The sequence below is a fragment of the Halobacillus litoralis genome (genome assembly GCF_020171725.1).
GTDB classification, from domain to species: Bacteria; Bacillota; Bacilli; order Bacillales; family Halobacillaceae; genus Halobacillus; species Halobacillus litoralis_F.
Genome location: NZ_JAIVAJ010000002.1, coordinates 57672 through 115342 on the forward strand (window position 1 = coordinate 57672; position 57671 = coordinate 115342).

The 57671-nt window shown below is 45.5% G+C and carries 60 protein-coding genes, 2 tRNA genes and 1 other annotated feature (1 of these 63 only partly in view); of the genes, 56 read left to right on the top strand and 6 right to left on the bottom strand.

The annotated features are described in order from the left end of the window. From hflC to LCM20_RS04605, 18 genes are all read left to right on the top strand, one after another. Positions 1-175, top strand: partial view of a protease modulator HflC gene (hflC, locus tag LCM20_RS04520; RefSeq protein ID WP_225194244.1) — the final stretch only. The gene continues 749 nt to the left of window position 1, outside the view; only the last 175 of its 924 coding nucleotides appear in the window; its start codon lies off the left edge, out of view; its stop codon occupies positions 173-175. Positions 176-263: 88 nt separating this feature from the next. After that, positions 264-2897 carry a DNA polymerase I gene (gene polA, locus LCM20_RS04525; protein WP_225194245.1) on the top strand — a complete coding sequence of 878 codons (2634 nt, stop codon included), beginning with the start codon at positions 264-266 and terminating at the stop codon, positions 2895-2897. A 16-nt stretch (positions 2898-2913) separates the two neighbouring features. After that, a complete protein-coding gene (gene mutM / locus LCM20_RS04530; protein WP_225194246.1) occupies positions 2914-3738 on the top strand; it encodes a DNA-formamidopyrimidine glycosylase in 825 nt (274 codons plus the stop codon). A 60-nt stretch (positions 3739-3798) separates the two neighbouring features. Continuing rightward, positions 3799-4398, top strand: coding sequence for a sporulation membrane protein YtaF (ytaF, locus tag LCM20_RS04535; protein ID WP_225194247.1), 600 nt, complete (start codon positions 3799-3801; stop codon positions 4396-4398). A 12-nt stretch (positions 4399-4410) separates the two neighbouring features. Then, positions 4411-5010: a dephospho-CoA kinase gene (gene coaE / locus LCM20_RS04540; RefSeq protein WP_225194248.1), complete on the top strand. Its 600-nt coding sequence runs from the start codon at positions 4411-4413 to the stop codon at positions 5008-5010. 133 nt (positions 5011-5143) lie between these two features. Next, positions 5144-6178, top strand: a complete 1035-nt coding sequence (locus LCM20_RS04545; protein WP_225194249.1) for a glyceraldehyde-3-phosphate dehydrogenase — start codon at positions 5144-5146, stop codon at positions 6176-6178. 251 nt (positions 6179-6429) lie between these two features. Further along, a complete protein-coding gene (gene speD / locus LCM20_RS04550; RefSeq protein WP_225194250.1) occupies positions 6430-6807 on the top strand; it encodes an adenosylmethionine decarboxylase in 378 nt (125 codons plus the stop codon). A 195-nt stretch (positions 6808-7002) separates the two neighbouring features. Next, a complete protein-coding gene (locus tag LCM20_RS04555; RefSeq protein ID WP_225194251.1) occupies positions 7003-7350 on the top strand; it encodes a cytosolic protein in 348 nt (115 codons plus the stop codon). Positions 7351-7390: 40 nt separating this feature from the next. Beyond that, positions 7391-7855 (top strand): transcriptional regulator NrdR, encoded by a 465-nt coding sequence (nrdR, locus tag LCM20_RS04560; RefSeq protein WP_225194252.1) that lies wholly within the window; start codon positions 7391-7393, stop codon positions 7853-7855. Between the two features lie 119 nt (positions 7856-7974). After that, positions 7975-9318 carry a replication initiation and membrane attachment family protein gene (locus LCM20_RS04565; protein ID WP_225194253.1) on the top strand — a complete coding sequence of 448 codons (1344 nt, stop codon included), beginning with the start codon at positions 7975-7977 and terminating at the stop codon, positions 9316-9318. Positions 9319-9339: 21 nt separating this feature from the next. Next, positions 9340-10272 (top strand): primosomal protein DnaI, encoded by a 933-nt coding sequence (gene dnaI, locus LCM20_RS04570; RefSeq protein WP_225194254.1) that lies wholly within the window; start codon positions 9340-9342, stop codon positions 10270-10272. Positions 10273-10466: 194 nt separating this feature from the next. Continuing rightward, on the top strand, positions 10467-11270 hold the full coding sequence (ytxC, locus tag LCM20_RS04575; protein ID WP_225194255.1) for a putative sporulation protein YtxC: 804 nt from the start codon (positions 10467-10469) through the stop codon (positions 11268-11270). Between the two features lie 336 nt (positions 11271-11606). Then, positions 11607-13553 (top strand): threonine--tRNA ligase, encoded by a 1947-nt coding sequence (thrS, locus tag LCM20_RS04580; RefSeq protein WP_225194256.1) that lies wholly within the window; start codon positions 11607-11609, stop codon positions 13551-13553. 307 nt (positions 13554-13860) lie between these two features. Further along, positions 13861-13984 (top strand) — a sequence feature (ribosomal protein L20 leader region). A 79-nt stretch (positions 13985-14063) separates the two neighbouring features. Continuing rightward, positions 14064-14567, top strand: a complete 504-nt coding sequence (gene infC / locus LCM20_RS04585) for a translation initiation factor IF-3 (RefSeq protein WP_225194257.1) — start codon at positions 14064-14066, stop codon at positions 14565-14567. A gap of 32 nt (positions 14568-14599) precedes the next feature. Beyond that, the gene (gene rpmI, locus LCM20_RS04590) at positions 14600-14797 is read left to right on the top strand and encodes a 50S ribosomal protein L35 (protein ID WP_035509568.1); all 198 of its coding nucleotides are present in this window, start codon (positions 14600-14602) and stop codon (positions 14795-14797) included. Positions 14798-14829: 32 nt separating this feature from the next. Then, positions 14830-15186: a 50S ribosomal protein L20 gene (rplT, locus tag LCM20_RS04595; RefSeq protein ID WP_225194258.1), complete on the top strand. Its 357-nt coding sequence runs from the start codon at positions 14830-14832 to the stop codon at positions 15184-15186. Positions 15187-15305: 119 nt separating this feature from the next. Next, the gene (locus tag LCM20_RS04600; RefSeq protein WP_225194259.1) at positions 15306-15584 is read left to right on the top strand and encodes a DUF1294 domain-containing protein; all 279 of its coding nucleotides are present in this window, start codon (positions 15306-15308) and stop codon (positions 15582-15584) included. Positions 15585-15628: 44 nt separating this feature from the next. Then, the gene (locus LCM20_RS04605) at positions 15629-16213 is read left to right on the top strand and encodes a TVP38/TMEM64 family protein (RefSeq protein ID WP_225194260.1); all 585 of its coding nucleotides are present in this window, start codon (positions 15629-15631) and stop codon (positions 16211-16213) included. A gap of 69 nt (positions 16214-16282) precedes the next feature. Here the strand turns inward: LCM20_RS04605 and LCM20_RS04610 are convergent, their stop codons facing one another. Continuing rightward, on the bottom strand, positions 16283-16684 hold the full coding sequence (locus tag LCM20_RS04610; RefSeq protein WP_225194261.1) for a sigma-w pathway protein ysdB: 402 nt from the start codon (positions 16682-16684) through the stop codon (positions 16283-16285). A gap of 113 nt (positions 16685-16797) precedes the next feature. Here LCM20_RS04610 and LCM20_RS04615 point away from each other — a divergent pair, with 113 nt between their 5' ends. Both LCM20_RS04615 and LCM20_RS04620 read left to right on the top strand, forming a co-directional pair. Beyond that, positions 16798-17280, top strand: a complete 483-nt coding sequence (locus LCM20_RS04615) for a dUTP diphosphatase (RefSeq protein ID WP_225194262.1) — start codon at positions 16798-16800, stop codon at positions 17278-17280. Between the two features lie 72 nt (positions 17281-17352). Then, positions 17353-18438 carry a M42 family metallopeptidase gene (locus tag LCM20_RS04620; protein WP_225194263.1) on the top strand — a complete coding sequence of 362 codons (1086 nt, stop codon included), beginning with the start codon at positions 17353-17355 and terminating at the stop codon, positions 18436-18438. 41 nt (positions 18439-18479) lie between these two features. On the opposite strand, the gene sspI is transcribed toward LCM20_RS04620, so the two are convergent. Beyond that, on the bottom strand, positions 18480-18692 hold the full coding sequence (sspI, locus tag LCM20_RS04625; protein WP_225194264.1) for a small acid-soluble spore protein SspI: 213 nt from the start codon (positions 18690-18692) through the stop codon (positions 18480-18482). Between the two features lie 107 nt (positions 18693-18799). Between sspI and LCM20_RS04630 the strand changes: the two genes are divergently transcribed. The 3 genes from LCM20_RS04630 to pheT all read left to right on the top strand — a co-directional run bounded on the left by LCM20_RS04630 (position 18800) and on the right by pheT (position 23335). After that, complete coding sequence (locus LCM20_RS04630; protein ID WP_225194265.1) at positions 18800-19534, top strand: TrmH family RNA methyltransferase; 735 nt, start codon at positions 18800-18802, stop codon at positions 19532-19534. 323 nt (positions 19535-19857) lie between these two features. Next, positions 19858-20892, top strand: coding sequence for a phenylalanine--tRNA ligase subunit alpha (gene pheS / locus LCM20_RS04635; protein ID WP_225194266.1), 1035 nt, complete (start codon positions 19858-19860; stop codon positions 20890-20892). Between the two features lie 16 nt (positions 20893-20908). After that, positions 20909-23335, top strand: a complete 2427-nt coding sequence (gene pheT, locus LCM20_RS04640) for a phenylalanine--tRNA ligase subunit beta (protein WP_225194267.1) — start codon at positions 20909-20911, stop codon at positions 23333-23335. 85 nt (positions 23336-23420) lie between these two features. On the opposite strand, the gene rnhC is transcribed toward pheT, so the two are convergent. Beyond that, complete coding sequence (gene rnhC / locus LCM20_RS04645; RefSeq protein WP_225194268.1) at positions 23421-24341, bottom strand: ribonuclease HIII; 921 nt, start codon at positions 24339-24341, stop codon at positions 23421-23423. Positions 24342-24491: 150 nt separating this feature from the next. On the opposite strand from rnhC, the gene zapA reads away from it, so the two are divergent. The 12 genes from zapA (at position 24492) to uvrC (ending at position 37713) form a co-directional block, all read left to right on the top strand. Beyond that, entirely contained in the window at positions 24492-24773 is a 282-nt protein-coding gene (gene zapA / locus LCM20_RS04650; RefSeq protein WP_225194269.1) for a cell division protein ZapA, read from the top strand. A gap of 3 nt (positions 24774-24776) precedes the next feature. Then, a complete protein-coding gene (locus LCM20_RS04655; protein ID WP_225194270.1) occupies positions 24777-25319 on the top strand; it encodes a CvpA family protein in 543 nt (180 codons plus the stop codon). Between the two features lie 128 nt (positions 25320-25447). Then, positions 25448-27163: a DNA polymerase/3'-5' exonuclease PolX gene (polX, locus tag LCM20_RS04660; protein WP_225194271.1), complete on the top strand. Its 1716-nt coding sequence runs from the start codon at positions 25448-25450 to the stop codon at positions 27161-27163. A gap of 21 nt (positions 27164-27184) precedes the next feature. Further along, entirely contained in the window at positions 27185-29533 is a 2349-nt protein-coding gene (locus tag LCM20_RS04665) for an endonuclease MutS2 (protein WP_225194272.1), read from the top strand. Positions 29534-29559: 26 nt separating this feature from the next. After that, positions 29560-29967 (top strand): DUF350 domain-containing protein, encoded by a 408-nt coding sequence (locus LCM20_RS04670; RefSeq protein WP_225194273.1) that lies wholly within the window; start codon positions 29560-29562, stop codon positions 29965-29967. Between the two features lie 366 nt (positions 29968-30333). After that, on the top strand, positions 30334-32037 hold the full coding sequence (locus LCM20_RS04675) for a long-chain-fatty-acid--CoA ligase (RefSeq protein WP_225194274.1): 1704 nt from the start codon (positions 30334-30336) through the stop codon (positions 32035-32037). A gap of 101 nt (positions 32038-32138) precedes the next feature. After that, positions 32139-32729 (top strand): TetR/AcrR family transcriptional regulator, encoded by a 591-nt coding sequence (locus LCM20_RS04680; RefSeq protein WP_225194275.1) that lies wholly within the window; start codon positions 32139-32141, stop codon positions 32727-32729. A 13-nt stretch (positions 32730-32742) separates the two neighbouring features. Beyond that, on the top strand, positions 32743-33516 hold the full coding sequence (locus LCM20_RS04685) for an enoyl-CoA hydratase (protein WP_225194276.1): 774 nt from the start codon (positions 32743-32745) through the stop codon (positions 33514-33516). 17 nt (positions 33517-33533) lie between these two features. Next, positions 33534-34307 (top strand): electron transfer flavoprotein subunit beta/FixA family protein, encoded by a 774-nt coding sequence (locus LCM20_RS04690; RefSeq protein ID WP_225194277.1) that lies wholly within the window; start codon positions 33534-33536, stop codon positions 34305-34307. Between the two features lie 26 nt (positions 34308-34333). Next, positions 34334-35314, top strand: coding sequence for an electron transfer flavoprotein subunit alpha/FixB family protein (locus LCM20_RS04695; protein ID WP_225194278.1), 981 nt, complete (start codon positions 34334-34336; stop codon positions 35312-35314). Positions 35315-35451: 137 nt separating this feature from the next. Then, positions 35452-35766: a thioredoxin gene (trxA, locus tag LCM20_RS04700; RefSeq protein WP_225194279.1), complete on the top strand. Its 315-nt coding sequence runs from the start codon at positions 35452-35454 to the stop codon at positions 35764-35766. 147 nt (positions 35767-35913) lie between these two features. Further along, complete coding sequence (gene uvrC, locus LCM20_RS04705) at positions 35914-37713, top strand: excinuclease ABC subunit UvrC (protein ID WP_225194280.1); 1800 nt, start codon at positions 35914-35916, stop codon at positions 37711-37713. 15 nt (positions 37714-37728) lie between these two features. Here the strand turns inward: uvrC and LCM20_RS04710 are convergent, their stop codons facing one another. After that, on the bottom strand, positions 37729-38163 hold the full coding sequence (locus LCM20_RS04710) for a YslB family protein (protein WP_225194281.1): 435 nt from the start codon (positions 38161-38163) through the stop codon (positions 37729-37731). 298 nt (positions 38164-38461) lie between these two features. Here LCM20_RS04710 and LCM20_RS04715 point away from each other — a divergent pair, with 298 nt between their 5' ends. The 16 genes from LCM20_RS04715 to LCM20_RS04785 all read left to right on the top strand — a co-directional run bounded on the left by LCM20_RS04715 (position 38462) and on the right by LCM20_RS04785 (position 51537). Then, the gene (locus LCM20_RS04715) at positions 38462-39076 is read left to right on the top strand and encodes a succinate dehydrogenase cytochrome b558 subunit (protein ID WP_225194282.1); all 615 of its coding nucleotides are present in this window, start codon (positions 38462-38464) and stop codon (positions 39074-39076) included. A gap of 63 nt (positions 39077-39139) precedes the next feature. Continuing rightward, a complete protein-coding gene (gene sdhA, locus LCM20_RS04720; RefSeq protein ID WP_225194283.1) occupies positions 39140-40891 on the top strand; it encodes a succinate dehydrogenase flavoprotein subunit in 1752 nt (583 codons plus the stop codon). A 15-nt stretch (positions 40892-40906) separates the two neighbouring features. Then, the gene (sdhB, locus tag LCM20_RS04725) at positions 40907-41671 is read left to right on the top strand and encodes a succinate dehydrogenase iron-sulfur subunit (RefSeq protein ID WP_225194284.1); all 765 of its coding nucleotides are present in this window, start codon (positions 40907-40909) and stop codon (positions 41669-41671) included. 332 nt (positions 41672-42003) lie between these two features. Then, complete coding sequence (locus LCM20_RS04730; RefSeq protein ID WP_225194285.1) at positions 42004-44328, top strand: sensor histidine kinase; 2325 nt, start codon at positions 42004-42006, stop codon at positions 44326-44328. Continuing rightward, positions 44325-44975, top strand: coding sequence for a response regulator transcription factor (locus LCM20_RS04735; RefSeq protein WP_225194286.1), 651 nt, complete (start codon positions 44325-44327; stop codon positions 44973-44975). The genes LCM20_RS04730 and LCM20_RS04735 overlap by 4 nt, the downstream gene beginning before the upstream one ends. Positions 44976-45066: 91 nt before the next feature. Beyond that, positions 45067-45291 (top strand): helix-turn-helix domain-containing protein, encoded by a 225-nt coding sequence (locus LCM20_RS04740; protein ID WP_008635211.1) that lies wholly within the window; start codon positions 45067-45069, stop codon positions 45289-45291. 175 nt (positions 45292-45466) lie between these two features. Then, the gene (locus tag LCM20_RS04745) at positions 45467-45913 is read left to right on the top strand and encodes a MarR family winged helix-turn-helix transcriptional regulator (protein ID WP_225194796.1); all 447 of its coding nucleotides are present in this window, start codon (positions 45467-45469) and stop codon (positions 45911-45913) included. A gap of 14 nt (positions 45914-45927) precedes the next feature. Further along, positions 45928-46746, top strand: coding sequence for a glutamate racemase (racE, locus tag LCM20_RS04750; protein ID WP_225194287.1), 819 nt, complete (start codon positions 45928-45930; stop codon positions 46744-46746). A 119-nt stretch (positions 46747-46865) separates the two neighbouring features. Next, positions 46866-47963: a GerMN domain-containing protein gene (locus tag LCM20_RS04755; protein WP_225194288.1), complete on the top strand. Its 1098-nt coding sequence runs from the start codon at positions 46866-46868 to the stop codon at positions 47961-47963. Positions 47964-48103: 140 nt separating this feature from the next. Further along, positions 48104-48868: a ribonuclease PH gene (gene rph, locus LCM20_RS04760; protein ID WP_225194289.1), complete on the top strand. Its 765-nt coding sequence runs from the start codon at positions 48104-48106 to the stop codon at positions 48866-48868. Continuing rightward, complete coding sequence (locus LCM20_RS04765; protein WP_225194290.1) at positions 48861-49454, top strand: XTP/dITP diphosphatase; 594 nt, start codon at positions 48861-48863, stop codon at positions 49452-49454. The genes rph and LCM20_RS04765 overlap by 8 nt, the downstream gene beginning before the upstream one ends. A 19-nt stretch (positions 49455-49473) precedes the next feature. Continuing rightward, positions 49474-50001 carry a metallophosphoesterase gene (locus tag LCM20_RS04770; RefSeq protein ID WP_225194291.1) on the top strand — a complete coding sequence of 176 codons (528 nt, stop codon included), beginning with the start codon at positions 49474-49476 and terminating at the stop codon, positions 49999-50001. A gap of 328 nt (positions 50002-50329) precedes the next feature. Further along, a tRNA-Gly gene (locus LCM20_RS04775) sits at positions 50330-50403 on the top strand. 168 nt (positions 50404-50571) lie between these two features. After that, a tRNA-Arg gene (locus LCM20_RS04780) sits at positions 50572-50645 on the top strand. Positions 50646-51098: 453 nt separating this feature from the next. Continuing rightward, positions 51099-51233, top strand: a complete 135-nt coding sequence (locus LCM20_RS20030; protein ID WP_263621942.1) for a hypothetical protein — start codon at positions 51099-51101, stop codon at positions 51231-51233. Between the two features lie 124 nt (positions 51234-51357). Further along, positions 51358-51537, top strand: a complete 180-nt coding sequence (locus tag LCM20_RS04785; RefSeq protein ID WP_225194292.1) for a hypothetical protein — start codon at positions 51358-51360, stop codon at positions 51535-51537. 2 nt (positions 51538-51539) lie between these two features. On the opposite strand, the gene LCM20_RS04790 is transcribed toward LCM20_RS04785, so the two are convergent. Continuing rightward, the gene (locus LCM20_RS04790; protein WP_225194293.1) at positions 51540-51764 is read right to left on the bottom strand and encodes a hypothetical protein; all 225 of its coding nucleotides are present in this window, start codon (positions 51762-51764) and stop codon (positions 51540-51542) included. A gap of 288 nt (positions 51765-52052) precedes the next feature. Between LCM20_RS04790 and LCM20_RS04795 the strand changes: the two genes are divergently transcribed. Beyond that, positions 52053-52508 (top strand): hypothetical protein, encoded by a 456-nt coding sequence (locus LCM20_RS04795; RefSeq protein WP_225194294.1) that lies wholly within the window; start codon positions 52053-52055, stop codon positions 52506-52508. 164 nt (positions 52509-52672) lie between these two features. Next, positions 52673-52837 carry a hypothetical protein gene (locus LCM20_RS04800; RefSeq protein WP_225194295.1) on the top strand — a complete coding sequence of 55 codons (165 nt, stop codon included), beginning with the start codon at positions 52673-52675 and terminating at the stop codon, positions 52835-52837. 46 nt (positions 52838-52883) lie between these two features. Here the strand turns inward: LCM20_RS04800 and sda are convergent, their stop codons facing one another. Further along, the gene (gene sda, locus LCM20_RS04805; RefSeq protein ID WP_225194296.1) at positions 52884-53018 is read right to left on the bottom strand and encodes a sporulation histidine kinase inhibitor Sda; all 135 of its coding nucleotides are present in this window, start codon (positions 53016-53018) and stop codon (positions 52884-52886) included. Between the two features lie 355 nt (positions 53019-53373). Here sda and LCM20_RS04810 point away from each other — a divergent pair, with 355 nt between their 5' ends. The 3 genes from LCM20_RS04810 to clpX all read left to right on the top strand — a co-directional run bounded on the left by LCM20_RS04810 (position 53374) and on the right by clpX (position 57411). Further along, the gene (locus LCM20_RS04810) at positions 53374-54360 is read left to right on the top strand and encodes a tetratricopeptide repeat protein (RefSeq protein ID WP_225194297.1); all 987 of its coding nucleotides are present in this window, start codon (positions 53374-53376) and stop codon (positions 54358-54360) included. Between the two features lie 159 nt (positions 54361-54519). Beyond that, positions 54520-55806 (top strand): trigger factor, encoded by a 1287-nt coding sequence (gene tig, locus LCM20_RS04815; RefSeq protein ID WP_225194298.1) that lies wholly within the window; start codon positions 54520-54522, stop codon positions 55804-55806. Positions 55807-56133: 327 nt separating this feature from the next. Then, positions 56134-57411 carry an ATP-dependent protease ATP-binding subunit ClpX gene (clpX, locus tag LCM20_RS04820; RefSeq protein ID WP_225194299.1) on the top strand — a complete coding sequence of 426 codons (1278 nt, stop codon included), beginning with the start codon at positions 56134-56136 and terminating at the stop codon, positions 57409-57411. The last annotated feature ends 260 nt before the right edge of the window (positions 57412-57671 follow it).

Here is a 57671-nt window from a genome sequence, read left to right on the forward strand (position 1 = left end):
AGAAGGCGAGCAGGAAGCGGCACGCATTTACAACCAGTCCTTTTCTCAAGATCCTGAATTCTATCAGTTATACAGAACACTGGAATCTTATAAGAAGACCATCGACGGTGAAACGACGATCATTCTTCCGAAGGATTCCCCGTATGCCCAGCTGCTTTTGGGTTATTTCGAGTAATAGGCTTCGCGCGTCTTTTTCTTCTCTACAGCAATCGTGGTAGAATGAAGGAAAAGACGTTTTTTTATTGTGAATAGGAGTGGATGAAATGGCTGAAAAGGTTGTCTTAATAGATGGGAATAGTATCGCGTACCGTGCGTTTTTCGCGCTGCCTTTATTGAATAATGATAAAGGGGTGTACACGAACGCCGTATATGGTTTTACCACCATGCTTTTAAAAATATTAGAAGAGGACCAACCGGATCATTTGCTTGTGGCATTTGATGCAGGCAAAACGACGTTCAGGCACAAGACGTATAAGGATTATAAAGGCGGGCGGCAGAAGACTCCGTCCGAGCTTTCTGAGCAGTTCCCTGTATTGAAAGAACTTCTCGATGCGTTCGGGATCAAATATTATCAGCTCGAGCAGTATGAAGCAGATGACATCATCGGCACATTAGCGACGCAGGCCGGGGATAAGGGCTTGGACGTCAAAGTGATTTCCGGAGATAAAGACTTGCTTCAGCTTGTGAGTGACAACATTACAGTAAGCCTTACGAAGAAAGGGATTACGAATGTGGATACATACGATCCCGAGTTTCTGATGGAAAAAATGGAAGTGCGCCCTGATCAGGTCATCGATTTGAAAGCATTGATGGGGGACAGCTCTGACAACATCCCTGGAGTCCCGGGTGTGGGCGAGAAGACGGCGGTCAAGCTTCTGAAGCAGTTTGATAAGCTTGAGAACGTTTATAACCAACTTGACGAAGTAAGTGGGAAGAAGCTGAAAGAGAAGCTCGAAACGAATAAGGACGAGGCGTTCATGAGTAAGGAGCTCGTGACCATCAATCGCGATTCCCCGATCGAAGTATCACTGGAGGATCTAACCTTCAAGGGATACGAGACGCACACCGTCAGTCAGTTCTTCAAAGAGCTCGGCTTCCAATCTCTCTTATCAAGAGTTCAGGAAGGCGGCGAAGGGGATACAGAGACGGCAGTAGACGAGATTGATATCGAAGTCGTGAGCGAAATTTCTTCTGAACTGTTTACAGGGAAGGAAGCAATGGTCGTCGAAATGCTGCACGACAACTATCATCAATCCCCGATCGAAGGGATCTCCATCGTGAATGATGAGAAAAAATACTTTATGACGATTGAACAGGCTACGGATTCTGAAGCGTTCAAAGCTTGGGCAGAGAATCCTGAACAGGAGAAGTGGGTGTTCGATGCCAAAGCTGCGACCGTCGCCCTTCTTCACCACGGCATTCATATTCAAGGGATTACCTTCGACCTGCTATTGGCCTCTTACTTGATCAATCCGGCTGAAAATAACCATGATATCCCGGCGATCAGCCACCGAATGGGTGAGACGGGCGTCCAGTATGATGAAGAAGTGTACGGCAAGGGAGCGAAGATGAAGCTTCCGGACGAAGAAACGTTCCGGAGCCACATCGGACGGAAAGCGGATATGATCTTCCGACTGAAGAAGCAGGCCGAAGATCAATTGAAACAAAATGAGCAGTTTGAACTTTATCAAGAGCTTGAAATGCCTCTTGCTCTCATCCTTGGCGAAATGGAGCACCAGGGTGTGCGGCTTGATGTGGACCGATTAAAGGGGATGGGAGAGGAGTTAGAAGGACGCCTGGACAAGGTGCAAGAGGAAATCTTTGAGTTAGCAGGGGAAACGTTCAACTTGAACTCTCCAAAACAGCTCGGTCCTATTTTGTTCGAGACCTTGGAGCTTCCAGTGATCAAAAAGACGAAGACGGGGTATTCCACTTCGGCTGATGTACTGGAGCAGCTCGCGGACCAGCACGAGATTATTCCGAAAATCCTTCTTTACCGTCAATTAGGGAAGCTGAAGTCTACGTATATTGAAGGGCTTCTGAAAGTTGTCCACGAGGATACGAACAAAATTCATACGCGCTTCAACCAGGCGCTCACTCAAACCGGGCGGTTGAGTTCGATCGACCCGAACCTGCAGAACATTCCGATCCGCCTTGAAGAAGGCAGAAAGATCAGACAGGCGTTCGTTCCGTCTCAAGAAGGCTGGGTCATGTTCGCCAGTGACTATTCTCAAATTGAGCTGCGCGTGCTCGCTCATATTGCTCAAGATGAGAAGTTGATGCAGGCATTCAAAGAAGGCTTGGATATTCATACGCAGACAGCAAGTGAAGTGTTTGGAGTCGCGCAGGACGAAGTGACGAGCGATATGCGTCGTCAGGCAAAAGCCGTGAACTTCGGAATTGTCTATGGTATAAGTGACTATGGACTTTCGCAGAGTCTTGGCATTACACGTAAGGAGGCACAAGCCTTCATCGATAAATACTTTGAAAGCTATCCTGGTGTGAAGGATTATATGGGTGAAACCGTCAGCGAAGCGAAACGGACAGGCTATGTGACGACGTTTATGAACCGTAGACGTTACCTGCCGGATATTACGAGCCGTAATTTCAATAAGCGGAGCTTTGCAGAGCGGACAGCGATGAACTCCCCAATCCAGGGTAGCGCAGCGGATATCATTAAAAAGGCCATGATCGATTTGGATCACAGGTTAAAAGAAGAAAACTTCCAGGCTACCATGATTCTGCAAGTGCACGATGAATTGATATTGGAGGCGCCTGAAGAAGAAGTGGAGAAACTGAAGGAGGTCGTCGCCTCCGTCATGACGAGTACCGTCGATCTGGATGTTCCGCTTGAAGTGGACTATTCATACGGTCCGACATGGTACGATGCGAAGTAAGTAAGGAGAATGAACAATGCCGGAATTACCAGAAGTTGAAACCGTCAGGCAGACGCTCTTGCAGCTCGTTCGAAACAAAACGATCGAGCGTGTGTCTGTACATTGGGGCAACATCATCAAGCGCCCTCAGGATCCAAACGAATTCAAGCGTTTATTAGAAGGTCAAACGATACTCGATATCGAGCGGAAAGGTAAGTTCATGATTTTTAACATGAACGACCTCTCTCTCGTCTCCCACCTGAGAATGGAAGGGAAGTTCGGCGTGTTTGATGCTTCTGAAGAAAAGCCTAAGCATACGCATGTCATTTTTCATTTCGATGACGGGACCGACCTTCGCTATGACGATGTGCGTAAGTTCGGAACGATGCATGTGTTTGAAAAAGGCGAGGAATTAAAAGAGAAGCCGCTGAAGCAGCTTGGGCCGGATCCGTTCGAAGATGCGTTCTCGCTTGAGTATTTTCACGAGAAATTACAGCGGACGTCCCGGAATATCAAGTCTGTGCTCCTCGATCAAGCGGTCGTAGCAGGACTTGGGAATATCTACGTGGATGAAGCGCTGTTTAAAGCTCGTGTGCACCCTGAACGGTTGGCGAACACACTGACGAAGGATGAAGCAGAACGGGTCAGAACGGCTAGCGTAGACATCATCAATGAAGCGATACGTCAAGGCGGCTCTACGATTCGCTCTTATATCAACAGCCAGGGGCAGATCGGAATGTTCCAACAGCAGCTGAAGGTGTACGGAAAAGAGAACACCGGATGCCCGCAATGTGGAACAGAGATCACGAAGCTGAAAGTAGGCGGAAGAGGGACGCACATCTGCCCTCAATGCCAAAGCTAAACACGAACTAGGCGCAATCCCATATACTATCTCACAGATTATAAAGCAGAGGTGTCGTATATGGGAGTCGCTACGTTCACGTTTTTATTTGTGTTAGCCGTCAGCATTGACAGCTTTGGAATCGGGTGCGTGCTCGGCATGCAGAATGTACGCATTCATCTTCGGTCTATTGCGCTCATTGCTGTGCTTTCAGGTGTCATGTTTTTAATTTCATCGTATAGTGGTCATTTGCTGCTGCTCTTCATTTCAGCCGAATATGTGGAGCGGATCGGTGCAATCGCCCTTATTATCATCGGGACATACTTTTTATGGCAGTATTTTAAGAAACCTTCACCTGATGAAGAGAAAGAACCTTGGCTGCATCCAGAACGCGTCCTTCATGACCCGCTTGTAGCCGATGTCGACCGTTCTGGTGGCATTGTCGGTAAAGAGGTCTGGTTTTTGGGAGTGGCGCTGTCGTTAGATACGATTGGTGCGGGCATCAGTGGTGCATTCATTGGAATGCCTCCACTCTTTACCGCCGTTCTCATTACACTATCTACGTGTCTGATGTTGTTTACAGGCGTTACCTGCGGGGCAAAGTGGAGTGAAAAGGCAGAGAGTGTCTCGATCCTTCCGGGTGTTCTATTGATCATCATCGGATTAATTAAGCTTACGTAGAGGAGGAATGCTATGACGACCGTCATTGGCTTGACAGGTAGTATTGCTACTGGAAAAAGCACGGTTTCAAATATGTTCAAAGATCTCAACATTCCTGTAATCGATGCAGACCAACTTTCGAGGGATGTCGTGAAGCCTGGAGAGCCTGCGTATCAGAAGATTGTTGAAGCTTTCGGTTCTCGAGTGCTGCAAAACGATGGCACCCTGGACAGGAAGAAGCTTGGAAGCATCGTCTTTTCAGATGGAGAAAAGCGGAAAGAATTGAACGGAATCGTTCATCCTGAAGTTCGAAAAGAAATGATTCGAAGACGGGATCACTTTGTTGACGAAAAATATCCAGCGGTCGTCTTGGATATTCCGTTGCTCTATGAAAGTGAGCTGACACATTACGTAGAACGGGTGCTCGTTGTATATGTGGATGAAGCGACACAGCTGGAGCGCCTGACGAACCGTGATCAGTCAACCGAAGAAGAGGCGATGCAGCGTATCAAGTCTCAAATCCCTATCTCAGAAAAAGCGGACCGGGCCGATGCGGTGATTGATAACAGAGGAACAATAGAGGAAAGTTTACAGCAATTAAGAGACATACTTCACGAGTGGGAAGTCGTATAATAACACGTCGGGTTTTTTACCGGCGTGTTTTTTTCTTTTTATTCACATTCTTAATCGAAAAACCGCTTACAATGTGTTATACTATTTCTGAAAATACGAGAATAAAGTATATCATATATAGGGGGCTATGGTGATGAACAAAACGAAGATTGCAATTAATGGGTTAGGAAGAATTGGTCGGATGGTATTCAGGAAGGCTGCAATGGATCCTTCTATAGAGTTGATCGCGGTCAATGCCAGCTATCCGGCAGAGACCATAGCGCATATGTTGAAGTATGACAGTGTTCACGGGCGGTTCGATGGAGAAATTCGCCCTGTTGAGGACGGCATTGAAGTCAATGGACATCATGTCAAACTGTGCTCAACACGTAACCCACTAGAGTTACCGTGGGCCGACCTGGGGATTGATGTCGTCATTGAGGCGACTGGAAAGTTCAGGACTCAGGAAGAGGCTGAACTTCATATTGAAGCAGGCGCAAAGAAGGTCATCATTACAGCCCCTGGCAAAAATGTTGATGCCACCGTTGTGATGGGTGTAAACGAACAGTCTTACGTGCCGGGTGAGCACGATGTCATTTCCAATGCATCCTGTACAACCAACTGTCTGGCACCCGTTGTGAAAATACTTGAAGACCGCTTCGGGATTGAGAACGGACTGATGACGACCGTTCATGCATTCACCAATGATCAGAAGAACTTAGATAATCCGCATAAAGATCTCCGCCGTGCCAGAGGATGTACGCAATCGATCATCCCAACGTCCACCGGAGCTGCCAAAGCGCTCGGAGACGTGATTCCATCGCTTAAAGGAAAGTTGAATGGAATGGCTTTGAGAGTTCCGACACCGAACGTATCGTTGGTCGATCTTGTGGTCGACGTGAAGAAGGATGTGACGACAGAAGAAATCAATCGCGCATTCAAGGAAGCGGCTTCGAATGATATGAGCGGGATTCTCGAGTTTAATGATGAGCCGCTTGTCTCGATCGACTACACGACATCCCCTGCATCCGCAATCATCGACGGTCTCTCCACGCAGGTCATGGACGACCGAAAGGTGAAAGTGCTTGCTTGGTATGATAATGAATGGGGATATTCCTGCCGGGTCGTCGATCTTGCGAAATATGTCGGACACTTTATGAACCGAGAGACGACAGCCCGCGTTTCCTGACTAGCCATATAGACCGTTGTATCCTATAATGAACATTGCAGGTAAAGTGTTAGAAAAGCTTCACGAAATGGAACAAATAAACCTTGCAATGTCGGGTTAAACCGTATATACTTCTTTTTGAACTTCTGAATTCCTAGATATTTCATGTCTACTCCAAGGGTTAGGACCTCTCAGGACTAACTTTCCCCCATGGTAGTTCATGGCAGTGGTTTAGAAGAAAAAGAAGTTATTGTATAAAGGGGGATCCTAAAATGGATACAATGGGAAGACATGTAATTGCTGAATTATGGGATTGTAATGAAGAGAAACTGAATGATATGTCGTATATAGAACAAGTTTTCGTAGATGCTGCTTTAAAAGCTGGAGCTGAAGTGCGCGAGGTAGCTTTTCACAAGTTTGCTCCGCACGGTGTCAGTGGAGTCGTCATCATTTCGGAATCACACTTGACGATTCACAGTTTTCCTGAGCACAAGTATGCAAGTATCGATGTCTATACTTGCGGGGATCGCATCGATCCAAACGTTGCCGCACATTTCATCGTAGAAGCGTTGGAAGCAGGAAAGAACGAGACGGTAGAAGTACCAAGAGGTATGGGACCTGTCGAAGTTCAGCAGTCACGCGCTCTTTAAGAATGGTAAAGCCACACAGCCCGCTTAACAGCTGTGTGGCTTTTCTTTTCCATTGGAACCGTGTTTTCTCCCGGCTTTTCGCTTCATCCTGGGGCTGCCTTTCCCTCTTTCTTAAAAACGTGTTAAAATAAAGATAGAATATGTCGAAACGTAAGGAAAGGGATTGAGGATTTGAAGGCATTTATCTCGAAGTACTTGAGTAATCATTCAGAAACAGATGAAAAGCACAAGGATAGTCAGCTGGTCACACACTATTACAAAGCGAAGCACGGCGATATCTTTCAAGGTGTGGAGGGGTTATTTGATCCTTCGAATATCGTAGCAGCCTCCAAAGAGCGAGGCGAAATTACGGTTCGTTATAAGGGGAAGAGGCGTGCTTTCGTTGTAGCGACCGTCATTATGGTACGCCCGTTCAGAACGGCTGTAGACTTCTCTGTCACGACTGATTCAGGGGGTCCTGTTGATTTCGGATACAGCCGTAACTTGATCATAGATTTTTACAAACAACTAGACAGTGAGTTTACCGTTATCGACCCCGACTGATCGATAGATGAAATTGAACACGACGTGGAGTTGATCAAAGTTGAAATGTCCAAATTGCCACTATAAAAGTACAAAAGTGCTTGATTCAAGGCCGATTGAAGAAGGTCAGGCCATCCGCAGACGCCGTGAGTGCGAACAGTGTGAGTTCCGGTTCACTACTTTTGAACGGATTGAAGAAGTGCCTCTTATCGTAGTGAAGAAGGAAGGTACGCGCGAAGAATTCAGCCGTGAAAAGTTGATGCGCGGACTTATACGCGCCTGCGAAAAACGCCCCGTTGCGGTGGAAGAGTTAGAACATGTAACCATTGATATCGAGCGTGAGCTCAGGAATCGCGGAGTTTCTGAAGTGATGAGTAAAGATATTGGAGAAATGGTGATGCAGCGTTTATCTGATATCGACGAAGTAGCCTATGTTCGTTTTGCATCTGTTTATCGACAATTCAAGGATATAAATGTCTTTATCGACGAATTGAAGGATTTAATTAAACAGGAAGATGAGGAGTGAGCCTTGGCGTTGGCTCATTTTCTTTTTTCCTGCCGTTACGAAGGTGTTAAGCAGCATCTTAGAAGGGGTTCTGCTTAACGTCTTCGTTCGTAAAGAAGCGAAGTGTGGAGGTGTATGGGATGAATTCATCCATCGGTAAACTTTTACCCGTAGACGGGTTTAAGCTTATGAAACGTGGTGAAAGCCCTAAAGGAACGGAAAGAGCGATGACCCATTTGTACCAGCCGATAATCGGAAGGCTGGCTGTGGCGCTATACCAAACGTTAGTCTCGGAATTTGAAATCAACGGAAGTGAAACGGCTCAAACCCATCATACCTTGATGTCTTATTTGTCGGCTCCACTTGATCAAATCTATGAAGCTCGTAAGTATTTGGAAGCAATCGGACTGATTCAGACGTATCAAACGAACGACGCGAATGCTCAACGAGAATATTTTTATATCTTGAACCCTCCCTTTTCACCGGAAGAATTTTTCCGGGATAACATGCTGTCCCTTCTTCTTTACCATGAAATTGGAGAGAATAAATACAAACAATTGAAATCCAGGCTCGTGCGCCCTGAGTTATCATTGGAAGGGTTCGATGAAGTGACAGCAAGCTTTGACGAAGTGTTCCATGCCATCACGACGAATGGACCGGTGTCGGTGAGTGAACCGAAAGCAGAAGGCAGCCAAGCGGGGCCGGCTTACCTGGACAATCGGGTGGACTTCGAATGGTTGAGTCAGTCATTAAAGGATAAAATGTATGTGAGTGAACGGATTCTTACAGGCGCTAACAAACGGATCATTTCCCAATTAGCTTCTCTATACAACCTTTCCTCTCTGGAACTTGAGAAAGCTGTAACGTGGGCACTGGATGAAAACCACCAGCTGATCATCGAAGAGCTGAAGACGGCTTGTCATGACTTTATGAAAGAAAAGCCGACAGCGAAGAAGGATCATCAATTGGATTTGAGAGATAAGGTCCAAGTTGAATCCAGTGACGAGAACAAGAGTAAGCGGGACCAGCTTGCCGAGCGCTTTGAACAAATTTCCCCGCGTGAACTTTTAGAAGATTTATCGCGGGGGAACCATGCCGCCGATCAAGATTTAAAAGTCGTGCGCGATATTATGACGGAACAAGGGTTGTCCCCAGGTGTCATGAACGTATTGATTCATTATGTCATGCTGCGAACGGATAAGAAGCTCTCCAAGCCATACGTCGAGAAGATCGCCAGTCACTGGGCGCGTAAAAATGTCCAAACGGTTCATCAGGCGATGAGTCTGGCAACAGCAGAGCACCAGAAGTATCAGCAGTGGGGTCAGCAGAAAACATTCCAGCGAAAGAATACCAAAGAAGAGGTTATTCCGGATTGGTTCTACAAACAGAAGAAACGAAATCAGACCCCTACAGGAGACGAGTCGGTGGATACGAATGAACTAGCCGAACAGTTGAAACAGCTGACGAACCGAGGGAATTCATAAATGAGAGAGTGAGGTGCCGGAATGGAGCCGATCCAACGATCCTTACAGAAGTGGATGAAAGATAATAAGCAATTTCAAAAGAGAATGAATCATATGCAGGAAGAAGTGCTGCATTCACCCGAAGTGCAGCAACTCAAAGAAAAGCACCCGGACTTGACGGATGAAGCTCTTAAGAAACATCTGATTAAACTATATGAGTATCAATCCCAATCGAAAAACTGTGAGAAGTGTCCTTCAAGAGAAGGCTGTATCAATATGTTGAAAGGCTACGTCCCTCGCCTTGAAGTGGAGGACCAGGAAATCAAGCTTGCCTATGACAAATGTGTGAGACAGAAAAAATATGAACAGCAGGAAAAACAGCAGTCCTTGATCAAGAGTCTCCACATTCCAAGGGAGACTTTAGAAGCGACACTCGACCGGATCGATCCTCACGATCCTGCGCGTGGGCAGGCAGTGAAAGAGACTCTTCAGTATATTCGAAATTTGGGAGACGAACTTCCTCCTAAAGGCTTGTACTTCCACGGCCCATTCGGTGTAGGGAAGACCTTTTTCCTCGGAGCGATTGCCAATGAACTAAGTGAAAAAGGCATTCCTTCGATGCTCATTTACATGCCGGAGTTCGTCCGTGAGATCAAGAATTCAATCAAAGATGATTCGATGAGTGAGAAAATCCAGGCATTCAAGGAAACGCCCGTTTTGATGCTGGATGATATCGGAGCAGAATCACAGTCTGCATGGTTCAGAGACGAGATCCTCGGTTCGATTCTGCAGTACCGTATGATGGAACGTCTGCCCGTTTTCTTCAGCTCGAACTACAGTCTCGATGATTTGGAAAAAGTCATGATGACGAGCAACCGGGGCGACGTTGAAAAAGTGAAAGCTCAGCGCATAACCGAACGGATTCGGCAGCTCAGCACCACAGTGGTCGTAAATGGCGAAAACCGCCGTTCATAACATCATATTTTTCGCGAAAAGCTTTCTTCGTCACGCCAACGACGAAGAAAGCTTTTATTATTGAAGGGAGAATAGCATGAACACCAATTTCTTCACATAAATATAAGATGGATAGACAACCTTATACCTATTTAAGAGAAGACTTTTCATATAAACAAACACCGGTAGGAAAGTTGGGATGGGGAGGAATCTTGGTGGTATTCATACATTTTTCTAAAAAATACGAAGCGCACTTCTTCTACAAGATTGTGGTGCGCGAACACAAACGGTGGTTATTGAATGACAGCGGGTTGGATGTGTTTCTTGATGATGAGAACGTATGTGAAAAAACGTACGATGAAATTTTCCAAGCGTTCAGAGAGCTGATCCTTGCCCGCAAATGGCTCGGCTGGGTGGAAGGGATACTGAAGCACCGTTACTACTTCTCGGATCAGGAGGAAGTGGAGCGCATCTTGGAGATCAGCCGGGACTTTGAGGATGAGGAACCTTCCGGGCTCTCCTTGCCGCCTGTTTATGATGCGCTTGATCGAACGTTAAGAAGCGAAGTAAAAGGCTGTGCGTATGTGTCCTTCGATGAGCTGGCTGTCGCCTGTCTTGAGTCGGTTCATGAACAACTGATTGACTATACCGGGTTCTTAATTGACGAGTACAAACAGGAAGAGGCGTACCAGCTTCTGCTGCACTCGTGGAGGGAGCGTGTTCATTACAGAGACACGGGAGTCCAGCGCCTCCATCTGCTCGATGAAGGAGAATGGGTGTATTTCCATGACGAAGGCAATCCGATCAGTTCATCTGAGACCGACCTCTATCTGAAGCAGTATCCGGATGAGTCCGTTCGGGGTCTGCCGGAGAACTGGAGTGTCACGCCTGCCCTCGTCCATGCCCCGAATGAGCTCATCATTTACACCGATCAGCAGGGAGGTTCAACCTTCCTACTGCTGCAAAATATCTTTGAAGAAAAAGTGATTTGGAAAAGAGTTGCTGAATTTCCTTTTTAAAATGTCTTGATTTCATGTCCGCCTCTCGGATATAATATGTACATACAAAATTATAATGGCTTGGATAAGGACATGAGCATAGAGTTACGCATGGTTAGAGAAGGGAGTCACCGGCTGAAAGCTCCCCGATGTTGTCTCGTATGTTTACCACCTTGGAGCCCTGTTCGTGAACGGTTGACTAGTAATGAACAGCGTCCGGTCCGCGTTAAGGATGAATAAAGCCGTACAATCCGTGCGGGAACTTTGGGTGGAACCACGTGTGAATACGCTCGTCCCTTAGCAGTTAATGCTGAGGGGCGGGCGTTTTTTATATTATTTAAAAAGGAGTGTTACAAAATGGCGAATGCGATTCAAATCACTTTTCCAGACGGCAATACAAAGGAATTTGATCGGGGGACGACAGGAGAAGAGATTGCTCATTCCATCTCTCCAGGCTTGAAGAAGCAGTCACTTGCGATCAAGTTGGATGGTGAACCATACGACTTGCGACGCCCGATTGAGAACGACGGGGCGATTGAAATTTTGACATATAAAAATGCTGAGGGACTTGAGGTGCTGCGCCACTCATCCGCTCACTTGATGGCTCAGGCAATCAAACGACTTTACGGAGAGGTGAAGTTCGGTGTTGGTCCTGTCATTGAGAACGGGTTCTATTACGACATTGATATGGAACAGTCGCTGACACCGGAAGACCTTCCTAAGATTGAAAAAGAAATGCAGCGAATCGTTGATGAGAACTTGGAGATTCAACGTATTGAAGTTTCCCGTGAGGAAGCGAAAGAGAAATTCCGTGAAATCGGGGATGACTTGAAACTTGAGCTGATCGATGATATTCCGGAAGGCGAGCAAGTAACCCTTTATCAGCAAGGTGAGTTCTTCGACCTTTGCCGTGGGGTACACGTTCCGCAAACAAGTAAAATCAAGATCTTCAAGCTGCTCAGCATTTCTGGTGCTTACTGGCGCGGAGACAGTGATAACAAAATGCTTCAACGTATTTACGGTACAGCGTTTGAGAAGAAAGCGGACCTTGAAGAGTACCTTCACATGCTTGAGGAAGCGAAAGAGCGCGACCACCGTAAACTTGGTAAAGAGCTTGAGATCTTCACTGTTAACCAGAAGGTCGGTCAGGGACTTCCTCTATGGCTGCCGAAGGGTGCGACGATCCGTCGTACAATCGAGCGTTACATCGTTGATACAGAGGAGCGCCTGGGGTATGACCACGTGTACACGCCTGTACTAGGTAACGTGGATCTCTATAAGACAAGTGGACACTGGGATCACTATCAAGATGACATGTTCCCGACTATGGAAATGGATAATGAAGACCTGGTTCTTCGTCCGATGAACTGCCCACACCATATGATGGTCTACAAAAACCAATTCTACAGCTACCGTAACTTGCCGGTACGTATCGCTGAGCTTGGTACGATGCACCGACACGAAATGTCCGGAGCTCTTGCCGGCCTGCAGCGTGTTCGTGCTATGACATTGAATGATGCTCACATTTTCGCTCGTCCTGATCAGTTGAAGGATGAGTTCAAGCGTGTTGTTAACCTCGTTCAGCGCGTCTACAAAGACTTCGGCTTGAACGATTACTACTTCCGCCTATCTTATCGCGATCCTGCTGATAAAGAGAAGTACGTGGATAACGATGAAATGTGGAACAAAGCTCAGGCGATGCTGAAAGAGACAATGGAAGAAATGGAGCTTGAATACGTTGAGGCAGAAGGGGAAGCAGCTTTCTACGGTCCGAAGCTTGATGTTCAAGTGAAGACGGCTCTAGGAAAAGACGAGACGCTTTCCACTGTTCAACTGGACTTCCACCTCCCAGAGCGCTTCGATCTGACATACGTCGGAGAAGACGGAAACGATCACCGCCCGGTTGTCATCCACCGTGGAGTGGTGTCGACAATGGAACGCTTTGTTGCCTTCCTGATTGAAGAATACAAAGGGGCCTTCCCGACATGGTTATCTCCTGTACAGGCGAAGATCATTCCGGTTTCCGTAGAAGCTCACCTGGACTATGCGAAGAAACTCGAAGACGAACTTCGTGAAGCGGGAATCCGTGTGGAACTCGATGATCGTAATGAGAAAATCGGATACAAGATCCGTGAAGCTCAAATGCAGAAGGTACCATTCCAGCTGGTTGTCGGTGACCAGGAAATCGAAAACGACGCTGTGAATGTCCGTCGCTACGGGGAGCAGGATTCAGAGACGAAGCCTGTTGCCACATTCAAAGAAGAAATCCGAAACGAAATCGATCAGAAGCTTCTTCGGAAGTAATGATGAAACCCCGCAGACTAAGTGTCTGCGGGGATTTTGTTTACAGTGGAATCATCGATGAAAAGAATACTAGGAAAGAGGGAATCGTCCAGCAGCTTAAAAAGGAAGGCATTTAGAAAAATATGCATTTCAGAAAGCAGATCCCACCTGTCTTGCAAAGGATTCCCTTTCTCAATTCTTAAGAAAGTCTTGATTTTTATGCCTTCATCCCTTATTGTAATAAAGGTAGTCATGATTATCTGCATGTTATAGTTGACATGTTGATAAGGGCGTGCTATGATAGTTAGGTAAATGAATGAACGGATCTAGAGACAAGTAGAAGCACCCGCTTCTCACCTGATCGACGCATACGCAGTTGGCAGGTCACGAATTCCTTGAGATTGACAGGATCAGTGTGGGTGCAGTATGTGTACCGACGCTTTTTTTATGTCTTCAAAACCTTGTCGATGACAGATCTTTTATACGTTTTCTCTAATACGATGGAGGTGGCTCAATATTAGCAAGGATAATATGAACGTCAATGAAAAAATCCGTGCCCGTGAAGTCCGTCTGATCGACGTGAATGGCGAGCAGCTTGGAATTAAATCCCGTAACGAAGCGCTTGATATTGCTGCAAACGCAAATCTGGATCTCGTTATGGTCGCTCCAAACGCGAAACCTCCAGTTTGCCGCGTCATGGACTACGGAAAATATCGTTTCGAGCAGCAGAAGAAAGAAAAAGAAGCTCGTAAGAAACAAACGGTTATTAAGGTGAAAGAAGTTCGCCTTAGCCCGAACATTGAAGAACATGACTTCAACACGAAGCTGCGTAACGCACGCAAATTCCTATCTAAAGGCGACAAAGTGAAAGCATCTGTTCGTTTCCGCGGACGTGCAATCACTCACAAAGGATTGGGACAAGAAGTTCTTGAGCGTATGGCTGAAGAATGTAAAGACATTGCCACAATCGAGACGAAGCCGAAGATGGAAGGTCGTAGTATGTTCTTAATGCTTGCTCCTCTAGCAGAGAAGTAAGGAACTGAATTAAGTAAAAGGAGGAAATTCACATGCCAAAAATGAAAACCCACAAAGGTTCTCAAAAACGCTTCAAAAAGACTGGAACAGGTAAGGTGAAACGTTCTCATGCTTTCACTAGCCACTTGTTCGCTAACAAATCTACAAAACAGAAGCGTAAATTGCGTAAAGATGCACTAGTTTCTGCTGGAGACTACCGCCGCATCAAGCACATGCTTCCAAAAGACTAATCTAACGATCGAAACATATAGGAGGGATTACCATGCCACGAGTAAAAGGTGGAACAGTGACACGTCAACGTCGTAACCGTGTCCTTAAACTAGCAAAAGGTTATTATGGTTCAAAACACGCACTATTCAAAACTGCAAAGCAGCAAGTAATGAAGTCAGGTCAGTATGCTTACCGTGACCGTCGTCAGAAAAAGCGCGACTTCCGTAAGCTTTGGATCGCACGTATCAATGCTGCGGCACGTATGAACGACATTTCTTACAGCCGTATGATGCACGGACTTAAGCTTGCAGGTATCGAAATGAACCGTAAGATGCTAGCTGATCTTGCTGTGAACGATGAGCAAGCATTCGCAAGCCTTGCAGAGCAAGCTAAATCTGCTCTTAAATAAATCTAAGAATTAAAGCCATTTCCGTTCGGTAGGAAATGGCTTTTTTTAGATGGTAAGAAGGAATACCGGACGCTTGATTCCTTGAGTGTGACCGGATTACGTCTAGAGGAGGGATACTTATGCCGATTTGGGGACTGATTATCTTTTTCTATCTGTCTGTCATGAACATCACGATGTATGTGATGATGTGGTCGGATAAGAGAAAGGCAGAACAGGAGAAATGGAGAATCAAAGAACGTACCCTTTGGACAGTTGCTTTTCTCGGAGGAGCAATTGGTGGGTGGCTTGCGATGCGTTTGTTCCGTCACAAGACGAAGCGGACAGCGTTTGCCATCGGTCTTCCAGGACTTTCGCTTGTGTACTTAACCGTTCTGCTTTTTCTGGAAAGATTGTTCTAGCCTCTTTGTTCAGCTCATAAGCTGTAGACAGGGAGGGGGATGCAATGGGCGAGACATCATCGACAATCCTTCAGTGGTTGGAACATCAAGAGTCTTTAGCTCCGCTCTTATTTATCGCCATACATTTGCTGCGTCCACTATTGTTTCTGCCTGTCATGCTCGTTTGTATCACAGGTGGAGTGCTGTTCGGCCCGATTGCCGGTACAGCCTATTCAGTTGTTGGGACGATGCTTTCAAGTCTTCTGTTCTACCGCACGATCCGGCTGCTGCCGTCAGGGTTTGATCGGTTAAAGGGATTGAAGGAAAAATGGTTGAACAAACATGCACGCCTGTCCGTTCAACAGGTGGCGATACTCAGGTTGGTGCCATTTATCCATTTTCATTTATTATCTTACTGTTTACTCGAAATCAGTTCAGACTTTAAAAGTTATACGAAATCATCCTTATTTGCTAATCTTCCGCTCGCTGTCGTATATACGTCTGTCGGGCAGTGGCTCTCGTTATTCTCGATTCCGGCTATGATTTTATTTTCGGCCGGACTTATAGCGGTGTGCTTTTTCATACGGAAAAAATGCGAGGTCGTGCTTTGGTCGGATTTCTTCCAGACGCCATCCTCTCGCGCCGGTTGATTGCATAAGAAATCCCCAAGGCTGCAAGTGCAGCCTTGGGGATTTTTGTTCTGTTTAAAGCCGTCCTCATTAGTTGTCATCCTTCAACGGGGTAATCATGAGCCGGTTGATCGGATACTTCCATTCAATAGAGGCATACGGATAGCGGATTAGTATTTCTTTTTCCATGAAATACAAATCTTCTCTCTCAAGCCCTTGAAGCTGCTCGGGATTCTGGGCACTGACGTAAATGGTCACGACTTCAAAGGCGTGGTCTGTCGTACCTAAATATTTCTCTCCTTCGAAATCATACCCTTTATACGTCATCAGGAAGTTCTGCTTCGTGTTCTCTTTGTTATCATGGAAGAAGAATTCCTTGTTCTCACGAGCCGTGTCCAATTTCCGTTTCGGGTTCACGATAAACTGATAGATGGTATAGATGATAAACGCTAGGGCAATCAGGAGTAACAGTCTGAATAGTAAGATGATCATACGGTTTGTCCCCCTACATCTGGGTTATTAGCATACATACGATTGACCGTGTCGTTTTGTTTCAAAAAATGATACATTTGATAAGGATATTTTTTGTGAGGAGTGACAGAGACGTGAATTGGAATACATTATACGACATGCAGAAGCAGTTGGATCAATATATTGAAGAGCAGCACAAGCTCCAACCTGCACAGCATACCGATCAAAAGACATTGGCCTTATTAGTCGAACTTGGGGAGCTTGCCAATGAAACGCGATGCTTCAAATTCTGGAGCCTCAAAGGTCCGAGTGAGCGGGACGTCATCTTAGAAGAGTATGTAGATGGTCTGCACTTCCTATTATCTTTAGGGCTCGACCTCGGCTTCGAGTATCAGCCGAAGCCCGTCTCAGCCTTCCATGATCAAACAGAGGCATTCCTAGAGATGTACGCGAAAGTGGAAGCGTTCCGTCTTCAAAAGGGGAATGAGAGCTATCAGGATATGTTTGCTGCGTTCTTACGTGTCGGTGAGACACTCGGAATGACGGAACCGGAAATCATGGATGCCTACTATGTGAAGAATGAGAAAAATTACAAGCGTCAGGAAGAGGGCTACTGAAGCCTTCTTTTTGTGAAATCGCTTTTAACGTATTATAATAGAAGGTGGAATTCAAAGAGAGGATGAGTACATATGTTCAAAAAAGATGAAACATTGACGATGCTCAAGGATTTAACCGACGCTAAAGGCGTGCCGGGTAATGAAAAAGAAGCTCGTGATGTCATGAAGAAGTACATTTCTCCTTATGCGGATGAAGTGTTCACAGATAATCTTGGCAGCCTGATTGCCAAGAAAGTCGGAAACAAAAAAGGACCAAGCGTGATGGTCGCTGGCCACTTGGACGAAGTTGGTTTCATGGTGACGCGCATTGATGATAACGGGTATCTTTACTTCCAACCGGTCGGCGGCTGGTGGAGTCAGGTTATGCTTGCTCAGCGTGTGACGATTATGACACGTGAAGGAGATCTTACGGGAATCATCGGTTCCAAGCCTCCACACATTCTGCCACCTGACCAACGTAAAAAAGCAGTGGACATCAAGGATATGTTCATTGATATCGGTGCTTCTAGCCGTGAGGAAGCGGAAGAGTTCGGCGTGAAGCCGGGAGATTCTGTTGTCCCTTACTTCGAGTTCACTCAGATGAAAAATGAAAAAATGCTTCTTGCCAAAGCGTGGGATAACCGTATTGGTTGTGCAATCGCGATTGAAGTCCTGAAGCGTCTGAAAGGCGAAAAACACCCGAACGTCGTATACGGTGTCGGAACGGTTCAGGAGGAAGTCGGTTTGCGCGGTGCGCGCACTGCAGCGAACATGATCAACCCTGATATCGCCTTTGGTGTCGACGTTGGAATCGCTGGTGACACGCCGGGGGTATCCGATAAAGATGCTTCCAGTAAGATGGGTAAAGGACCACAGATCATCCTTTACGATGCGTCTATGGTTTCTCACAAAGGACTACGTGACTTTGTGACGGATACAGCGGATGAGAAAGAAATCCCTTATCAGTTCGATTCCCTTGCTGGTGGCGGTACGGACTCCGGTGCGATTCACTTGAGCCATGATGGTGTTCCTGCGCTTTCGATTACGATCGCAACGCGCTACATCCACTCTCATGCGGCTATGCTTCACCGTGATGACTTTGAGAATGCGGTACAGCTTATCGTAGAAGTGATCAAAGGACTGGATGCTGACAAAGTGAACGAAATTACTTTCAACTAATAAAGAGAAAGAGCCAGCCCGTCAATGCGGGTTGGCTCTTTTTACATTTGTTTCAAGCTGTTTTCAAGTGTTTCTAAGATCTCCTGGTGGTCCTGCTCATCGGAGTTTTCCCAAAGCAGTTCAAAGAAGACGCCGAGTCCCGGAAGCATTTTCTCTTCCCCTTTTTGAAGGGCATCCATAATGGTGGCTTGCAATTGTTCCGCATCGTGACCGCTGACATTTTGTAAAATGGCTTGTCGCAAGTTCAAGTTCATGAGTATCTCTCCTTTCGTTCGAAGGTTTTCATCTGTATTAGTTTGACCAAACCATAAGCCTGTATGTATGATGAACAAGAAATGAATAAAAAATGAGGGAAACATTGATGATTACATCTATACAAAACCAAAAAGTGAAAGAATGGAAAAAGCTACATAAACGAAAAAACCGAAATAAAGCGAACGTATTTCTCGTCGAAGGCCACCACCTGGTCGAGGAAGTGCTGAAAAGCGATTTTGTCGTAAAAGAATTAATCGTCCGCGAAGGTGTCGAGGTCGAAGTGCCGGATGGTGTGGAGCGAACGGATGTCAGTGAACAGGTTTTCGCTGAGATTGCCGAAACCGAAACGCCTCAAGGTGTCGCGGCTGTCGTCGAGCTGAAAAGGGCAGACTATCAGCCTGGACGACTTACCTTGCTTGTCGATTCTGTGCAGGACCCGGGCAACTTAGGAACGATGATTCGTACGGCGGATGCGGCAGGCTTCAATCACGTCATTTTAGGAAAAGGAACGGTCGACCCATATAATGATAAAGTCATCCGTGCAACGCAAGGCTCTCTTTTCCACCTTCCTGTCATCCAAGGTGACCTTGCGGAATACGTGGACGTGCTGAAGGCAGAAGGAGTGGACGTTTGGGCCTCTACGCTGACTGACGCTTCCCCGTATCAGGATCTTGAAGTGCCGGATAAAGTCGCACTGATTGTCGGCAACGAAGGGCAGGGAATTGAAGACGCCATTTCGGATTTGGCTGATCAACGCGTCTATATCCCGATTTATGGACAGGCCGAGTCCTTGAATGTCGCGGTTGCTTCTGCCGTATTGATGTATCATTTGCGAAGTTAAGCTTGCAAAATTCGACGTTCTTGACTATAATTTAAAATTAGTTATGAAACGAATACACGAAAAGCTGAGAAAGAGCCAAGTAAACTGCTGCAGCATCGATCCAGGAAGGAAGCGCCATAGACTGGGAGTGTTTCCATCGTGACAGTGGTTGAAATTTCACTCTAGAGCTGACCTGTTTAAGGTCCGGTCTTCAGGCCGTTATTCAAACCAAAGTGGGCACGTATGTGTCAACAAGGGTGGTACCGCGAAACAACAACTACAAGTCTCGTCCCTTTTTTCAGGGGATGAGGCTTTTTTTATTTTTCTTAAAGGAGGAAACAGACATGAAGGAACGTTTAGAGCAGTTGAAGCAGGAAGCGCTGCAGAAAGTCGAACAAGCAACAGATGTTAAAAGCTTGAAAGATGTTCGTGTTGAATACTTAGGGAAAAAAGGACCGATCACAGAAGTTCTTAGAGGAATGGGGAAACTTTCCAAAGAAGAACGTCCGGTTATTGGTCAGCTTGCGAACGAAGTACGGGAAAACATTGCAGAGGCCATCGATTCCAAGCAGACTCGTTTCGAGGATGAGGCGCTTGAGAAACAGCTGGAAGAAGAAAGCATTGATGTCACCCTTCCAGGACGTCCGGTGCAGGTCGGTGGACCGCACTTATTGACGAGTATCGTCGAAGAAATCGAAGACTTGTTCATCGGGATGGGCTTCGAAATCAAAGAAGGACCTGAAGTAGAGACCGATTATTACAACTTCGAGGCCTTGAACCTTCCGAAGGGACACCCGGCCCGTGATATGCAGGATTCCTTCTACGTAACGGAAGAACTCCTTATGCGTACCCATACGTCTCCTGTCCAAGCACGTACAATGAATCAGAAAAATGGAGATGAAGTCGTCAAAATGATCTGTCCTGGTAAAGTGTATCGTCGTGACACAGATGATGCGACGCACTCTCACCAGTTCACTCAAATTGAAGGACTGCTTGTAGATAAAGATGTACGAATGAGTGATTTGAAGGGTGTTCTGAACGCATTTGCGAAGCAGATGTTCGGAGAAGACCGAGATATCCGTCTGCGTCCGAGCTTCTTCCCGTTCACAGAGCCATCTGTTGAAATGGACATCTCCTGTAAAGTGTGTGGAGGTAAAGGTTGTTCAGTTTGTAAGCAGACAGGATGGATTGAAATCCTTGGTGGCGGTATGGTTCACCCGAATGTTCTTGAAATGGCTGGATACGATCCGAAAGAATATTCCGGTTTTGCCTTTGGAATGGGACCTGAGCGTATCGCAATGCTGAAATATGGTGTGGACGACATCCGTCACTTCTACACGAACGATGCCCGATTCTTAAAGCAATACCATAAAGCCTAAAGGAGGAACTCACAAAATGCTCGTATCATTAAACTGGTTAAATGAACTTATCGATGTAACGGATTATAACCCTGAAGAATTAGCAGAAATCATTACAAAAACAGGAATCGAAGTGGAAGGTGTCGAGCCGGTTGCAGAAGCGGCTGAGCATGTCGTCGTCGGCTATGTCGAGTCATGCGAACAACACCCGAATGCAGACAAGCTTTCTTTATGCCAAGTGAATGTTGGCGAAGAGACCTTGCAAATCGTCTGTGGTGCACCAAACATTGCACAAGGTCAGAAAGTACCGGTCGCCGTTCCAGGTGCCGTGCTCCCAGGCAACTTCAAGATTAAAAAGACGAAGCTTCGCGGTGAGGAATCAAACGGAATGATCTGTTCGCTTCAAGAGCTTGGTTATGATGAAAAAGATGTACCGGAAGAATACAAAGAAGGGATCTTCGTATTCCCTGAATCCGTGGAAACAGGGAAAGATGCCGTTCAACTGTTGAACCTGAATGACAAAATCATCGAGCTTGGCTTAACGCCGAACCGTGCGGACGCCATGAGTATGGCAGGTGTCGCCTATGAAGTAGCAGCTGCGATCGATGGAAGCTATACGCTTGCCGAAGAGCAGTTGGAAGAAGCGGACGAAAAGGCTGCTGACCATGTAACCGTAAAAGTAGAGGATGCAGAGGCTAACCCTTATTATGGAGCTTTCGTAATTCAGGATGTCAAAGTCGGTCCATCTCCTCTATGGATGCAGAACCGCCTGACAGCATCGGGTATCCGCCCGATCAACAACGTCGTAGACATCACGAACTACGTCCTGCTTGAGTACGGTCAGCCGCTTCACGCATTCGACTACGACCGATTCGGTTCAGATGTCATCGTGACGCGCCGTGCAAATGACGGGGAAGTCATCAAGACGTTAGATGACCAGGATCGTACGCTTACAGCGGATCACTTAGTCATTACCAATGGAGAAAAGGCTCACGCCATAGCGGGTGTAATGGGTGGTGCTGAATCGGAAGTGCAGGATGATACGAAGACGATTCTTCTCGAAGCGGCCTACTTCAATCCAGCTGTCGTCCGTCAGTCTTCGAAGGACCACGGACTGCGTAGTGAATCGAGCACTCGTTTTGAAAAAGGGGTCGACCCGAACCGCGTAGAGCGTGCCGGTAAGCGTGCCGCTCAGCTTCTGCAGGAATATGCGGGAGGAACGGTTTTACAAGGTGTCGTCAGCTTCGATGAGCTGGACCGTTCGGAGAAACAAGTTTCCATTGAGACGAGCCGGATCAATGACCGTCTCGGCACAGAAATCTCACCTGAAGAGATTGGTCACATTCTCCGCAGGCTGCAGTTCACGTTCAAACAAGACGGAGAGGTGTTCCATATTTCTGTCCCGACACGCCGCGGTGATATTGAACGCTTTGAAGATATGCTCGAAGAGATAGCGCGTATTTACGGCTATGACCGTCTGCCGTTCACGCTTCCAAAAGGGGCTTCCCAAGCGGGTGGATTATCATTGAACCAGCAGCTGAAGCGTAGAATGAAAGCCTACTTCGAAGGCGCTGGCTTAGATGAGACGATCACGTACTCCTTGACGAAAAAGGACTGGGCCGAAATGCTTGTCAGCCCGGAGGTTCAGCGTGAAGCGGCATCACCTGTAGGACTTGCCATGCCGATGAGTGAAGAGCACAGCCATTTACGTCTGAGCCTGTTACCTGAACTTCTGCAGTCTCTATCCTACAACGTAGCTCGTAAGCAGAACGATCTTGCTTATTACGAAATCGGTACGGTCTTCATCAGTGAAGAAGAGCAAGTAACCAAGCAGCCGCGTGAAGTACTGCGTGCAGCGGGTGCACTGACAGGTCAGTGGATGGCTCACCCTTGGCAGCAGGAGAAGAAGGCTGTTGACTTCTTCGTTGCGAAAGGTATTGTCGAAGGGCTGAGTGAACAGCTTGATATTCCGTTCGAATATGAAAAAGCTAAGCTTCAGAACCTACACCCTGGTCGTGCAGCTGTCATCAAAGCTGGTGGCAAGGAAATTGGATTCATCGGTCAAGTCCATCCGAAGCTTCAAAAAGAATTTGGATTGAAGGAAACGTACGTATTCGACCTGAACGCCGAAGAGCTGATGGATCAATATAACAAAGAAGAAGCGTTCCAGACGATTCCTCGTTACCCATCTGTATCACGCGACATCGCTCTTGTTGTCGATGAAGAGGTGGCAGCTGGTGAGATCGCTTCTACCATTGCAGAAGCAGGGGCACCGCTCGTGAAAGATGTGCAAGTGTTTGACCTTTACCAAGGTGAGCACCTGACAGAAGGCAAGAAATCTCTTGCGTTCAACCTCCTATACTTGGATCCACAGCGTACGCTGAAAGATGAAGAAGTAGAAGCGGCACATGAGAACATTCTGAATGCCGTGAAGGAACAACACGCAGCAGAACTGCGTAGTTAATCATCGTGAGATAGAATATGAGACAAACAAAACCCGGACGATGTTTCGTCCGGGTTTTTCTTATATATCATGTTTAGATTAATGATTATAGGAGCTTCTTGGCTTTTTCCGTATTGGCAAAGTGCACTTTGGCGACTTCTTCTAACTTCTCTTCTCCGTAATGACGGATCATTTCAGCTGCGGCTCGGTCAACTTTGCCGGAGGCGCCTTTCGGGACGTCGAGGCCTGTATCCATCTCAAGCTGATTCATAGCCTTCACGAACGCCGATCGCGCGATGATCGACCCGACAGCAACCGCAATGGAATAACTTTCTGCTTTGGTCATGAAATAGACATCGTTCTGAAGAGATTGTTTTTCGCTGCGAAGGTGCTTTTGATAGACGTTCGGTTGAGAGAACTGATCAATCAGAATGCCTTTCGGTTTTTCAGGCTCGATTTTTTGAAGTAGCTTCTCGATGGCCTGGTGGTGGAGGATGGTTTTCATCTTTCCTTGAGTCCACCCTTTTCGCTGAAGTTGATTGTATTTTTTATTCGGAAGTCTAAGAAGGCTGTAAGGAATCTTCATTTCGACAATCCGCTTTGCAAGATCTGTAATCTGAGGGTCAGATAAATTCTTGGAGTCCCTCACCCCGATCGCTTTCAGTTGGTTGATCTGATGATCCTGAACATACGCACAGGCAACAGTAATCGGCCCGAAATAGTCCCCAGTACCAGCTTCATCAGAGCCGATGTGGCTTGAAGTGAACAGAGATTCGGGTGGATGATATCCGTGCTCCTGTTTTTTGGGCTTTGCTTCTTTCTTGGAAGCATCTCCCCATTTATCTGCTTCCGCTTCAGGGTCTTTGCCTTGGAAAAGGACTTTACCGGACAGGTAGGCCGTGATCACGCATGATGGTGTTTTGGCAGCGAAATAAGCATTGTTTGGAGTCGCTTTCAATTGAGTGGAATAGTGAGCTTTCATCGTTTCCAGTTTTGATTTCGGTAGTTTTAAGACAATGTGTGACATAAGCCGTTCCCTTCTATATAGAGTTCGAGATGTTCACTATTATATCAAAGCTTTTGTTTGAAAAGAACATTTGTGAAAAACATCCTTATTGGTTTCCTAATTGTCAACCTTCATGTTAATATTAAGTTTAGGATTGAGAAACTAGGGGGTATGGACGTGTCGCAGTCAGACCAAGAGAAAAAAAGAATTACAGTGGAGATCAATAAACGTTCTTACACTATAGTTGGTCATGAAGAGCCCCATCATATCCGTATGGTATCCAGCCTTGTCGATCAGAAAATGCGTGAAATCCATGAGGCTAATCCGAGCCTGGATACGGCTAAGCTCGCCGTACTGACCGCTGTGAATACAATGAACGAATATATAAAGCTTAAAGAAGAATGTACGGAACTGATGAACTATATAGAAAAGAAAGAGGAAGAGGACGAATAGGTCATGATTGATTTACTGTTATTGTTTATTTTATTGATAGGAATTTATACCGGATTAAAAAGAGGCTTCATCCTTCAGTTGCTTCATCTTGTCGGATTCATCGTTGCCTTTGTTGTTGCCGTCATGTACTACGATGATTTGTCTCCTAAGCTGACGCTCTGGGTACCTTATCCTGAGCTTCCTGAAGATGCGACGTGGGCTGTGTTCGTAGAGAACTTGGACCTGGAGCAGGCTTTCTATAATGCTGTTGCGTTTTCCATATTATTCTTTGGTACGAAGATCATCCTACATATCATCGCTTCGATGCTGGACTTTGTTTCAGAACTACCGATTCTGAACTCATTTAATAGTTTGCTCGGTGGTGTACTCGGATTCATTGAAACCTATGTCATTATGTTCGTCATCTTGTACATAGCTGCACTCGTTCCGTTAGAACTCGTGCAGAATGCCTTAGATGGATCGTTCCTGGCTCAATTTATTATTGAGCGGACACCAGTGTTTTCTGAGCAGCTGAAAACATTATGGTTCGAGCACGTAGCTGGCTGATGAAGACTGGGGTTTTAAGAGGAAAGCCGCTGTGATGACAATCATAGCGGCTTTTTTTACAATGGAAGAGATTGAACGTGGACAGGATAAGATAATGAATGCTCACTTTTAGATAAGGAGATGTTTTCATGGCTGTAGATAAGAAACAAGTGATTAAGTTATTAGAGAAAATCGCGGTCTATTTAGAGTTGAAGGGTGAAAATCCATTTAAAATATCAGCATATCGCAAAGCTTCCCAAGCTTTGGAAAGGGATGACCGTTCACTGAGTGAAATCGATGACTTTACGAAAATGAAAGGAATCGGCAAAGGGACGGCTTCTGTGATTGAAGAGTATGTCGAAAATGAGGAATCCGATACCTTAAAGCAGCTTCAGGCAGAAGTTCCGGCAGGACTCGTTCCGCTGCTTGACCTTCAGGGCCTTGGCGGGAAGAAGCTGGCAAAATTGTACAAGGAACTAGGCGTAACGGATGCTTCCTCCCTGAAAGAAGCGCTTGAGTCAGGCAAAGTGGAAGCGTTGGATGGCTTCGGGAAGAAGTCCGCTGAGAAAATGCTGAAATCATTGGAAGATGCGGGAAGCAGGCCTGAGCGTCTTCCAATCGCTCTCATGCTGCCTTTGGCTGAAAGAATCGAACAGTTCTTAAGCGAGGCAGAAACCTTCTCGCGTTTTTCACGTGCGGGAAGTTTGAGAAGAATGCGTGAAACCATTAAGGATCTGGATTTCATTATCGCATCAGAGAATCCAGGGGCTACAAGAGATGAATTACTCAGCTACCCAGGCATTCAGGAAGTGGTCGCTTCCGGTGAAACAAAAGTATCGATTGTTTTAAGGGAGACGTATGATATCGGCATTGACTTCCGTATCGTTGCTCCAGACGAGTTTGCGACCACTCTGCATCATTTTACTGGTTCAAAGGATCACAATGTGGCGATGCGCCAGCTTGCTAAAGAGCAGGAAGAGAAGATCAACGAATACGGAGTCGAGCACGCACAAACAGGTGAGGTCAAAACGTTTGAAACAGAAGAAGACTTCTTTAAACATTTCGGTCTCCACTTCATCCCGCCTGAAGTGCGTGAAAACTACGGAGAAGTGGACAAGTTCAAAGAGCCTGTCGACCTGATCCAGACAGAAGACATCAAAGGGGACTTGCACATGCACTCGACATGGAGTGATGGAGCACAGTCCATAAAAGAAATGGCAGAAAAAGCAAAAGCAAAAGGGTACGATTATATAGCCATGACCGATCACTCGAAGTTCTTACGTGTCGCAAACGGACTCGATGAAAAGCGTCTCCGTATGCAGCGGGAAGAAATCGATAAAGTGAACCAATCCATGGATGACTTTCATATATTTGCTGGAGTGGAAATGGACATCCTGCCCGATGCAACATTAGATTTTGATGATGATTTTCTGAAAGAGATGGACTTTGTCATCGCCTCTATTCACTCAAGCTTTACTCAATCAGAAGAGCAGATTATGGAACGCATCAATCAGGCGCTTGAGAATCCCCATGTTGACATGATCGCCCACCCGACAGGTCGTCTGATCGGTAGACGTGACGGGTATAAGATCAACCTCGAAGAGTTGATAGCGGGAGCGAAACGCACGGGAACGATCTTAGAGCTGAATGCCAACCCGAATCGACTGGATTTAAGCTGGGAGTGGCTGATGAGAGCTCAGGAAGAGGGCGTAACGATTGCGATCAACACCGATGCTCACAGCTACCCGATGCTTGACCATATGAAAGTCGGCGTCGGAGCAGCACGAAAAGGCTGGCTCCGTAAAGATACTGTGATCAACACATGGTCCAAAGAACAACTAATGAAGAAGTTTGATAATCGATAGTAAAGTAAAGGAGACGGAAAGATGAATCAACGAATCCTTCACGTTTTAGAATATAAAAAAATAATCGACCAATTGAGCGAGCAGGCCGCCTCCTCTCTCGGAAAAGAAAAAATTTCGGCACTAAAGCCATCATCAGACTTGGAAGAGGTGCAGGAATGGCAGCGTGAAACGGACGAAGCTGCCCAAGTGCTCCGTCTGAAAGGACACGTGCCTCTCGGTGGCATTTTCAATATCAAGCCCAGCTTGAAACGAACGACGATTGGTGGGACATTGTCTGCGCTCGAAGCATTGGATGTGGCGAGCACCATTTATGGGGGACGTATGCTACGCCGCTTCATCGAGGACATGGAAGAGCCTGAAATACCCATTCTGCGTAGTCTCGTAGATGAGATTGCTCCGATGAAGGAATTGGAACAAGAGATCCGGAATTGTATCGATGAGAATGGAACCGTGATGGATGGGGCTTCGGATAAGTTAAGATCGATAAGGTCAAGTATCCGCACGTATGAAAGCCGCGTCCGCGAAAAGATGGACAGCTTAACCCGCTCGAAATCCAAGATGTTATCCGACTCTATTGTCACGATTCGAAACGACCGATACGTGCTTCCTGTTAAACAGGAATACCGCGGTTCGATCGGCGGGATTGTACACGATCAATCCTCTTCCGGTGCTACATTATTCATTGAACCTCAGTCCGTGGTCGAAGTGAATAACCAGCTTCAAGAAGCACGCGTCAAAGAAAAACATGAAATCGACCGTATTCTGAAGGAATTGTCGGATGCCATTGCAGAAGAGAATGCCCCTCTTTATCATAATGTTTCCGTCCTTGCCAAAGTAGACTTCATGTTTGCCCGTGCCAAGCTGGGTAAGACGATGAAAGCTTCGATGCCGAAGATGAATGACCAAGGCATCATCAAGATGCAGCAGGCGAGACACCCTCTTATTGATGAAGACGAAGTGGTTCCGAATGATATCGAAATTGGTGAAGATTACACATCCATCGTCATCACGGGACCGAACACAGGTGGTAAAACGGTAACCTTGAAGCTTGTCGGTTTGTGTACATTGATGGCTCAGTCCGGCTTGCAGATTCCGGCACTTGATGGATGTGAACTGTCTGTCTTTGACGAAGTCTTCGCTGATATCGGGGACGAGCAGTCGATTGAGCAAAGCCTATCAACGTTCTCGTCCCATATGACGAATATCGTAGACATTCTGGACAAGGTAAATCACCGTTCGCTTGTCCTGTTTGATGAGCTTGGCGCCGGTACAGACCCTCAAGAAGGGGCAGCGCTTGCCATGTCCATTTTGGATGAAGTCGTGAAGCGTGATGCACGCGTCATCGCAACGACCCACTACCCTGAGTTGAAAGCATACGGATACAATCGTCCAGGGGTCGTGAACGCATCAGTGGAGTTTGACGTCCAAACACTACGACCGACGTACCGATTATTAATCGGTGTACCGGGACGAAGTAATGCCTTTGAAATTTCAAGACGACTCGGTTTAAGTGAGAGCATTATCGAATCATCCAAAGAGAAAGTCGGAGTTGATTCTCAAAGCGTGGAGAATATGATTGCATCACTTGAAGAATCCAAGCGCGGAGCAGAGAAGGATTACGAAGAAGCGGAACGCGTGCTGGAAGAAGTAGAGAAGCTGCGAAATGATCTTCAGTCGAAGTGGGATCAATTCGATGAAAAGCGCGAGAAGCTCTATAAAAAAGCAGAAGATAAAGCGGAAAAAGCGATCCAACAGGCCCGTGAAGAGGCTGAGATGATTGTCGGTGAAATCCGAAACATGAAGTCTCAAGCTGGGATGAAAGAACACGAATGGATCGAAGCAAGAAAAATGTTTGAGGAAGCACAGCCGAACCTTGCGAAAAAAGAGCAGAAAAAGCAGGCGCCTGCTCCTAAGAAAGAAACGCGCGAATTGAAAGCAGGCGACGAAGTGAAACTGCTCACACTTAACCAGAACGGAACAATTGTCGATCAGACGGGTAAGAATGAATACCAAGTACAAGTCGGCGTAATGAAAGTGAAAGCGAAGCGTAAGGACCTCGAGTTCATTAAAGCCGAAACGCCTTATAAGGAGAAGCCGATGGCGAAAGTCAAAGGAAAAGGATTCCACGTCAAACCGGAACTCGACCTGCGAGGAGAACGGTATGAAGATGCTCTGAATCGATTGGAGAAATATGTGGACGATGCCCTCCTTGCCGCTTATCCGACCGTTTCGATCATTCACGGGAAAGGGACAGGTGCTTTGAGAACAGCTGTCCAGAATTATGCGAAGAATCACCGCAGCATTTCAGGTTACCGAGCAGGTGGAATGAATGAAGGCGGAAGCGGCGTAACCGTGTTAGAATTGAAGTAAATGTTGGATAAGGGAGCGTACAGATCATGAGCGGTTTTTGGGAATACACCTTAATTGAAACAGCGGCCAGATATAGTGTGGTTGTATTATGTTTAGTCGTATTTATGGCTATTTTCGAACTCGTGACATCGTATAACAATTGGAAAGAAATTAAAGAAGGCAATCTAGCCGTCGCTATGGCGACCGGAGGGAAGATCTTCGGTATCGCCAATATCTTTCGATTTTCGATTGAACACAACGACTCATTAATCCAAACGATGGGCTGGGGGTTGTTCGGATTTATTCTATTACTCTCCGGTTATTTCATTTATGAATTTCTGACTCCATCCTTTAAGATTGATGAAGAGATTGCGAGGGACAACCGGGCCGTTGGATTCATTTCCTTGATCATATCTGTTGGACTTTCTTATGTGATCGGAGCGAATATTATTTAAGGGGAATACAGTATGGAAACACTCGCGAAAGTATTGATGGTCGTAGCCGCTGTCTTTCTGGTTGTCGGCATCTTGTTTTTTATGGTATAGGCGAAAAAGCAACCGTTAAGGCGGTTGCTTTTTGTTTTCAATAGGGCTCAGTGTGGAGCAGTCTGAAACTTTTTCTTTTTCAACCTGGAAGGATTTTTAATCATGAGCTTGAACAAAGGATTGACTTTCACTGTGTTCTACGGATTATGAATGCCTTTCACAGCAATAATCTTACATAAAACCCCTGAAAATTACTGAAATTTTTTAAATTTTATTTCAAATCAAACAATTAAATCGTTATAATAAAGATATAGCACTTAAAGGGGGTAGTTGTGTATGACAAATTTTCAACGTCCATGGCACGAGCATTATCCACCCGAAGTCCCAGCAACATTGGAGTATGATTTGAAGCCGTTGCACGAATATTTAGAAGAGAGTGCAAAGCTTTACGGAGAAAAGAAAGCGCTTTATTTTATGGGGAAAGAACTCACCTATCAAGAAGTCTATGATCAGGCGAAGTCCGTAGCCTCTTACCTTCAGGACCTTGGTCTTGAAAAAGGGGACCGCGTTTCCATCATGCTGCCGAACTGTCCGCAGTCCGTCATTGCCTATTACGGGATTCTGATGGCTGGAGGGATCGTTGTACAGACGAATCCACTCTATATGGAACGAGAATTGGAGTACCAGTTGAAAGACTCTGGTGCCAAAATGATCATCTGTCTCGATATTCTCTATCCGAAAGCGGCGAATGTGAAGCCGAATATCCCGCTTGAGCATATTATCGTCACGGGAATAAAGGATTATCTGCCGTTTCCTAAGAACAAGATCTATCCGTTCATCCAGAAGCGTCAATACCAAGTGCTGGTGAAGCCGGAACAATCATCGGATACTCACATCTGGTCTCATATGATGGACAGCAGTGATGGAGAAGTGAAACATGTGGACATCGATCCATCTGAAGATTTAGCTCTCCTTCAATATACAGGAGGAACAACCGGATTCCCTAAAGGTGTTATGCTCACTCACTTCAACCTTGTCGTCAACACACAGATGTCGAAAAAATGGCTTTATAAATGCAAAGACGGGGAAGAAACGGTGCTGGCCATTCTCCCATTCTTCCACGTGTACGGGATGACCTCTGTTATGAACTTATCGGTCATGATGGGGAACAAAATGATCTTGATGCCGAAGTTTGAGGCGGAAGATGTGTTGAAAGTCATCGAGAAGCAGAGACCTACTTTATTCCCGGGAGCACCGACCATTTATATTGCGTTGTTGAACCACCCTAGTTTGAAGAAGTATGATCTTTCTTCTATTGAAGCTTGTATCAGTGGATCAGCTCCTTTGCCGGTAGAAGTCCAGGAACAATTTGAAAAGATTACGGGAGGTAAGCTCGTAGAAGGGTATGGTCTGACGGAAACGTCTCCTGTCACGCATTCGAATTTTGTCTGGGGTAAACGAGTCAGCGGAAGTATTGGCGTTCCGTGGCCGGATACCGATGCGAAAATCTTCAGAATGGATATGGATGAAGAAGCTGAGCACGGTGAGATTGGAGAAATCGTAGTGAAAGGTCCTCAAGTAATGAGGGGCTATTGGAATCGACCAGAGGAGACAGCACAAGTTCTAAGTGAAGACGGCTGGTTCCGTACAGGCGACATGGGTTATATGAATGATGATGGTTATTTCTATGTGGTTGACCGTAAAAAGGATATGATTATTGCAGGTGGATATAACATTTACCCGCGTGAAGTGGAAGAAGTCTTGTATGAGCATTCAGAAATACAGGAAGCGGTCATTGTCGGTGTACCTGATCCGTATAGAGGAGAAACGGTCAAAGCATTCATTGTGAAGAAACAAGGCAGTGAGATTACGGAAGACGAGCTGAATGAATACTGCCGTAAGAACATGGCCGCCTATAAAGTGCCGCGTATTTACGAGTTCCGTGATGAGCTGCCGAAGACTGCAGTCGGTAAAATTTTACGTCGTAAATTAGTGGAAGAAGAAAGAGAAAAGTTAGAGGGATCAGAAAGTGTTCAGTAAGACAAAGGAATTCCTGAAAGAAAGTTGACAGAATATTTTCCTGCCTGTAGAATGATAAGTGAATGAACAGTCATTCATTTTTCGGTAAGGTAGGAGATATCATGAAAAAGAATAAACCAAAATATAAACAAATTATTGATGCAGCGGTCATAGTGATTGCCGAGAATGGCTATCATAGCTCGCAGGTCTCTAAGATCGCCAAACAGGCGGGAGTTGCTGACGGGACCATTTATCTTTATTTCAAAAACAAGGAAGATATTCTTGTTTCCCTCTTCCAAGAAAAGATGGGGCAATTCATAGAAAAGATCGAGCACGAAACAACTTCCAGGCAAACCGCTGAAGAGAAGCTGCTGACACTGGTGGAGACGCACTTCGAACAGCTGTCTGCCGATCATCATCTGGCTATAGTGACTCAGCTGGAGCTGCGTCAGTCCAATAAGGAACTTAGACAGAAGATCAATCTTGTGTTAAAGCCTTATTTGAATGTGATTGATGCCATCATAGAAGAAGGTGTGGAAGAAGAGTTGTTCCGTCCTAACCTGGATCGCCGTCTTGTCCGCCAAATGATCTTCGGAACATTGGATGAGACGGTTACGAACTGGGTGATGAAAGAACAACGTTATAACATAGTAGACCAGGCGCAAGAAGTCCATAGCTTGATCGTTCATGGATTAGCCCGATCCGGTCAATAAAGGAGAGATTGGTTTGTCGACACTTACAGTACACAAGGAAAATCATGTAGCGAACATTACAATTGAAAGTCCTCCTGCCAATGCACTGTCGAGTACCATACTGAAGGATTTATCAAACGAACTCGATCAAATTGAACAGGATTCATCAATCAAAGCCATTCTCCTCAAAGGGGAAGGGAAATTCTTCTCGGCAGGGGCAGACATCAAAGAATTTACATCATTTCAGGAGGCTTCTGACTATGAAGCCTTAGCTAGCAAAGGGCAGCAGCTTTTTCATCGGATTGAGAACTTTCACATTCCGGTGATTGCAGCGATTCACGGGGCGGCACTTGGAGGTGGACTTGAACTTGCGATGTCCTGTCACATTCGTTATGTCACCCATGATGCCAAAATTGGCCTGCCGGAAATCAACTTGGGAATCATTCCTGGATTTGCGGGAACACAGCGCCTTCCAAGGTATGTTGGATCGGCGAAAGCGTATGAGATGACGCTGACGGGCGTTCCGATTTCTGGTGAAGAAGCAGTAAGTTACGGGCTTGCCAATCAGAGCTTCTCAGATGAAGAGCTTCTACCTGCAGCCGAGAAGCTGGCAGAGACCATTGCTTCTAAAAGCGGTCCATCCATCCATCAAGTCATGAAGCTGATTCCTTATGCTCATACTTCCCAATTGCAGGAAGGTGTCAAGAAGGAAGCGGCAGCCTTTGGTCGAGTATTCGGAAATGATGATGCTAAAGAAGGCATACAAGCATTCATGGAAAAGAGAAAACCACAATTTAAAGACAAATAGTGTAGGAGGGTACGAAAATGAATATTTTTGTTCTACTTAAAAGAACGTTCGATACAGAAGAGAAGATTGGAATCAATAATGGCAGAATTGAGGATGATGGTGCGGAATACATCATCAATCCTTATGACGAGTATGCTGTAGAAGAAGCCATCAACCTGCGTGATGAACACGGTGGAGAAGTCACAGTTGTGACGATCGGAGAAGAAGACGCCGAGAAGCAGCTGCGTACAGCACTGGCAATGGGTGCAGATAAAGCGGTATTGATCAACACAGAGGATGATCTGGAGGAGGGAGACCAGTTTACAACGGTCAAAATCCTAGAGGCGTTCTTTGAGGATAAGGAAGCGGATATCATCTTAGCAGGGAATGTTGCCATTGATGAAGCCAGTGGCCAAGTAGGTCCACGCCTGGCTGAGCGTCTTGACATGTCCTGTGTGACAACGATTACGAAAATCGAGATTGACGGAAGCACAGCAAACATCGAGCGGGATGTAGAAGGGGACGTTGAGAAAGTCGAAACGTCACTTCCATTGCTTGTCACGTGTCAGCAGGGTCTGAACGAACCACGTTATCCATCTCTTCCAGGAATTATGAAAGCGAAGAAAAAACCTCTTGAAGAGCTGGAAATTGATGATTTGGATTTAGATGAAGACGATGTAGAGCCGAAAACGAAGACAACTGAAATCTTCCTGCCTCCTGAAAAACAAGCAGGGAAAGTGCTTGAAGGGGAAACAGACGAGCAAGTGAAAGAACTAGTCTCTCTACTAAAAACAGAAGCTAAAGTCCTGTAAATCGAAAAGGGGAAAGGAGAAACGATATGAGTAAAAAAGTGTTGGTTATTGGAGAAGCAAGAGAAGGGTCATTACGTAACGTAACGTTTGAAGCAATTGCAGCTGCGAACCTTGTCAGTGATGGAGGAGAAGTAGTGGGTGTACTTTGCGGGGACGGTGACTTAAGTGCGCTCGGTCAAGAAATGGTCTACCACGGAGCGGAGAAGGTCATCACAATTTCAAACTCAGAATTGAAAACGTATACATCTGATGGGTACAGCCAAGCCATCATGGAAGTCATAAACGACGAATCCCCTGAAGGAATCATTATGGGGCACACAGCGATCGGGAAAGATTTAACTCCGAAGCTTGCGAGCCGCCTTGAATCTGGATTGATTTCGGATGCAACAGAAGTAGTTGTAGAAGGTGGAAACATCGTATTCACGCGTCCGATCTACTCTGGTAAAGCCTTTGAGAAAAAGGAGATAACAGATGGTCTTGTTTTTGCTACGATCCGCCCAAACAACATTCCAGCTCTTGAGCGTAACGATGCGTTGACAGGTCAAGTAACAGAGAAGGACGTATCGATTACAAACATCCGTACAATCATTAAAGATGTCATCCGCAAATCATCTGATGGTATCGACCTTTCTGAGGCGAAGGTGATCATCGCCGGCGGACGCGGAGTGAAGAGTGCGGAAGGGTTTGAGCCACTGACTGAACTTGCCGATGTGCTCGGTGGAACAGTCGGTGCTTCCCGAGGAGCGTGTGATGCAGGATATTGTGACTACTCCCTTCAAATCGGACAGACGGGTAAAGTCGTTACACCAGACCTCTATATAGCTTGCGGGATTTCCGGAGCAATCCAGCACCTTGCCGGAATGTCGAACTCTAAAGTAATCGTTGCAATCAATAAAGATCCAGAAGCCAACATATTCAACGTAGCGGATTATGGAATTGTCGGGGACTTGTTCGATGTGGTACCGAAGCTGATCGAAGAAATTAAAGAAATGAAAGTCAATGCCTAAATTTTCACCTGAAAAGCCGAGCCAATGATTTGGCATCGGCTTTCTTACATGTTTTAATGGGGTATAAACAAATTGTTAGTCACTAAAAATAGATAGTGATATACTCTAATCAAGTTAGTTTGAGGAGGAAATAATTAATGGCTATTGTTAAAGCTACAGATCAGAACTTTACTGAAGAGACTAATGACGGTCTTGTACTTGCGGACTTTTGGGCGCCATGGTGCGGACCTTGTAAAATGATCGCTCCAGTTCTTGAGGAATTGGATGATGAAATGAGCGATCAAGTTAAAATCGTGAAACTTGACGTTGACGAAAACCAGGAAACAGCAGGTAAGTTCGGTGTAATGAGTATTCCGACACTTCTTCTTTTCAAAGATGGTAAAGTCGTAGATCAAGTAATCGGCTTCCAACCAAAAGAAGCACTTGCTGAATTGATTACAAAACATTCCTAATAAGGATTGAACCGCGCTGCTTAATCGCAGCGCGGTTTTTTTTATTCTCAATGGAGCACCCTGGGAAAGGCGAATGGCTGTTCTGTGTGTAGAAAATGTGATATTTTTGAATAAAGAAATCTTCTCACGTAACGGAGTTGATCCATAGTGAATGATAATATAAAAGAAAAGTTAGCCGTATTGCCGGACCAACCCGGCTGTTACTTAATGAAGGATAAACACGGAACCGTCATCTATGTCGGAAAGTCGAAAGTGCTAAAGAACCGGGTACGGTCTTATTTTACTGGTGCTCATGACGGGAAGACCCAACGTTTGGTCCGGGAAATTGTGGACTTCGAATACATTGTCACCACTTCTGAAATCGAAGCCCTCATCCTGGAGATGAACTTAATCAAGAAGTACGACCCGAAGTATAACGTTCTGCTTAAGGATGATAAGACGTATCCTTATTTGAAGGTTACCGGAGAGCGTCATCCGAGACTAATCGTTACAAGGAACGTAAAGAAAGATAAGGGCAAATACTTCGGTCCTTATCCAAACGTGATCGCAGCACGTGAGACGAAGAAACTTCTCGACCGGTTGTATCCTTTGAGAAAGTGTAACACGATGCCGGACCGTGTATGTTTGTACTATCATATGCACCAATGTCTCGGTCCCTGTGAATACACCGTAACTAAAGAAACCAATCAGGAAATCGTCCAGAGCATCACTTCGTTCCTGAATGGGGGACATGCTGAGATTAAGAAGGATTTAAAGGGGAAAATGTACGAAGCATCAGAAGAACTCGACTTCGAGCGGGCAAAAGAATTGCGTGACCAGATCGAACATATAGAATCGGTGATGGAACAGCAAAAAATGACGATGAATGACCGGGTGGACAGGGACATATTCGGTTACTCTTATGATAAAGGCTGGATGTGTGTCCAAGTATTCTTCGTCCGTCAAGGGAAGCTGATCGAACGCGATGTATCTTTATTCCCATTCTTTGATGACCCTGAAGAAACATTCTTGAGCTATATCGGCCGGTTCTATCTCCATCAGAACCACCCTTATCCTAAGCAGGTACTGGTGCCTGTTGCCACGAACGTAGAGGCATTGGAAGAAATCATCGATCCTAAGGTGATGATTCCGATGAGAGGCCGTAAGAAAGAGCTTGTCGAGCTTGCCATGAAAAATGCGCAAATCGCCTTAGAAGAGAAGTTTGCTCTAATCGAGCGGGATGAGGAGCGGACGATTAAAGCGGTGGAAACGCTCGGAGAACACTTGAACATTGAAACACCTCACCGTATCGAGGCATTTGATAACTCGAATATCCAGGGAGCGGATCCTGTTTCGGCCATGGTCGTGTTCATTGATGGTAAGCCGAATAAAAAAGAGTACAGGAAATATAAAATCAGAGACGTCGAAGGCCCGGATGATTACGAGACGATGCGTGAAGTCGTAAGACGACGCTATAAACGTGTGTTAAAAGAAGATCTGCCGTTGCCAGACCTCATCGTCGTTGACGGTGGTAAAGGCCAAATGTCAGCGGCTCAGGACGTATTAGAGAATGAACTGGGTATTGATGTGCCGTTGTGCGGCCTTGCGAAAGACGACAAGCACAAGACCAGTGAATTGTTGTATGGAGACCCGCCTTCTGTGATCGACCTGAACAGACAGTCCCAGGAGTTCTATCTCGTCCAGCGGATCCAGGATGAAGTCCACAGATTTGCGATCTCCTTCCACAGACAGCTGAGAGGGAAAGGGGCGATTCAATCCGAACTGGATGGTATTCCAGGTGTCGGTCAGAAACGCCGGCGTCTGCTCTTGCGCCATTTCAAATCCGTTACGGAGATCAAGCAGGCAGATCTTGCAGATATTACGAAGCTCGGGATTCCAGAGCCTGTCGCTCAAACGATCCTCGTTCAATTAAATGAAGAAAAAGAAGAAGAGCCAGTGGATGAGTAATCCCTGGCTCTTCGTTTACGCTTTTATCGCTTTCAGTTCGATGTAATGTTCTTTTTTATTTGCTTCCTCAAAACATTCGTATGTATCCCCTGTTGTTTGACCGAGTGTTTCGGCCAGGAAGCCTGATTCCAATTTGAAATCGACTTGGTACAGGCTCTGCTGTAGTCGTTTTTCGATAAGGTGTCCGGACAAGTGGAAGATCATTTCACTCTTTTTTTCTTTGATCAAGCTCAAATCTCCCCAGCCCATATATTGAAAGAATTCATATAGATCTTCTAATTGGTGGAGCTCAGTTTGTCTGGCGATGTTTTTTCCCATTAGATAAAGCAGGTAGGGGGCATCCTTCCCGAGGAAATCCGGCAGTGTATAGTATCGCAGGATGTCGAAGCCGGCGCCTGTCCCCACTAGTGATGAAATATTCTCTGTTGTCAGTTTGTTTGCAGCGTTCATACACTCATTCCTTTCTCCCTTTCCCCATTATCTCTCGAAACCCTAAGGTGTGCAATCATTATGAGAGATTTATAAGAAGGTGTAATATTTCTGTCAAAACGTGCAATTTATATCCCGGCTTTCTTGACGCTCCTACTGGATAGAAGTACAATAAATATGTCACAAATTGTGTGTTCATCAGACGAAGGTCAAAAAAAGAGGGGATTTTCTTTTTTATTTTTTACAGCGTTATAAAAGCGCTTAACTGTCTGAAAAATGCACCAATTGAAAAGAGTTATACATTTTGAGGGGGGTAAACATGGCGGGAACGCGCGGGTATGTTAACAGAAGATTACATTCATTACTAGGAGTCATTCCAATTGGGATCTTTTTGATCCAGCACTTGACTGTGAACTATTTTGCAACACGTGGTCCAGAAGCGTTTAACGCGGCAGCTCACTTTATGGAGAGTCTACCGTATCGTTACGTTCTGGAAATATTCATCATTTTCTTACCACTACTATTCCATTCAATCTATGGAGTTTATATTGCATTCACGGCCAAAAACAACCTTTCGAACTTCAGTTACTTCAGAAACTGGATGTTTATGTTCCAACGTATTACCGGAATCGTTACATTGATTTTCATTGCATGGCACGTGTGGGAAACACGAATTGCTGTCGGATTCTTCGGTGAGGAACTGAATTATCAGTTAATGGAAGGAATACTTACGAACCCGTTCTTCTTCTGGTTCTATCTAATTGGAGTCGTTTCAACAACGTTCCACTTCTCCAATGGCTTGTGGTCTTTCTTTGTAAGCTGGGGAATTACAGTATCACCTCGCTCACAGAAGATTATGACGTACGCAAGCATCATTATTTTCGTTGCCATCTCTTACGTTGGTGTTCGAACTTTGATCACATTTGCTTACTGAATGTAAAGCAACTCATATCATAACAAACGTAGATATATCGTAATTAGGGAGTGAGCTTCAATCATGTCGAATAAAAATATTGTAGTTGTCGGCGGCGGCTTGGCCGGTTTGATGGCAACTATTAAAGCAGCAGAACAAGGGGTTCACGTTGATCTGCTTTCTATTGTGCCTGTTAAACGTTCTCACTCTGTATGTGCGCAAGGCGGCATTAACGGAGCGGTAAACACGAAGGGGGAGGGGGACTCTCCTTGGGAACACTTTGATGATACGGTCTATGGTGGGGACTTCCTTGCCAACCAACCTCCTGTAAAAGCGATGTGTGAGGCCGCACCTGGTATCATTCACCTGCTTGACCGTATGGGAGTTATGTTCAACCGTACGCCAGAAGGACTGCTTGATTTCCGCCGCTTCGGTGGAACCCAGCACCACCGTACAGCCTTCGCCGGTGCAACGACTGGTCAACAGCTGTTGTATGCTTTGGACGAGCAGGTTCGTCGTCACGAAGTCAACGGTCTTGTAACAAAATATGAAAACTGGGAATTCTTATCCGCGATCGTGGATGAGAAGGGTGTTGGCCGAGGCGTTGTCGGTCAGAACTTGAGTACCCATGAAATCAAAGGATTCCCTGCTGACGCTGTGATTATGGCAACGGGTGGACCAGGAATCATCTTTGGTAAATCCACGAACTCCGTCATCAATACAGGTTCTGCAGCAGGTGCTTTGTATCAGCAAGGCGTCCGTTATGCGAACGGTGAATTCATTCAGATTCACCCGACAGCGATCCCAGGGGATGACAAACTGCGTCTCATGAGTGAATCCGCACGTGGTGAAGGTGGACGCGTTTGGACATATAAAGACGGCGAGCCTTGGTACTTCCTTGAAGAGAAATATCCGGCTTACGGAAACCTTGTTCCGCGTGACATCGCAACACGTGAGATCTTCGATGTCTGCGTAAACCAAAAACTCGGCATCAACGGCGAGAATATGGTGTACTTAGACCTTTCTCACAAAGATCCAAAAGAGCTTGATGTCAAGCTTGGCGGAATCATTGAGATCTACGAGAAGTTCGTTGGGGACGACCCTCGTAAAGTACCGATGAAGATCTTCCCGGCTGTTCACTATTCAATGGGCGGCATGTGGGTTGATTATGATCAGATGACACATATCCCAGGTATCTTTGCGGCCGGAGAATGTGATTATACACAGCACGGAGGAAACCGTCTGGGAGCGAACTCCCTTCTATCCTCTATCTATGGAGGAATGGTTGCAGGACCGAACGCCGTGAAATACATTTCAGGTCTGGATGAGCTTGCTGATGACCTTACTTCTACGCTGTTTGAAGAAAAAGTACAAGAAGAACAAGCGAAGTTCGATGAAATTATGAAAATGGATGGCGAAGAGAACGCGTACCAGATTCATAAAGAACTTGGTGAGTGGATGACAGATAACGTGACGGTTGTCCGTGAGAACGAGAAGCTTAAGAAGACAGATGAGAAGATTCTTGAATTGATGGACCGTTATCAGCGTATCAACATTAACGATACATCCCGCTGGAGCAACCAGGGAGCTATGTTTACGCGTCAGTTGTGGAACATGCTTCAATTGGCCCGTGTCATCACTCAGGGAGCTCTTAACCGTAACGAAAGCCGCGGTGCCCACTACAAGCCGGAATTCCCGGATCGTAACGACGAAGAGTGGCTGAAGACGACTGTCGCCACTTATGATAAAGAGAACAATAAGCCAGTCTTTACGTACGAAGATGTTGATACTTCTCTCATCGAGCCACGGAAACGTGACTACTCGAAAAGTAAATAAAGGAGGTCGTTGATGATGAGCGAAAACAAAACGATAACGTTTATTATTACACGTCAAGACCACCCGGATCAGGATGCTTACGAAGAAACGTTTGAAATTCCTTACCGTGAAAATATGAACGTCATTTCTGCACTGATGGAAATCCGTCGTAACCCTGTAAATGCAAACGGAGATAAAACGACTCCGGTTTACTGGGATATGGGATGTCTCGAGGAAGTGTGCGGGGCGTGTTCCATGGTCATTAACGGAACACCAAGACAGTCCTGTACGGCTCTTGTTGATCAGCTTGAACAGCCGATTCGTCTTGCTCCGATGACCACGTTCCCGGTCAATCGTGACTTAGCTGTTGACCGAAGCCGCATGTTTGATTCACTGAAGAAAGTGAAAGCATGGGTTCCGATTGATGGAACGTACGATCTTGGACCAGGACCTCGTATGCCGGAAAGTAAGCGTCAGTGGGCATATGAACTATCGAAATGTATGACATGTGGTGTCTGTCTCGAAGCTTGTCCGAACGTAAACAGCAAATCGGACTTCATCGGTCCAGCTCCACTATCTCAAGTCCGCTTGTTCAATTCTCACCCTACAGGTGCTTTGAACAAGAGTGAAAGACTTCAGACCATTATGGATGAAGAAGGACTTATGGGATGCGGAAACTCGCAGAACTGTGTCCAATCCTGTCCGAAAGGAATTCCACTTACGACCTCGATCGCTGCACTTAACCGAGATACAGCGATCGAATCGTTCAAGAGCTTCTTCGGTAGTGACCAGCGCATCTAAAGTATAAGAGCTTACAAACCACGGCTTCTCTTTATGTTATAGGAGAGCCGTGGTTTTTTGTGGGCAAATATTGTTGTTTTTTTTGGAGGCAAATTGACTTTTAGTGTCTGCACGTGTTGAGTCGAAACAAACATAAGTCCTATGCCGTGATTTTGTATACCTAGAAAACATGTAAAAAATTGTTCACCTGGAATGAAATCTTTGATATGGTGATTAATTGTGTGAAGAATATGTATGGGTTCATAAAGGAACTCCTCGATCCATAGGGGTTGCCGGCAATGACATGAGTAGTATAATAAATATGATTGTTATTTTTAATTAGGGTGAATGATATGAAAAAAATGAAATGGTTTCATATACTGATATTATTATTCTTTATAGTATCCGGCTGTTATGTTGCGATGATCTCGATCAACCAACCGTTTGTGGGGGTTGATTTGGAACAGCGGAATGGTGAGTACTATATTACGAACATCGAGAGGGAGAGCTGGGCTGATCTGCATTTCGTTCCTGTCGGGGCAAGAGTGATCAGCGTCAATGATCAGCCACCTGAAAGTCATATGTCTGTTGAAATGTTCAATGAAGTGGAAAAGGCAGAGAGTTTAAAGGTGTTTTACAATGATACGGAATACACGTATGACAACATTGATAACTCAAGCCCTTTGCACTGGGCCTTTTACATTCTGATCCCGATTTTGTTTTTCGTTTCCGTTCTAGGGATTGCCTATCTGGTCCATAAGCGTGTACCTACGAGGTATTCGATGGGGACGTTGATCCTGTTCTTCCTAGCCACTGCTTTAGGCTATATGAGTAATAGTGGGGCTGTGAGAGATGATCTTTACAGCATCTTACTGAATACGGCGATGTTTCTGATCGCTCCGGTCATTTTGATTCATTTCTTGTACAAGTACTTTCAAGAGTTAAATATCTATTGGTTTTCAAAGAAAATTATATATTTCTTGTATTTTATAACCATTGTTGTATCTTTATTAGAGAAGTATTTCTTAGTTACACAGGATTATCCAGCTTGGTTTAACCCTGTGCCTCATTGGTTGCTTTTGATTCTTTATATAATCTTATTTACGGTTATTTACAGAGGCTTATATATTTATAAATCCACACCAGTCGGATCGATTTTTAAATATATGAGTGTCGGCATATCGATCGCCTTCTTTCCGTATATCTTCCTTTACTTGATTCCGGCACTTTCGTTCGGAGTGAAGATCATAACGCTTGAAATCGGTGCCTTTTTCTTGGTTGCATTGCCGATCACGTTCATGTATTTAGTTACGAGGGAACAGTTGATCGATATTAGTTTCGTAATGAACCGTGTTCGGTATTATGCATTACTATCCTTACTGCCGACTTTGTTGTTGACGTTCCTTACGGTCTGGCTGCTTACGGAGGCTGTAACAGTTATTCTCTGCATTCAGACGTTCTTGCTCGTTTATGTCACTCTAATATCGTTCCTTTCCTTGAAGGAGGCATTGGACTTCAAACTCCAACGCTATCTATTCTCGGCACGCTATTCCTTCCAGGAAAGCATGCACCGTATGTCCAAAGATATGAAGGACCAATCGAATGCTGTAGATCTCATGAAGGTCATGAGGGATGAAGTCAACAATGTCATGAATGTCCGTGATATTTATATTTATTCCAAACACATCAAGCGGAACATGTACTGTGTCTATGATCAAATTCCAGACGACATCATGGAGAATATAAGAAAGCAGCTCGACAATCACAATTACGATGTCGGCTCCATCATTGAGAGCTCAAAAGGCTTCGGGGTCATTGTCGGTTTTTCTTTAGACAAAATCACGATGCTATGGTGTAAAGGAAAACGCGACTTTACTACTTTAAACCGTGATGAAAAAACGTATCTGCAGACGATCTCTCACAATGCAAATATCGCTATTGAAAATATGAATCTCATTGAAGACCTTGTAAAAGAGTTGCGTAGATTGAGAAACGACCAAACTCAGAAGTACCCGACTTGGTTATCTCGATTGTTGTTTACGATTGCCGAGAACCAGAGGAAGCAGCTTTCCATTGATTTGCACGATACCGTTCTTCAAGAGCAGTTATTCTTATATCGAAAAATGGATGACTTACTCCGTCAGAGGCAGGATCTTCCGAAGACGCTTCACTCGGAGCTTGTGATGTATAAGGAGTCACTTCTAGATAGTATTCACCTGATACGCGAAACGTGTAATGAACTGCGGCCAGCGTTCATCGAGGAAATGGGGCTTGTCCAGTCATTGAAGAACTTGATCCAACAATATCAGCTGAGATCGAATTTCACCGTCTACTTTTCCGAGGAGAATTTCACGGCTGACCTGGATCAGGAGCGGGTGCTTGCAATCTTCAGGATTGCCCAGGAACTGCTTACGAACGCAATGAAGCACTCAAGAGCGAAGATTGTAAAGATATCACTATCGAACAATGAAAACGAAGTGAACCTACACTATTCAGATAATGGTCGAGGAATGGATTTCTCTTTTCAACGTGACTTATTCTCGCATATCGGATTATCCGGAATTGAGCAGCGTGTGAACGGATTGAATGGAAATCTTGAAATATCCACAGCACCTGGTCAAGGGTTTGAGGCTGTGATTACGTTTCCTTGTACCGTCAATAAGGAGGCACATGTATGACGACTGTGTTAATCGTCGATGATCACCCTGCTGTTGGCGCAGGCACCAGAACAATGCTTGAGCAGCAATCGGGAATGAGAGTCGATGTGATTGAACAAAGTGGCAAAGTAGAAAAATTATTAGAGGAGAATGCCTATGACGTTCTCCTCTTGGATTTATATATGCCGGGGATGAATGGAATCGAGCTTGCGAAGTCGATCCGAAAGCAATACCCCGATTTAACGATATTGATCTACACCGGATTTGATTTGAGTACGCACTTTAATATGTTGGTTGAAGCCAATGTGAACGGCTTTGTCAGCAAGACAGCAACGAGCGAACAACTCGTTACAGCCATTGAATGTGCGATGAGGGATGAAGTCGTCATTCCGCTTCACTTATTTAAACAGCTGCGCCGGTCTGAAGCGAGTGCCAGTCAAACGACCGAATCGCCGGATGGAAGTGAAATCTCACTAAACGAGAAAGAGCAGTCCATTTTGAAAGAAGTGGCGGCAGGCCTCACCAATCGTGAGATCGCACAGCAGCTTCATATGTCTCAGCGCAGTGTTGAATATACACTGACTGGCATCTTCAATAAGTTGAATGTAAGATCGAGAACAGAAGCCTTGTACAAAGCTCAGGAATTCGGGCTCGTGTCTAAATCATAAACCTGTAGCACAGAGCGGCCTTTGTGGTCATACGATACAAAGACTAAATAATTCCCCTCTCACGCTCACGAGAACAAGGAGGGGTACGCTTGTGAAGGAGGACGGCTATCGGCCAACACAGATTCTTACCAAGCGGGAGCGAGAAGTCTTTGAGCTTCTGGTGCAAGACAAAACAACGAGAGAGATTGCAAAAGAGCTTTTCATCTCGGAGAAAACTGTACGGAATCACATTTCCAACGCCATGCAGAAGTTAGGCGTGAAAGGTCGCTCACAGGCAGTTGTAGAACTGCTTCGTATGGGTGAACTGGAGCTTTAAGCTCTATGATGCGAATGCGGCATGGAACCGAATGACCTTTCAGGTGCTTAACGGTGCCTGAAAGTATTTTTTGTCGAAAATGAAAGGTTAGCCTTGAAATTTCAGCATCAAAGCATGAGAATGAAGGATAACGACTAAACGTTAAGGAGTGCTGTTAGTGTCAAAATCGGATCAGATGACTAAAGTTGCGGATGTGGAGAAAGAATTAAGATACATAGCCGGAATCATTAAGCAGCGCGGACGGGTAATCCTTAATCATTACCCCATCACGGCTCCGCAATTTGTTGCTTTACAGTGGTTACTTGAAAAAGGGGACATGACGATCGGGGAATTGTCCAACCATATTCATTTAGCCTGCAGCACCACTACAGACCTTGTCGATCGTATGGAGAAGAACGAGCTCGTCGAACGCATTCGTGATCCTAAAGATCGTCGGGTTGTGAGAATACAAGTGCTCGATAAAGGTAAGAAGATCATCCACGAAGTGATTGAGAAGCGACAACAGTATCTCGAAGAAGTGTTAACCGACGTTCCGGAGGAAGATGTAGAGACATTGAACAGACTTCTCCGTGTGCTTCATACCAATATGCTGGCCATTGATCAGGCGTCAGAAGAAGAGTAAGTGGGGGATATGATGTGAGACAGCCAATAGGAGTGATTGATTCTGGAGTCGGTGGTTTGACCGTGGCGCGCGAATTGATGCGTCAGCTTCCTAAAGAACGCTTTATCTATTTAGGCGACACACAGCGGTGCCCATATGGACCACGCCCGGAAGACGAAGTCCGCGCTTTTACATGGCAGATGGTCAATTATTTATTGGAAAAAGAAATCAAGATGCTCGTCATTGCCTGCAACACGGCAACCGCCTTTACGCTTGAGGAACTTCAGGAACAGCTCTCAATTCCCGTTATCGGAGTGATTGAGCCTGGGGCTAGAGCAGCCATCAAAGTGAGTCAGAACAAACGGATCGGTGTCATTGGAACAGAGGGGACGATCAACTCGAAAGCCTACCCGAATGCGCTGCGTGCGATTGATGCTAAGATTCGTGTCAACGATCTGGCGTGCCCTCCTTTTGTTCCCATGGTGGAGGACGGTATTCTTGAAGGGGCTGAAGCGGAAGGTGTCGTCGCAAGAACACTTACGCCTCTCAAAGAGATGAACCATATCGATACATTGATCCTCGGGTGTACGCACTACCCGTTGATCCGACATCTCGTTCAAAAAGAGATGGGCGATCACATTCAAGTGATCAGCTCCGGTGAGGAAACGGCGAGGGAAGCAAGTTTGATTCTCGCATACCACCGGGCCCTGAACACATCGAATGAGCAGCCCGTACATGAATTTTATACGACAGGTGACATTGAGAAGTTCCGCGTTGTCGCCAACAGCTGGTTTGAAGACCCTGTTCAAATTCTTGAGCTGGTCGAACTGGAAGGAACGAGAAGCTCTGCTTAAACAGCAGGGCTTTTTTTGTTGCGGAAAATATACAGCGGCTGCTGAAAAAAATTCAGTGGTCTAATCCAAATTGGGGCTCGTATATATGGTAGTACAATCTATCTCAGGAGGGGAATAGTATGAAGAGCCTCGGTTTCAAGCCGGTCGTCATTGCGGTATTTCTTTTGTTAGCAACTGGGCTTCTCTCTGGATGTTTATTCGAAGGAGAGCAGACGTTAGAGAAAATGGACAGCCCGGAACAAGCGGTGAACACCACGCCGGATAAAGAGTTGGAAGAAGAAGCTCCTGAACAAGAGGAGGCACCGAGCGAAGGGGAGGAGGGCGCAGAGGAAACGGAAGAATCCTCTCAAACGGTTTCACGTGAGTTGTATTTAATGGACGAAAACGGGATGATTGCCCCTCAAACAATCGAGCTGCCAGCCTCTCAGGAAGCTGCTGCTCAAGCGTTAGAATACTTAGTGAAAGACGGTCCTGTCACGAACCTGCTTCCGACAGGCTTCCAAGCTGTCCTTCCAGCTGGAACGGAGGTCCTTGGGCTTAATCCTGAATCAGACGGCACGATGGTCGTCGATTTATCCGAGGAATTCAAGAACTATGATGCGAAAGATGAACAGAAAATCCTTGAGGCGATGACCTACACGTTAACGCAATTCGAAGGAATCGAGCGAATAAAATTATGGATCAACGGATTTGAGCAAGATGTGATGCCTGTGGACGGAACCCCTGTTTCCAGTGGGGTTTCCCGTTCCAACGGGATCAACGTTCAAGTATCCGACCACGTTGATGTCGTGAATACAGAAGCGGTCACGGTATACTTCCCGTCGCAGTCGGGGAATCATATTTACCAAGTCCCTGTTACGACACGTGTGGAAAAAAGTGACGATGTGTACTCGACAGTCGTCCAAGCTTTGCTGGGTGGACCAGCTTTAGAAACATCTCTCCTTCAGCCGTTCAATGAAGGGGCGGAAGTATTGAAAACAGAGCTCCATAACGGAGTCCTCTCGCTTTCATTCAATGAGGCGATCCTCACTGGACAAGACCAGCCGACTTTATCAGACGCAGCGCTCGCGAGCTTAGTCATGAGCCTGACGGACCTTGAAGAAGTCGAATCCGTTGAAGTGAATGTAGAAGGAACGGAGCAGGTGATCAGTGAACTCGGTAAACCGCTTGTGGAACCGGTCACCCGCTCAGATATCAATCAAGCGGTAGAAATGTAACAGAAGAGCCCTCCCTGTGAGGGTTTTTTTGTTGTTCTGTTCAAAAAGACACTTGCCGAGGGGCGAGGTTACTACATTCACTTGTGAAATTGTGTTAAGATGGGCAAGGATAAGTGAGATGATTGAAGGAGGTCATTGAGATGAGAAATGATCAAAGAGAAGTGAACCAACTAAGAAACGTAACGATTGAAACCGACTATGTGAAGCATCCGGAAGGCTCTGTTCTCATTAGTTTTGGAGATACAAAAGTCATTTGTAACGCAAGTGTTGAGGATCGTGTACCACCATTTCTGCGCGGTCAGGGAAAAGGGTGGATCACTGCTGAATATGCGATGCTCCCGCGAGCTACAGAGCATCGTAACATCCGTGAATCGTCCAAAGGGAAAGTATCCGGACGTACAATGGAAATCCAGCGCCTGATCGGTCGTGCACTGCGTGCCGTTGTCGACTTGGATTCTATCGGTGAACGTACCGTATGGGTCGACTGTGACGTCATCCAAGCAGACGGAGGAACGCGTACAGCTTCCATTACCGGAGCTTTTGTAGCAGTTGTACTGGCCCTTGGTAAGCTTGTGGACGGCGGTAAAATCAAAAAACTTCCGATTACAGATTACTTAACGGCGATCTCAGTTGGCGTTACGCCGGACGGAGAAGAAATCCTTGACCTCTGCTATGAAGAAGACAGCAAGGCGCACGTTGATATGAACGTCGTCATGACTGGCGACGGAGAGTTCGTTGAGCTTCAAGGGACGGGTGAGGAAGCGACCTTCACAATGCCACAACTTCAAACGATGCTTTCTCTCGCTCAGAAGGGTGTAGAAGAGCTGGTCGAGATGCAGAAGGAAGCGATCGGCAGCTATGCGGAAGTCATTGAGAACGCGAAGGAGAAAGCGAGCAATGAATAAATTGATCATCGCGACCAAAAACGAAGGAAAAGTGCGCGAATTCCGTGAAATGTTTTCGAAATACGGAATTGAGGTAAAGTCATTACTAGATTTCGACGAACCAATGGATGACATCGAAGAGACGGGCACCACGTTTACTGAAAACGCGACAATCAAAGCAGAAGCTATTTCAAAGCTTCTGAACACACCCGTTCTGGCTGACGATTCAGGACTTAAAGTCGATGCACTCGACGGAGAGCCAGGCGTCTACTCCGCCCGCTATGCTGGACTTGAAAAAAATGACGAGAAGAACCTGCAGAAGGTGCTCGACAACTTGAAAGGGGTGCCAAGAGAAGAGCGCACCGCCCGTTTTGTCTGTGCCGCTGCCGTCGCGAGACCCGGTGAAGAGACCTTCGTGAAAATCGGCACGTGTGAAGGCTCTATTGCAGAAGAGCCCCAGGGAGAGCACGGGTTCGGGTACGATCCTGTTTTTGTTCCGAAGGGAGCTTCGCGCACCTTAGCTGAACATACGTCAGATGAAAAAAATGCCATCAGCCACCGCCACCATGCCATCATTCAACTGGAGGAATGGCTGAAAAACGCTTAAACTAGGGGGCGAATCAACCATGCCGAAAGTATTGATCATAAGTGACAGCCACGGATTAACAGAGGAAGTCCAAGAAATCAAAGCTCGACATCAAGCTGAAGTCGACGCCATGATCCACTGTGGCGACTCTGAACTGTCTTACGATGCAGAAGAGCTGCAAGGCTATCATTACGCAAAAGGGAACTGCGATTTCGAACCAGAGATGGAGAACGACCAGGTCGTGGAAGTAGGGGACGTCAAAATCCTTGCTACACACGGTCACCTCTATCAAATCAAATCGACCCTGATGCCTCTCTCCTACCGTGCTGAGGAAGCTGGAGCACAGATCGCCTGCTTCGGCCACTCACACATCGCAGGAGCGGAGAAAGTGAACGATAAGCTCTTTATCAACCCAGGAAGCATACGCCTCCCACGCGACCATAAAGAGCCTTCCTATGCCATTCTCGAATGGGATACACTCGACAACGTCACGGTTCAGTTCCACCACGTCAACGGAGAACCCATGCAGGATGTGAAGCTTGAAACTTCACTTGCGGCAAAGAATTAAATTTCTTTGCTGCAACCTGTTGACTTTTTAGGTGATTCATTATATTATTATTCTTGTCCGCTTCAAAAGAAAGCAATTTGTTGAAGCCTTTGACGGATACACTTCCCTGAGTAATCTTGCAGAGGAAGAGGCATGACGACCTAGTTCACAACAAGGATAATGAATTTACATATATGCGGGTGTAGTTTAGTGGTAAAACCTCAGCCACGAGCGAAACTTCACCGAGTATACTTCGAGTTGCCTCGACGGATACACTTCCCTGAGTAAGCTTGCAGAGGAAGAGGCATGACGATCTAGTTCACAACAAGGATAATGAATTTACATATATGCGGGTGTAGTTTAGTGGTAAAACCTCAGCCTTCCAAGCTGATGATGAGGGTTCGATTCCCTTCACCCGCTCCATACATATTTTAAGACGTGTCCCAGTAGCTCAGCTGGATAGAGCATGAACGAATCCGCTTCGAAGCTACACTTCAACGTACTGATTTCATTTACTTCTATGAATTACCCAGGGAAATCGGGACGACAGCTCAACGAACGAATGAGCATTTAATTATATATCCATTCTATGTCCCAGTAGCTCAGCTGGATAGAGCAACAGCCTTCTAAGCTGTGGGTCGGGGGTTCGAATCCCTCCTGGGACGCTAACTGAAAAAACGCTGAAACCTTTGCTAGACAAGGATTTCAGCGTTTTTTGTTTTCCTTCTGATAAAGTGGCGGCAGGTAGTTGAAATCACCATTTCTGCCCCGAATGGGGTGGATTTATCATGGGTGGAATGGATTCATGATTAGTTCATTTAGAGTGGCTTTCTTATTAAAAAAATACATTGAAGTGTCCATCTTCTAATTGGTCTACTTCTCCGATATGATGACCATAGATATCCATCGCATTCCAATCTTTATGACGTACACGAGAACTAATTGATTTAGTGGGAACATTCTGCTGGATGATTAAATCGACAAAACTATGCCAGTCATCATGAGTTATAGAAAGTAAATGCAATCTTCACAAAAGCTTACATGTTAGGTATGGTGGATGAAAACGTGTGAGTTGTTGCACGGTTATGATGCGCTCTAATCAAACAGGAGGATAAAAATTGAATAGCTTTGTTTTTGTATGGATGGCGGTCAGTTTCTTGCTAGCTGGTTGCGTTCCAAATGGTCCGGTTAATGAACAAAGAGTAACAGACGATTTTAAACTGGTGATAGAGGGGGAAGAGTCCGTTTTTTGAGGAGGGAGGAAAGATTGAGATTCGTTCGTATTTCGAATATACAGGAGGAGCAGTCTTAAATCTCACCTCTAAACCTGATGCTTCCATCGTTGTTAAAGACTATGAGAATGGTGAGGTCGTTGACGTGGTTGATTTTAAACAGATCAGTTCGACTTTGGAGGGGGAAGAGAGGTTCACACAGACATTAAGAGACGTTGAACTGGAAGAGGGCAAGTATGATGTCTATGCTGAGACCTCTTTTTTTTCCATTGATTCGAAGCAGTACGCATTAAATACAGCTCCGATTCAATTACAAGTCAAATAAAGCTAGGCGATCCATTGGAAGAGCGGCTCCAATGAAAGACCGAATACAGCCACACAGACCCCGATCCACAAAGGCGCCTTTGCCCCATTCCATTTCGTCTTTTCAAAGTAACCAAATAGTACTGCCACGATAATCGGTGGAAGGAAATAGGCAAGAAGTGGGGGCATCAGATTCATCACCTCTTGTGGGAATGCCTCAAGGAAAATAGTCATAAGTCCGATTGACAATATTGTTAAGGGAATTCGTAAGTTGATCCGTTTCAAAGTACCTCTCCTTTGTGCGTTTCGTTATTTTCTGCGGTTTTCCTGCCTGGCTTTTTTGCCCATCCACGTGATGACGCCGATGACGATGATCAACAGAAAGCCTACAATGATGTCGCTGTCCATAATTTTGCTCCTTATGATGTGTTTTGACGTCATTGTACCATATTTTTCATGTGTATCAGCATCCGACAAGAAAATGGGAGGATGTCAGATGGAAATGACGTATGTTACGGTGATGGGAGGAGGTATCATATGTTCAGAAGAAAATTGATTTTGTTTGCCGTTGTGGTAAGTATAGGGCTTCTCGTCTCGTGCTCCAGCGACGATAGACGGGAAACGACAGAGGTTTTTGCGATGGAGTCCTTCCAGACAGATGGCGTGACGCACTCGAATACCCTCACGTACATGAAGGGGGACACGGACATGAGAAATTTGGAAGTCACCGGCTTTTTAATTAAAGACAAGTATGATGAAAATGGAGAATACATAGAAACGACGCTCACTTTTTCTCACAGCGAACAGGACTCTCAAGAGAATCCGGATGATCAGGTGGTGACGCTGCAAGAAAAAAGCACCATCATGATCCCCGAAGATGCAGAGTATCCTTACGAACGTGAACTTTCGGATGAGGAGCGGCAGAAGTTAAGGGATCATGTTCGAGATGTCTTTAAGCAACATGATCTGCCAACAGATCTGATAAGAGAGTAGATATGATATCCAAGTTTCTTCATTATTATGTCCGAACGTGTCGAACATTAATGCATTCCGTCAAAAGGGATTCCTATTCTGGAAAAACTTATTACGGGTACATCCTTGTTTGGCTCACATAATAAGACAGGCTTAACGGCCAATCTTATTGGGAGTGATCAACGATGAAGAAAAATAACATCCAATGGCTGCCGATCATCGCCTCAGTCGGTGTAGGTGCTGCCACTTACAGTATGATGACAGGTCAAGGTGGTCAATTGCAGAATGCTCTTCCTGGAATCGCTAAAATGACGAACCAGTTTCAAGGGCAGGCATCACGAAACCAATAATAAGTGAATAAAAAAGGCTGCCTCTATTGCTGAGGCAGCCTTTTTTCTAGAATGCAAACGGTATAGTCAAGCGACGTCTTTTTAATTCTTTCGTAATCAATTGCAAAAATTCCTTATCTAAATTAAGCTTCAAGGATTCTTCGTACGTTTTAAGTAGGGTTTGATCGTCTAGTACCGACACGTCTCTACATCTCCTTACTTTATTTTCAATAAGTTATGTGACTGTCTTGTTCGTACATCTTTGATTGCTTCGCACAATGACTAATTTTAACAGAACTGGACACGATAACATGAGTCTAAAGTCCTTTTTCGGGCAAACTAGTATCATTTTTTTATTTTTTCAGAAAAATAATTGTCGTACAATTCAGGATACTGTACAGATTGGTTGTGTTTGGTTTGGGGCTGTTATATTATTGTCCAATGGGAAGTTGGTCATATTTTTACGGCATAAAAAAATAAATACGCGTTTGATTACATACGTTTTAGGATAGAATAGTGGAAGGTATGTCATTTCACAAAAACAGGAAGGGTGCGCTATGGAGAATGAAAGAGAAAAAGTCGTCATGTTCCCGAAATGGAAGACGCGGCTGGAGAAGGTCGGTTTCGAGGCGCTGAAACAAAAAAGATACACGGACGCCGTTGAAGCATTGGAGCCTCTTTTAGCGTATGAAGTGGCGAGTGATGATGTGGTAACGGGACTCTTGATGAGCTGGATTGAAACGGGTGAATTCGATAAGGCAGAGGATCTCTGTCAAAAGCAGATGAAAGTCAGTCTGGATGAACAGTACTATCATTATTTACATATGTACATAACTATTTTGTTCAAACGAAACAGATACCAGGAAATTGTAGACTTGCTGGAAGAGGTTTTTCAGTCTGAAGATATCCCGCATCAAAGCCGTACTCAGCTTTGGCAGATGTTCGAAGTCAGTCGCAAGCTGCTCGAAGGACACCAGAAGGAACAAGGGAACAAGTGGAAGTCTGATTTTCTGCAAGCGGTCGAGAGTAAAGATTTGTCTGCTCAGTGGAGAGCGCTCGATCAATTGAGAAAGCAGTCTGCATCCAGCCACATCGAGGAGTTTAAAGAGCTGTTGACGGATAGTGGGGTTCATCCGATTATCAAAACTTCAATCATTGAATGGTTTACCGAAGCGGGAGTTGATGAGACTTTGCCTGTCGTGAAGTTTGGTCAGACCTTTGAAATCGTGCCAAGCGAATTGAATCAGTTCCAGTCCGATTATATCATCAAGCAGATACAGATGCGGCTTGGGGATATGGAACAAAGCAACCCGACGATGTATGAGATGACGAACAAATTGCTCTATCGTTATTTCTATGTGCGATATCCGATTTTCCCGACGGAAGAGGAAGTACCGGTTATTGTCGAAGCATTGAAGCAGCTTGGTCACTATTATTTACAGATTCCATATCAATCTGAGCAGGACTTTCAGGACATTGAACGGTACAAGGAAGAGATCGAATTATGCGAGCAGCATTACACAATGCTTGTAGGGGAATCGTAAGAATTTGTCTCGTCTTATCTACATATGTTGAAAGCATACAGGTTTATGTTATAATGTAGTGGTTGCAAATTAGATTCGTATGTAAACAGAGTCATAGAATCAATTGAAAATTCGCATTTACTGCGAAAATGAATGAATAGATGTTGGAGGGAATTTTTTATGTCAGCAAAATGGGAAAAGCATGAAGGCAATCAGGGTACATTGACGGTTGAAGTATCCGCGAGTGAGTTCGACAACGCACTTGACCAAGCCTTCAAAAAAGTAGTTAAGCAGGTTCAGGTACCTGGATTCCGTAAGGGTAAAGTACCTCGTAAACTTTTCGAACAGCGTTTCGGTGTGGAATCACTTTATCAAGATGCTCTTGATATCATTCTTCCGAAAGCTTACACGGAAGCAGTTGAAGAGACAGGCATCGAGCCAGTCGATCAGCCTGAAGTAGACGTTAAGCAGATTGAAAAAGGCGAAGGTGTTGTCTTCTCAGCAGAAGTAACAGTTAAGCCTGAAGTAGAGCTTGGCGATTACAAAGGTCTTGAATACGAAGAGCTTTCTACAGAAGTAACAGACGAAGATGTAGACAACGAGCTTAAGCAGATGCAGGAGAAGCAAGCTGAGCTTGTTGTAAAAGAAGAAGGCGCTGTTGAAAACGGCGACACAGTTGTAATGGACTTCGAAGGTTTCGTTGACGGCGAAGCATTTGAAGGTGGACAAGCAGATAACTACTCTCTAGAAGTAGGATCCGGCTCATTCATCCCTGGCTTCGAAGAGCAGCTTGTTGGTAAGAAAGCAGGAGAAGAAACAGACGTTACTGTTACTTTCCCTGAAGAATACCACGCAGAAGAGCTTGCTGGTCAGGAAGCAACATTCAAAGTGAAACTTCACGAAGTAAAAGGAAAAGAACTTCCTGAGCTTGACGATGAATTCGCTAAAGATGTTGATGAAGAAGTTGAATCTCTTGATGAACTTAAGAAGAAAACACGCGAGCGTCTGGAAGAGCAGAAGAAAACAGATGCTGACAACCACAAGCGTGATATCCTTGTAAACAAAGCATCTGACAACGCGACAGTCGAAATTCCTGAATCAATGGTCAACACTGAGCTTGATCGTATGGTTCAAGAATTCGAACAGCGTCTGCAAATGCAGGGCATGACAAAAGACATGTACTTCCAATTCACTGGTCAAGACGAAGACGCTCTTCGTGAACAGATGAAGGAAGATGCTGGCAAGCGCGTGAAAACGAACTTGACTCTTGAAGCGATTGCGAATGCAGAGAGCGTTGAAGCAACTGAAGAAGACGTAAACGCTGAACTTGAGAACATGGCATCTATGTACCAAACAGATGTTCAGCAGCTTACAGCAATGCTTGGCGGCAACACTGATATGATCAAAGAAGATCTTAAAGTGCGCAAAGCAATTGATGTACTTGTAGCAAACGCGAAAGCTGAATAATGATGATAAGAAGACAAGGTGCTATTGTGCCTTGTCTTCTCATATATTTTACTGTTTCCGAGGTATAGGGGAAAGAATATCTGGATACGATGAATGATATCTACCTCATTCTACATAGGTTAGTAGTAATATCCTTTTGTTTGACTTATGTCTGACATATCTACATAATGAGGTTGGTGCAAAAGAGCTCGCACACCTCTCTAATAGGTATTGCTTTTTTGTTTGGAGTTTATTTGATATGATGGGCAAAAGAAACTGAATCGTTTAAGTCCTAATCTTAAAACTTCAGTCGCAACTATTGCGTCATTTTATTAAGGGGTGAATTTAATGTTTAAGTTCAACGAAGAAAAAGGACAACTGAAATGTTCTTTCTGCGGTAAAAGTCAGGATCAAGTTCGTAAGCTTGTCGCAGGGCCTGGCGTATATATTTGTGATGAATGTATTGAACTTTGCACGGAAATTGTAGAAGAGGAACTGGGCAACGAAGAAGAAGTTGAGTTCAAAGAAGTTCCGAAGCCACAAGAAATCCGCGAAATTCTAAGTGATTACGTCATCGGTCAGGACCAGGCGAAGAAAAACTTGTCTGTCGCTGTTTACAACCACTATAAGCGTATCAATGCAGGTGTGAAGAACGACGATGTAGAGCTCTCGAAAAGTAACATCCTGATGCTTGGGCCGACGGGTAGCGGTAAAACCCTACTTGCTCAGACGCTGGCACGTATCTTGAACGTTCCATTTGCCATCGCTGATGCAACATCGCTTACAGAAGCAGGTTACGTCGGAGAAGACGTTGAGAACATCCTTCTGAAGCTGATCCAGGCAGCAGATTACGATGTGGAGAAAGCTGAAAAAGGGATTATTTATATCGACGAAATCGATAAAGTAGCCCGTAAGTCTGAGAATCCATCGATTACACGTGATGTATCAGGTGAAGGTGTCCAGCAGGCGTTGCTTAAGATTCTTGAAGGAACACAAGCAAGCGTACCGCCACAAGGTGGACGTAAGCATCCTCATCAAGAATTCATCCAAATCGATACAACGAATGTTCTATTCATCGTTGGTGGTGCTTTCGACGGCATTGATCAAATCATCAAACGTCGTCTTGGTAAGAAAGTCATCGGATTTGGCTCTGAACAGGGAACAAGCGATTCTGAGAAGAAGGAACTGCTTACAAAAGTACTCCCAGAAGACTTGCTTAGCTACGGCCTAATCCCTGAATTCATCGGTCGTCTTCCGGTTATCGGAAGTCTTGAGCAGCTTGATGAAGAGGCGCTTGTCGAAATTCTTACGAAGCCGAAGAACGCTCTTGTGAAGCAGTATCAGAAGCTGTTCCAAATTGATCACGTTGAGCTCGAGATTGAAGAAGATGCACTTCGGGAAATTGCCCGTCTTGCCATCGAGCGTAAAACCGGTGCTCGTGGACTTCGTTCCATCATCGAAGGGATTATGCTGGATGTGATGTATGAGCTTCCTTCTCGTGATGACATCGAAAAATGCATTATCACACAGGAAACGGTAACCGCGGATAATGGTCGTCCGAAGCTTATTTTGACGGATGGAACAATTGAGGATCAAAATAAAGAGACACCAAAAGAGAGTGCTTAACTCACTGTAGAAGAGTATTCTTACAAGAAGCCGCGCTACATCAGACTGTAGCGCGGCTTCTGCTGTATAGTGGTTCTGTATTTAAGGATGAAAGACATGAGAACCGCTCATAATAGAACTATTCATAAAGCATCCCCTTGCACTTCATTGTGTGAGGGGGTTTCCGTGTTGAATTGGCATACATCGGAGTGCTTTCATTTACTTTCCATAGGGTTTTATATAAGATTAGAATTACGTAACCGGCATTATACGGAGGTGCT

Excerpts from the sequence above, each read along its gene's own strand:
- LCM20_RS04605 (WP_225194260.1), top strand. The coding sequence starts at position 15,629 with ATGGGCGAGACATCATCGACAATCCTTCAGTGGTTGGAACATCAAGAG.
- tig (WP_225194298.1), top strand. The coding sequence starts at position 54,520 with ATGTCAGCAAAATGGGAAAAGCATGAAGGCAATCAGGGTACATTGACG.
- mutM (WP_225194246.1), top strand. The coding sequence starts at position 2,914 with ATGCCGGAATTACCAGAAGTTGAAACCGTCAGGCAGACGCTCTTGCAG.
- LCM20_RS04710 (WP_225194281.1), bottom strand. The coding sequence starts at position 38,163 with ATGAACGCTGCAAACAAACTGACAACAGAGAATATTTCATCACTAGTG.
- rplT (WP_225194258.1), top strand. The coding sequence starts at position 14,830 with ATGCCACGAGTAAAAGGTGGAACAGTGACACGTCAACGTCGTAACCGT.
- pheT (WP_225194267.1), top strand. The coding sequence starts at position 20,909 with ATGCTCGTATCATTAAACTGGTTAAATGAACTTATCGATGTAACGGAT.
- pheS (WP_225194266.1), top strand. The coding sequence starts at position 19,858 with ATGAAGGAACGTTTAGAGCAGTTGAAGCAGGAAGCGCTGCAGAAAGTC.
- LCM20_RS04765 (WP_225194290.1), top strand. The coding sequence starts at position 48,861 with ATGAATAAATTGATCATCGCGACCAAAAACGAAGGAAAAGTGCGCGAA.
- rnhC (WP_225194268.1), bottom strand. The coding sequence starts at position 24,341 with ATGTCACACATTGTCTTAAAACTACCGAAATCAAAACTGGAAACGATG.
- LCM20_RS04695 (WP_225194278.1), top strand. The coding sequence starts at position 34,334 with ATGAGTAAAAAAGTGTTGGTTATTGGAGAAGCAAGAGAAGGGTCATTA.
- LCM20_RS04770 (WP_225194291.1), top strand. The coding sequence starts at position 49,474 with ATGCCGAAAGTATTGATCATAAGTGACAGCCACGGATTAACAGAGGAA.
- LCM20_RS04680 (WP_225194275.1), top strand. The coding sequence starts at position 32,139 with ATGAAAAAGAATAAACCAAAATATAAACAAATTATTGATGCAGCGGTC.
- sdhB (WP_225194284.1), top strand. The coding sequence starts at position 40,907 with ATGAGCGAAAACAAAACGATAACGTTTATTATTACACGTCAAGACCAC.
- coaE (WP_225194248.1), top strand. The coding sequence starts at position 4,411 with ATGACGACCGTCATTGGCTTGACAGGTAGTATTGCTACTGGAAAAAGC.
- trxA (WP_225194279.1), top strand. The coding sequence starts at position 35,452 with ATGGCTATTGTTAAAGCTACAGATCAGAACTTTACTGAAGAGACTAAT.
- LCM20_RS04630 (WP_225194265.1), top strand. The coding sequence starts at position 18,800 with ATGATTACATCTATACAAAACCAAAAAGTGAAAGAATGGAAAAAGCTA.
- LCM20_RS04565 (WP_225194253.1), top strand. The coding sequence starts at position 7,975 with ATGAATTCATCCATCGGTAAACTTTTACCCGTAGACGGGTTTAAGCTT.
- LCM20_RS04810 (WP_225194297.1), top strand. The coding sequence starts at position 53,374 with ATGGAGAATGAAAGAGAAAAAGTCGTCATGTTCCCGAAATGGAAGACG.
- polX (WP_225194271.1), top strand. The coding sequence starts at position 25,448 with ATGGCTGTAGATAAGAAACAAGTGATTAAGTTATTAGAGAAAATCGCG.
- LCM20_RS04730 (WP_225194285.1), top strand. The coding sequence starts at position 42,004 with ATGAAAAAAATGAAATGGTTTCATATACTGATATTATTATTCTTTATA.
- LCM20_RS04620 (WP_225194263.1), top strand. The coding sequence starts at position 17,353 with ATGTTCAAAAAAGATGAAACATTGACGATGCTCAAGGATTTAACCGAC.
- dnaI (WP_225194254.1), top strand. The coding sequence starts at position 9,340 with ATGGAGCCGATCCAACGATCCTTACAGAAGTGGATGAAAGATAATAAG.
- LCM20_RS04800 (WP_225194295.1), top strand. The coding sequence starts at position 52,673 with ATGAAGAAAAATAACATCCAATGGCTGCCGATCATCGCCTCAGTCGGT.
- speD (WP_225194250.1), top strand. The coding sequence starts at position 6,430 with ATGGATACAATGGGAAGACATGTAATTGCTGAATTATGGGATTGTAAT.
- rpmI (WP_035509568.1), top strand. The coding sequence starts at position 14,600 with ATGCCAAAAATGAAAACCCACAAAGGTTCTCAAAAACGCTTCAAAAAG.
- LCM20_RS04545 (WP_225194249.1), top strand. The coding sequence starts at position 5,144 with ATGAACAAAACGAAGATTGCAATTAATGGGTTAGGAAGAATTGGTCGG.
- thrS (WP_225194256.1), top strand. The coding sequence starts at position 11,607 with ATGGCGAATGCGATTCAAATCACTTTTCCAGACGGCAATACAAAGGAA.
- LCM20_RS04690 (WP_225194277.1), top strand. The coding sequence starts at position 33,534 with ATGAATATTTTTGTTCTACTTAAAAGAACGTTCGATACAGAAGAGAAG.
- ytaF (WP_225194247.1), top strand. The coding sequence starts at position 3,799 with ATGGGAGTCGCTACGTTCACGTTTTTATTTGTGTTAGCCGTCAGCATT.
- rph (WP_225194289.1), top strand. The coding sequence starts at position 48,104 with ATGAGAAATGATCAAAGAGAAGTGAACCAACTAAGAAACGTAACGATT.
- polA (WP_225194245.1), top strand. The coding sequence starts at position 264 with ATGGCTGAAAAGGTTGTCTTAATAGATGGGAATAGTATCGCGTACCGT.
- LCM20_RS04655 (WP_225194270.1), top strand. The coding sequence starts at position 24,777 with ATGATTGATTTACTGTTATTGTTTATTTTATTGATAGGAATTTATACC.
- LCM20_RS04675 (WP_225194274.1), top strand. The coding sequence starts at position 30,334 with ATGACAAATTTTCAACGTCCATGGCACGAGCATTATCCACCCGAAGTC.
- clpX (WP_225194299.1), top strand. The coding sequence starts at position 56,134 with ATGTTTAAGTTCAACGAAGAAAAAGGACAACTGAAATGTTCTTTCTGC.
- LCM20_RS04755 (WP_225194288.1), top strand. The coding sequence starts at position 46,866 with ATGAAGAGCCTCGGTTTCAAGCCGGTCGTCATTGCGGTATTTCTTTTG.
- LCM20_RS04670 (WP_225194273.1), top strand. The coding sequence starts at position 29,560 with ATGAGCGGTTTTTGGGAATACACCTTAATTGAAACAGCGGCCAGATAT.
- sspI (WP_225194264.1), bottom strand. The coding sequence starts at position 18,692 with ATGAACTTGAACTTGCGACAAGCCATTTTACAAAATGTCAGCGGTCAC.
- LCM20_RS04735 (WP_225194286.1), top strand. The coding sequence starts at position 44,325 with ATGACGACTGTGTTAATCGTCGATGATCACCCTGCTGTTGGCGCAGGC.
- LCM20_RS04610 (WP_225194261.1), bottom strand. The coding sequence starts at position 16,684 with ATGATCATCTTACTATTCAGACTGTTACTCCTGATTGCCCTAGCGTTT.
- sdhA (WP_225194283.1), top strand. The coding sequence starts at position 39,140 with ATGTCGAATAAAAATATTGTAGTTGTCGGCGGCGGCTTGGCCGGTTTG.
- infC (WP_225194257.1), top strand. The coding sequence starts at position 14,064 with ATGAACGTCAATGAAAAAATCCGTGCCCGTGAAGTCCGTCTGATCGAC.
- LCM20_RS04795 (WP_225194294.1), top strand. The coding sequence starts at position 52,053 with ATGTTCAGAAGAAAATTGATTTTGTTTGCCGTTGTGGTAAGTATAGGG.
- LCM20_RS04745 (WP_225194796.1), top strand. The coding sequence starts at position 45,467 with ATGACTAAAGTTGCGGATGTGGAGAAAGAATTAAGATACATAGCCGGA.
- LCM20_RS04600 (WP_225194259.1), top strand. The coding sequence starts at position 15,306 with ATGCCGATTTGGGGACTGATTATCTTTTTCTATCTGTCTGTCATGAAC.
- LCM20_RS04715 (WP_225194282.1), top strand. The coding sequence starts at position 38,462 with ATGGCGGGAACGCGCGGGTATGTTAACAGAAGATTACATTCATTACTA.
- zapA (WP_225194269.1), top strand. The coding sequence starts at position 24,492 with ATGGACGTGTCGCAGTCAGACCAAGAGAAAAAAAGAATTACAGTGGAG.
- LCM20_RS04665 (WP_225194272.1), top strand. The coding sequence starts at position 27,185 with ATGAATCAACGAATCCTTCACGTTTTAGAATATAAAAAAATAATCGAC.